Below are 57,671 nucleotides of genomic sequence, written 5' to 3'. Positions count from 1 at the left end.
AACGCATCGGCGAGATCGTGCAGGAAGCGGTCGAAAAGAAAAAGGCCTTCGTTTTAGAATACCGTATCCTCGATAAAAACGGAAACGTCAAATGGTGCTGGGGCCACGGCAGCGCCATCTTCGGAGGCAACGGGGAAGTCCTCTTTTTAGACGGCGTGATTTTGGACATCACCGAACGAAGAAACATGGAGGAAGAACTACGAAGATCCATGGAAAAAGCGGAACTCGCCGCGCTTACGAAAACTTCCTTTCTCGCCAACATGAGTCATGAGATCAGAACTCCTATGAATTCGATCATCGGCTTTACGGAAGTCCTTCTTTCGGGAGAATTGAAGAAGGATCAAGTCAGTCATCTTGAAATCATCAAAGGCTCCGCCAAATCCCTGTTGCGTTTGTTAAACGACATTCTCAACACCGCCAAACTCGAAAAAGGCGCGGTGGAACTGGAAAACAACACGTTCTCTCTTTTTAAATTGATAAGCGAATTGAAATCCATCTTCGGTTTAAACGCGCGCAAGAAGAATCTCGAGTTCGAAGTGATCCGCGATCCGAATCTGAACGAATTTTTCATCGGAGATTCCTTGAGAATCCGTCAGATTCTCACCAACCTGATCGGGAACGCAATCAAGTTCACCGATATAGGCAAGGTCGTTTTCCGAATCGATTTAGAGGATTCTTATATACATTTTTCCGTAAAGGATACCGGAATCGGAATCCGGGCCGACAGACTGGATAAGATCTTCGATCCGTTTACGCAAGCGGACATTTCGACCACGAGACGTTACGGCGGGACCGGATTGGGAACGACGATTTGTAAACAATTAACGGATCTGATGAAGGGCGAGATCTGGGTGGAAAGCGAGTTCGGAAAAGGAAGCGTATTCCACGTTCGGCTTCCTTTGGTTCCCAATACGAGGATCGATTCGCACAAGGAAAAGCTGTTCGATTATCAATATCCGAAACTCAAGATTCTCGTCGTGGACGACATGGAAAAGAACACGGAACTCCTCAAACTTCTTTTAACGAAAGAAGGTCATACCGTTTCCGTCGTTTATAGAGGAGAGGACGCGGTCCGCAAATACTCGGAAGAAACCTTCGACGTGATCTTTATGGACGTCCAAATGCCGGGGATCGACGGTTTGGAAACCGCAAGAATCATCCGCTTTCATGAAATGCAGGAGAACGTAAAAAGAACTCCGATCATCGCTTTGACCGCGAGCGTGTTTCAGGAGGATCGGGACGCGGCGAAAGAGGCGGGGATGGACGGGTTCGTCGCAAAGCCGATCGATCTCCCCGAATTGTTAAGCGAACTCGCTTCGGTTCTTCAGCTGAACGGGGTTTCCGGTTCCAAGAAAGAAACGAAAGTTTCCGCGTTGATCTCGCCCAGCGAATCCGATAAGGAAAGAATCAAAATTCTGTTCCCGGAAATTCTAAACGCGTTTCAAAGAGGAACGATCGAAGAATCGCATATCAACGAACTGTTGACCTTGATCACCGGAAAAGTGGAGGAGGAGTGGATCGAAAGATTCCTTTCCAACGTCAATCAGTTCGAATTCGAAGAGGCGCGGTCGAGGTTATTTGAATTTTCATCTTTTTTGAATATTCCGGGAATTGAAAGTTAAATGAGCATAGTTACGAATTCACAGGCCAAAATTCTGATCATAGACGACGAAGCGGCGAATCTTCAGGTGTTGAAACAGATCCTGAGCGCGGATTATCGGTTGTATTTTGCGAAGGACGGTTACAAAGGGATCGAACTCGCCAAATCCGAAAAGCCGAACATCATTCTTCTGGATGTGATGATGCCCGGCATGACAGGTCATGAAACCTGTAGAATTCTCAGAGCCGAACCTTCCACTTCTAGAATTCCCATCATCTTCGTAACCGCGATGGCGGACGAAGAGGACGAAGCGGACGGGTTCGATTCGGGCGCGGTGGATTATATCACGAAACCGATCAGTCCCGCGATCGTAAAGGCGAGAGTCAAAACGCATCTTTCCTTGGTTCGAACCGAAGAGCTTCGGGAAACGCGTTTGCAAATCATTCAAAGACTCGGACTCGCCGCCGAATACAAGGACAATGAAACGGGTCTTCACGTAATTCGTATGAGTCATTATTCCCGCATCATCGGGTTGGCTGCGGGCTTTTCTCCCGATTGCGCGGAGGACCTGCTGCACGCTTCTCCGATGCACGATATCGGAAAGATCGGAATTCCGGATAATATATTACAAAAACAAGGAAAGCTCGATCCGGAAGAATGGGAAGTGATGAAAAAACATCCCACCATCGGAGCCGAGATCATCGGAGATCACGATTCCAGATTGTTGCAATTGGCAAAGACGATCGCATTGAATCATCATGAAAAATGGGACGGCTCCGGATATCCGAGCGGATTAAAGGGAGAAGCGATTCCGATCGAAGCTCGTATCGTCGCGTTAGCCGACGTTTTCGACGCGCTCACGACGCAAAGACCGTATAAGAAAGCTTGGGAAATTTCGGAAGCGATCGATTACATCCAAAAAGAATCCGGCAAACACTTTGATCCGAGTTTGATTCCGATCTTTTTGGAAGTGATGCCGAAACTTCTCGAAGTAAGAGAACGCTGGGCGGAAGGATCGTAACTTTCTTTCAGCGATTCTGAATCGTTTCCATCAACTTTCTCGTGTCGAAATACACTTCGTTGCGTGTGATCTTTTCGTTTTCCACTTCCACGATGTCCATTCCGTATTCGATCACTTCCGTATCCCGAACGGGAATCACCGCTTTCCATTTTAAAACGAATCCTTTCTCGTTCGGAATGATTTCTTCGTGAGTCCAAACCCAGTTCGGATTATTCCGAAGTAAAATCTTAAAGTAGGGAAGAAGTTTTCCGTGACCTTGGAATCCTTTCTTTGCGGTCGGATCGGAATAAAACGCGTCGTCTGCATAAAAAGTGAGAAGATGTTCCGGCCGATTGCCGGTCCAAGCGGACAACCAGCGAACACAGAAATTCTTTGCTTCTTCCAAATTCATACGCGACTTCCCTCATGAAACAAAGAACGATCCGCGTTCGACGGACCGTTCTTTGTGATTCTTATTTGGAAAGAATCACAAGCGTCTTTTTTTGGAAAAGCAATTCTTCGTTTTCTTCAGAGCTCGTTCACGTCGACCAACAGAAAATTCGGAGAAACTTGTTTCAATTTTCGTTTGGAATAACCGCCTTTGTCCTCGGCGGCTTTCTTTTTCCAAATCAAACCGTCCGTCGTGTTCGGGCCGTTCATTACCTTTTCGTAATAGTGATCCGCCGTTTTTTTCTTTCCGATCGCGGATTGGGTGCGTGCGAGCCAAAGATGAGCCTGGTTCTTTCGGAACGGCCCGGATTCGTACGCGGCCGATTCCTCTAAAAGACGGATCGCTTCATTCCATTCTCCCGTTTCCAATTTGAGTATCGCTTGTAAAAAGGAAAGCGCCGGATCTTTCTGCAGAAGTTTCTTTGCCTGCTGCAGTTGATCGAACATCTCGGGGATTCCGCCTAACTGCGGATTGTCGTTGATCAACATCGCTTCTTTATAAAGTTCGATGGCGGTTCCTTGCGTAGAAGAAGTTTGATTCTTCTTTGTTTTCGATTTTTTTCCGCTGAGGTCGACGCTCGGATCGACGATCGAATAACCGGGTGCGTTCTCCCAGACGATGGGAATCTCGAGATACGGTCCTTCTCCCGTCGGCGCGGCCCCGACCGAGATATAAAGTTTTTGCGCTTCCGGACTCATCACCACCGATTTAACAGAAGTGATTTGCCGTATCGTGGAACCCATGACTCGGAATTCTCCGCTGCTCGGATCAACCGTATCGTTTAACAAATTCTGCAGATCCTTTGCGCTCGTTCCTTTGGAACGGCTTGCGGCGAGAATTTGGTGCGCGCGTTTGTATCTTCCGAGAGTGTGATTGTAAAAAACAGGAGAAGCCAAGATCTCTCCGTTTTGCAGACGCGGACTCAAATAGTGATTGGTGTTTACGAAGGATTCCGAACCCGCTTGGGAATACGTAACGTCCATATCGCCGAAGTTGGTTTCGATGACGGCGGCCTTCGAACCTTTGTCCCGGAAACTCGTAACGATCGCTCCCCACGTGGAGTTGATTTTGTGTTTTCTCGCGATCTCGACCGCCTCATCGATGTTATGCGCTTCGGAAATGATCTTATGCCCGAAGTCGATCACTCCCAAACCCTTGGATCCGATCTTTTTATGAAAGCGGGTGTGAAACGAAAGAGTCAATCCCGCTTCGTTGAACGCCGTGATTCCGGGAGCGTCCGCTCCTCTGCAAGTGACGTATCCGTATCGAAGGCCGTTAGTGGGAGTGCAAAAAACCACCACGGGTCGTAAATCCCATACGTCGACTCCCGGAAAGTCGAAGTTGCGGGCGTGATATAACATTCCGTCCTTGCTGTGACTTCCCCAGACTGCAGCGCTCGTGCAAGCGGGAACCAATTGAGATTTACCGAATCCGCCGAAGTGAGCGAGTTCGGGCAACATCTGGATCGCGCCTAAAAGTCCCACCGAGTTTTGAAACGCATCCATCGTGAACAGATCCTTCTCGATCTTGGCCGTTTTACCCGCGGCTTGCAACGCGGCGATTGTCCGTTTAGAAAATTCTTCCGGCCTGCGTTTTCTCATTTGATTCTGCGAGAACTTGAGATACATGGATAGGAATCCTTTTGCGGGAAAGTTGCGTTTGTCGCGGGGAAGGCTTCCTAAGAGTAAGTTGCGCGCCATGACCGGATAAAAATCGAAGATCGGTTCGAACTCTCCGATGTTCTTCATGATTTCACCGAACTGACGTCCCATTTCTTCCTGGGTTCCTTTGAGATGTACGACTGCGAGAGGATGTGTTTTGCGTTTCATGTTCGAAACTATAAACCATCCGGGAAGAAGCATCGACCTTCCCGATCGGTTGGGCCGTGCGATCCTATCGGATAGGTCGTTGAAACGCGAATCATTCGGGAAGAATTTGAAAACGAAACGGAATCAAAACGATGGAATATCTGAATTCGAGTCTGACATTCTTTATTTACTTCGGAGCGGCGAACGCCTTCTTCTATTCGATTTTGGAATCGATCAAAAAAACTCCGATCAATCCGACTTTGATCCTCATTCAATGTCTTACCGGAAGCATTTTACTTCGTTATGCCTGGTATTTCGAACCTTCGCTGCTTGCGATTCCGTATCTATTCTGTTTTTTATTTACGGGAATCACGCTCGTAGGTCCGCTCGTGTATGTTTACGTAAAATCCCATCTCCATAAAATCTCCGAAGGAAGGATTTCTTTTCGGGAAATCGGAGCCAGATACTGGTTTCATTTTATACCCGCGGTCGTATTCGCGGTTTTCGAGATCGCGTATTTTTTGCAGGGACCGGACGTTTTGAAAGAGGCGGTTTCGAACAGCTTCCGCAGATTTCAATGGGACCCGATTCATCTCGCGACTTTCCTTGCCTGCATTCAAGTTTCCTTATATTCCATTCTTTGTCTGCGCGTTTATCTGCGGATCAGCCGCAAATACGAGATCTACGAATTGAAACTCGTGTGGATCATTCTTCTTTTGCCCGTATTGGCGAACGTCCTCATCGGCTCGGCCTTCTTTTTGAAAAACGAACTTCTGTTTAAAACGGGGGCCTCCTGCATCGTTTGGGTCGTTCTTCTGATGTTCGTGCTGCGGGAGAATCACCCCGCGTTTTTCAACGAGATGACCGTAGCGATCCAAAGTTCCAAGTATCAAAACACCGTTTTGTTAAGCGAAGAAATTCTGCAAGCCGATCTGAAGCTCAAGGAGATGATGGAAAGCCGGGCTTTTTATCGGGACGGAGAATTGAGACTGATCGATCTTGCGGCGGGCCTCGGTTTGAGTCTGCATCAGACGTCCCGTTATCTCAACGAGGTTCAGAGAATGAGTTTTTACGAACTCATCAATCATTATCGCGTTCAGGAAGCGTGCCGGCTTTTGCTCGAAGAACCCCAGAAGGCCGTGTTGGATATCGGATTCGAAGTGGGATTCAATTCCAAATCTGCGTTCAACTCTCAATTCTTAAAAGCCACGGGCCTGTCGCCCGCGCTCTACCGGAAAAACAGACTTTCTTCCCGGTAAATTTAAGATTCGATTATAATTCGATTCCGCAAAATAGAATTCACGAATCCGTTCGAAAATATTTCGTTTGCCTTTTCACAATCCGAGAACATTGTTTGAAGTTCGATTTCAAAACCTGACTTTATCTATGGGAGAATTTATGAAAAGAATCGAGATGTTGTTCTTTGCGGTTTGTATCGCCGCGTTCTCGGCCGCTTGCGGAAAAAAACAAACCGATCCGCACAAAGGCGCGATCACATTCATCAAGGGCGATGTGAGCGTTCAGAGAGGGGATCAAAAACGCAAGGCCTCCGTTTCGCAAGTGATCGAAGCCGGAGATACGATCGTAACCGGACATCAATCGGTCGCCACGCTAGTATTTGGGGAGAATTCTTACGTGATCGAAATCGAATCGGATTCCGAGTTTCAAGTCAAGGCGGACGCCGACGAGAAGTCGTTTCTTCAGAACAAAGGAAGTTCTTGGATTCTTGCAAACAAACTTCTTAAGACCGATCGGATGAGTCTTCATACGCCGACTACGACCGCGGGAGTGCGAGGAACCAAATTTTATACTTCGATCTACGAGGATATGACGTTCACCTGTCATTGTGAAGGTCAGATCGAATTGGAAAATATGCAGAGTCATTCCAAAAAGATCAACGATTCCGATTACTTAGCCGTAACCAAAGGAAACAAAACGATTTACATCACACCCGCCGATTTACAAAAATCGAATGTACCTTACAGCCATGAACACAGCGATTTGGAAAATTCGCAGTTAGGCGCTCAGAGCAAAATGACGCCGGAACAATTTCGAATCGTTTTGGACTTGGCTAAAAAGAAACTCGCAACCCCTTAATCGAATCGCGGTTCCGCAAGCGGCAACGTTCAGCTTGCTTGCGGAAAACGACGTAGACTTCGATCCAATCCAAGAATCTTTTCGTTCTTCTTTTATAATTCGATTTAAAGTTTTCCCTCTTCTTTTTGCTATTCGAATTAACTTCTTATTTGTGTCTAAATTGAGTTTCAAATTATCGAAATGAATTCTTTCTAAATAACTTTTGAGAATTCAGCCGCACTCGTTTCCGTAAAAACAACCCTCTCCGAGCAAGATCCGCTCAGTTTCTTGAGAAATGTCATCCTTTTGAAAAGGTATCATTTTATCATTCTTCCCCTTGTTCTTTCGGGTCCTTTGTTCCCTCCCTTCTTAAAATATAGAATCATACAATCCAAACTGTCTAAAATTAAATAAACATTTGCGTAGAATCAATTTCCTACTGATTCTGCACTCGGGAAATACGAGCGATTCTAAGCATGAACGTACATCAGAGCGAAAAGAAAATTCAACGAAGAACGATTCTTCTGGTTTTGACGATCAGCCCCGTTTTAATCATAGGCACGTTTGTTTACGAAGCAAAAAAGAAACAGGAAGAAATTCATCGGGTCGTTTGGATGCGAGCGAGAGTGACGCAGGATTACATTCGCAGAGTCAGCAATCAAACCCGAGCCTTGGGTTTGTCGATCTCAAACGCAATGATTTACGATTCGGATGAAACTCCGAGCGCATCGTCTCTTCGAAAGTTTCGCAACTTTCCGAGTTTGAAATTGTTCGGAATTGAAAATCGCGATACGAAGAATTCCCCCGAGCCCGTAAAGGAATCCTTACAGACATCCCGGGTGCCGCAGTATTCCAAACAGATCACGCCCTTTCTTTTAAAAGAAGCGGAAGCCGCTTTGAGTTTGAAAGGACAATTCGACACGCTTGTAGAAACAAAAAGCGAATTTATATGGGCTTATTATTTATCCGCACAAGGATTTATGTATTACGCGCCCAAGGGCAGCGTGTACAAAGACGTATTCAACGACGGTTTGTATCAAAGGCCGTTTTGGGTGCAAGCGAACCCCGAGGCCAATCCGGATCGCAGACAGGTCATTACCGGATTATACAACGATATCATCGATCAAGGTTTGATGATCACAGTCTCCGAGCCCGTGTATTTTCGGGATCGTTTTCTCGGGGTTGTTTCGATCGACATAGGTTTGGATGCGATGCGGAGAATTTTGGAAGTGGGGGATTGTATCGGAGAAAGCATTCTGATCGATGAAAACGATCGGATCATCGCCAAGGTGGCTCCGATCGATTTGAACGATTCGTTGATTCAAGTTCCGAACGGTCCTTCGGAAAAGTTTTTTCTGCAGAGCGGAAATTACTGGGTCTTCTTTGATATCAAAGAAGGCGATGTCCGTTTAATACATCGGATTTCCGCGATTTGGTTTCTTCTCTCGATCGTTACGGGTTTGTTGCCGTTCTGGGGACTTGTCTGCGCGCTCGGGATCGTACTCATTCTTTATATAAAGTTGAAATCCTCGATGGAGCAGGTTTCACAACTGATTCACACCGATCCGTTGACGGGAATTGCGAACCGCCGCGGTTTTTTAAAGCTGACGCAAAAGGCGCTCGCGATCAGCAACCGTCACGGACAAAACTGGACCATTCTGATGATCGACATCGATCACTTTAAACAAGTGAACGATCAATTCGGGCACGATACGGGGGATCGAATTCTCGTCAAAGTCGCGCAAGTGCTCGGAACCTGCATTCGACAGAGCGATGCGCTCTGTCGTTGGGGCGGGGAAGAATTTGCCGTGTTTTTATTCGGAGCCAATCCGGAAGATTCCGTGAATATCGCCGAACATCTCCGCAAGGAAGTGGAAAACAAAGTCTTTCTGCAGGATGGGAAGGCCGTAACGCTGAGCATCGGTATTTCGGAAGGAAGGGGAGGCAGAAGCGGTTTGGAGGAAGCGTTTACCCACGCCGATCAAGCCTTGTACCAGGCCAAAACTTCCGGAAGAAATAAAGTCTGCGTATTTGAAACCGTGACCGATTTGATCTGAATCGTCCATGTTTGATTGATATATTATAAAAATTGAATTCGTTTGCTAAACGGAGGTGCGCGCACTCTCGAATTTTTCTTCGACCGTTTTTCACTTCTTATCCTTCCTTATTATAAGATGAAATTATTTCTTTTGCTAAACCGAAATCTTCTTTGAATCCAATCACAGTGCGGAAAAATTCTTTTTGTTATGGAACGCATGGAAAGTGATCATGCGATCCGTTGGCTTACTGAATTTCATGTTTAAAACGCTTCTCGAAACTCCGAATGGTTTCGTTTTTGTCAAATCTGAAGAACTTTTTGTCAATCTGCTTGGAAGAAAAACATCTAAAGATTCATATCTTCTACAATTTAAAGAATTGATTCTCAAATTTTATTTTGAGAAGTGCTGAAAAAGATTTTGGATTTATTTTTGAAAAGAGTTGTTAGTATCGGACTTGAGAACGGTCCAACGGTTAGACGGTTCCGTTTTCGAGGTGAATCCATTGCAGCTAATGAATCGTATCGGTGTACAAGTCGAAAAAGTAAGAATCAAGAAACGAATCATCTTCTCTCTCTTAACCGTGATTTTGATTCTGATGTTCTTATTTCTCATCTACGAAAATCTTAGAATGGAGAAAGAAATCGATCGAATCGTAGGCATGAGAACCCGCGTGATGAACGATTATATCCGTAGAGTAGGATCGCAGACAAGGGCACTCGGCTTGTCGATTGCGGATTACCTCAACTTCAATGAGGATGCGCCCGCTAATCCGGGTTTGCTGAAAAAATTAAAAGCATATCCGAATCTGAATCGATTCGGAATTCCCAATGTAAGCCGCGAGCTGATCGACGGCGCGGACGCGGGCACTCTCACAGCGGTCGGATCGATCACAAAGGTCGAACCGGAGCTTTTAAAGGAAATCGAAGCTGCGCTGAGTTTAAGAGGACAATTCGAATCCCTCACCGAAAAACAAAGCGAAGTCGTATGGGCTTATTATTTGTCCGCGCAGAAATTTCTTTACATCACTCCTAAGTTCAAAGACGAAAATTATTATTTCACGGACGATCTCTACACCGGCCCTTTCTGGACTCAGGCGAATCCGCAGGCCAACCCGCAAGGACGTCAGATCATCACCGATCTTTACGAGGATCTTGCCGGAAAGGGGTTGATGATCACGGTAGCGGAGCCCGTGTATGTAAAGGGGAAATTTTTAGGAGTAGCGTCGATCGATATCGGTTTGGACGCGATGCGGAGAATTTTAGAAAGCGGGGATTGTATCGGAGAAAGCATGCTCATCGATGAAAACGGAAAGATCGTGGCAAAACCCGGTCCGTTCAATCTGAACGATCGCCTGCCGGTAAACGTCGCGTCCCTGATTATGACCCCCGAAGAATCGTTCTTTATCAAAGACGGCAGTTTTTGGATCGGATTTCAGATTAAAAACAACGAGATGTGGCTCGTTCATGAAATTAAGATTTTTGAATATATTCTTTACATACTGAAAAACCTTCTGCCGTTTTGGGCGCTCGTTTTCACGTTTTCCATCGTGTTGATCCTTTATATCAAATTGCGCTCTTCGATGAATCAGGTTTCCGCGTTGATTCATACCGACCCGTTGACCGGCATTTGGAATCGCAGGGGTTTCTTGAAATTAACGCAGAAATCTCTTGCGATCGGAAACCGTCAAAGCCGTAACGGAAAGCAGGATTGGACGATCTTGATGGTGGACATCGATCATTTCAAACAAGTGAACGATAAATTCGGCCATGAGACGGGGGACAAAACGCTCGTGAAAGTCGCACAGGTTTTGAACGATTCCATACGACAAAGCGACGCCGTTTGCCGCTGGGGCGGGGAAGAATTCGCTGTCTTTTTATTCGGTGCAACCCAAGAGGACTCGGTGAACATCGCGGAGAACTTACGCAAAGAAGTGGAGAATCGAATCCACCTAGAAGATGGAAAGCCGGTGACTCTGAGTATCGGAATTTCGCAAGGAAAGAGAAACTTGGAAGAAGCGTTTGCGAACGCGGATCAAGCCTTGTATCGCGCAAAATCTTCCGGAAGAAATCGAGTTTGCATCTTTGATCCCAAAATGACCGCAACCGTTTCTTCTCATTGAAGAGAAGTCGATCTATCATTCAGATTTTTCTTTTATTCCTCAAACTATAAGCTGAACGGCTTTTTGAAATCCGATTTGTTATAGTTTTTAGAAGCAAAGAGGTTCTTTCGAGCTATTGAATTCTAAAGAACTTCGTTTCCTGTTTCGGAGTTTTATATGAGCCAGACAATTGCAATCGATTACGGATTAAAAAATCTACAAGTCAATACGGTTTGTTATAAACTTCTGATTATCGAATTTTCCGGCGTCGTGAATCATGAAACTTTGAGAGGGATGCCCGCTAAATTGAACTCTATTTTCCACGAATTGGACGGGATGTTGATTATCGATATTCGAGGAGTAAAAAATCCCGATTCCGAATTCGTAAGAGCCTTTACGAACATCTTGCACGGCATTTCGGAACGCTTTGTCCGCTACTTTATCATGACGAGTGAACGGAAAGTTTACAATTGGATTCTGAATTCCACTAGACTACGGGACGTGGACCCGATTATGAATTTCGAGGATTTGAAAAAAGAGTTGGAACTGGACTCTTTGATCCGCGAATTCGAATTATGATTTATAAAAAATCAGAGCGAAAGTAATTTCTTATATTCATTTTATATTTTGAAGGGACCTCAATTTTAGATCTGTTATACTATTCAGTGTAGAAGGGAACTCACTCTATTGCACTCGTCTATCTGGTTCCGTTCGCAACAACGGGCCAGATAGATAATTTTAGAGAGTTTTCGTTTTCAATCTCCTCTCCATTCCTCCGATCCACGTCCCACAATAGCGACTACTTCCTACTTATTTCGATAAGAAGAAACCTACATTTTCATTGAACAATTTTTTGTATAACTTCGGACATTGCTTGGAAAAAGCGAAAGCGGGTCTGTTCGCCTTTGAAACGGGTCCCCTCTAAAAGCGAAAATTGAATGCAACGAAAAGAATCAGTCCAGAATTGTCATTCTTTAATTCTTAAATTCAATTTATAACTAGGGGAGATTTGAAATCAAACTTATAGTACAATAAAAGAAGAATAACGTTCCATTGAAAGAAAACCATTCAATCGATTCGCTCCTATATCTCCATAAACAAAGCACTGAATCTATTTGGCTAATTTGCATTCATTAGCCAGGTAGATTTTTTTTTGTTTTCTTTCGTGAGAAGAGGTGCGATCGAGTCGGGTTCTTTTTCTTCGTAATCGTCAAAGTGCATGACTTGAAACAAGAAGATTCCGGAATGCGGATCGAGCGGGAGCGCCTGGGGATTTGTCAAAGGAATGTTTTCGCTCCTGCATTCGATTCCCTGCAGAAACATATTGAAAATACTTTCGAAGGCGCTTGCGATCGAATGGTTGGTTTGGGTTAAATACGTGGGATTGATGATTCCGTCCAAGGCGGCGACTAAGATATCGATCGTAAGTTCCCGATTGATATCCTTTCTGAATTCTCCGATTTCCTGACCTTCCCGGATTAAATCGGCGAGTCGTCTCATCCGGTCCCGGCGGTATTCCTGCATCATGGAGTAAAGGTCGGGGCGGAGATTTTGAATGTCCCTTGCGAAGGGTTTCCCCATCTTCGAACCTAATTCCGAAACGATAAACAGGATTTCGCGCAGTCTTTGACTCGGACTTTTTGACTTATCGGCGATGATGGCTTCGTGCTGGCTTTTGATTTTGTCCTTTATGAAATCGAAAACGGCGCTGATCAATTTTTCTTTCGCGTCGTAATATCGATAGAGAGTACGTTTGCTGATCCCTATATGTTTGGCGATTTCATCCGTGTTCGTTTTGGCAAAACCGGCGGATAAAAAAAGCCTTGTCGTTCTTTCTAAAATTCTTTCAATCATATCGGGGATCGTATGTGCGTGTGTTCTATTGATTGGACGCGGAATCTTTTGTCAACGTTTCGGTTTTTCGGGAATTCGGGAAAAACCGAAAGGGACGTTTGCCGATTTCTTAAAGGAGAGCTTTCTTTTTAAGTCCCTTTGGAGAATCTCCGGTCCACTTTTTACACGCTCGGTGAAAGGAGGTGTAGGAGTTGAATCCGCATTCGAACGCGATGTCCAAGAGATTCATGTTTTGTTTTTCCGAGAGAAGACGCACGGCATCATTCATACGATTGCGATTGATAAAATCGGAAAAGCCGGTGTTCTTATAATTGTTCAAATAAAAAGAAGCTTGATGAAGACTGATGCCCAGATACGCGGAAAGATCGATCAATCGGATGCTGTCGTCCGCGTATAATTTCGCTTCTATAAACGCGCTCAATCTTTCCTCTGCGCGTTTGAGATCGTCCTCTTTGAGAAGATTCTTTTCTTCGATTCGATCGTTCTGAGGATCGTCCTCGTTTAACGTTGACGGTTGATCGGCAATCTCTTCGATCTCCTCGTTTTCGGTAAACTCTTTGAAGTCAGATTGTCTCTGATCCCGGTTTGCGGTATTTCTTTTGACGAAGTATAGAATCGAAACGAGAAGTATTTGAGTATAGTATGAAATACTGTTCCAGTTTGTGTTGTAAAATGCAATTCCGATTAAATTTCCCAGAATGCCCACGCTGAAGCCGACCGGAATCGCGATCAGATACGGATTTTTTCGATTTGAATCGGTTTTTTTGAAAAACAGACCGGTTTCAACGGCTGTAAACGAACAAATACTCAAGCAAGCGAGTTCTCCGGTGATTAGAAGAGGTGCAGGTTCTTCGAAATAAATCAAAAAGATGAATGAAAGAGCGCCCGCGCCCCCCGCGTTCCGGAGAACGGTCTTACACGGAACCGGGTTTTGAAGAACGTTTCGGATCGTCATTCGAAGCAATAAAAAAGAATAGATTCCGGTTCCATAGATCAATGCGATCCATTTGAGTTTAGGGAAAGCTCCCGTATCGAACGCATCGGAAACGATTCCGTTCCATAACACGAGGTAGGCTCCGAAAAACAAAATAAATGCGGAGAAAATATTCTTCTCGATACACGCTTGCAGATCGGATTTCAAAACCGAGGGATGTTCGAACCTTGATCTTAATTTCGAGTTATAAACGGTAATTAAGAAATTCTGGATTTGAGTATTCATAAGCTAAGAGCTCTCTATTTGCGGATTCGAATTTTAAATTTTCAAATAGGAGGCTCTTTAATAACTTCCGGGTTGTTTCGATTCGGCTTGTTTTTTCGCTTAGTGGAAGATCGTGTTTTTGAATTTCCTTGTTTCGAACTTGAAACGGTAGGTTGAATCTATAATTCAAGAATCGATTCGTATTTGCAAAGTATCGGTTGAACAGCTCGATGATTTGCAAAGATGCTGTTTTGCTAATACGAAATGATTTCATTTTGAATCCGAGTATCGTTGTATAATTTGAATCATTCTAAACCGAAGTGATTTAGTTCGCTTCTTAAGGAATGCTTCTATGAGCCATGTCTCTGAAAAGGGAGTATAAGTAAACTAAAAAATGGACAAATAGTTTACTTCATGCCATTTCGGCATTTATTTTAAGCGGAATGATCAGATTTTTTAATGCGAACTGGAGATTTTGGAGTGGAAGATCTTGATTTTCAGTTTTTTCCTTAATTCAGTTCACGCATCGATTACGGCGAAAAGCCCTGCGTTAGGGATCGAAGCGGAGTCAATCAATCGGTTTTACCCATTGCTTATGAAGCGACGTCCCGATTCGCGATTGATTGACTGGAGCGGAGAGCCCGACCGCGCAGCGGGAACGCCCGAAAGTTTTTCCTATTATAATATCGCCCATTCATCTTTTTACGGAGGCGAAGTCACGCAACGAACATAATAGGTGCTTGTTTTGGAAGCGCTGCCGGAGGTAAACCCAGATTGGAAGTTGATCGCCCAAGCGTTTGTGGCATTCAGCCTATACGTGGTCGAAGTCCAAAAATACTGTGATGGCGTTGCTGGAAAATACGTTCCATTGATCACCGGAGACGCCCCGACAGAATGATCCAAGATACTTCTCAATTCTGTCACCGATGGAAGCCGCCAGGTTCTTCCTGTTAAAGAAAGGCCGTTGCAATAAGTGAGCGCATTGGCCCAGGTTAATTGATTCGTTCCTCCAGTTCCGCAAGAGGTTCCCGATAAGTTGTTTGTACATTTCTGCCAAATGAGACCCTTCCCGATGTCAGTGATCGTTCCGTCGTTGTTATCCACAAAGGGTGCAGCAGACAAGGAAACTGTCGTGGCATATAGGATGGAGATGATTCCCCAAATAAATACAGAATTCCACATTTTTATTTTATTTTGAATTTGTTGCAAACTCATGACTGTCTCCTTTGCGTTCGTTCTTTGAGGTTTCGGTTCTCGAACCGGATTCAGGATTCTTTTCAGCAAACACGGAATCTTCATATTTTTGAATTTCATACTATTCTTACCTTTTTACGGAGAAACGCAGCGGGCCAGAGATCCAGCAAACGAGCTGTCCGTCCAGGTCGTTCCTCCGTCTGAAAAAAATAGCACCAAAGACCTGGTCGGGTCCGGGAGATACGGAGTGGAACTCCAGTAGTAATAACTTCCGCTCGCATTCGGAAAGGCGGTCGTAAAGGTGCGAGGAGAGGCTGCCGCATTGAAGTCGACTAACGTTTCGATTTCCGAGATTGTTGGAAGTCGCCAGTTGTTTCGATTCGCATATCCCGCGCCTGAATTAAGGGTGTTTAACGCCAAACACGAGTTGATTGCACCTGTCAGGTTGAGATAACTATTAGCGCCACCTAAACAATCCGCATTGGTTCTACCTTGATGACAGGTTTTCCAATAGAGACCGGTGTTTGCATCGAGTGTCATATATTCGTTTCCGTTTACAGTCAATATGGAGAAAGCAGGATTGACTCCTTTCTGAAGTTTTCCGTCCTGTCCCGCCGAGCTTGCTAAAGTGCAGGTTGCATCCAATGTTCCCGAAGAATCCCAACAATTGACTTGCATCGTTTTGAGAGGCGCCGTTCCGAAGATCATGATATTGACATTCGCGGTCGTGCTTCCGGAGGAATTGCTCGCAGTGATCGTGTAAGCCGTTGCCAACTGAAACGAAGTCGGTGTTCCTGAAATCGCACAGGTGGTCGCGTTGATGGAAAGCCCCGCGGGCAAAGTGATATCGGAAGTGCAACTGGTTACGGTTCCCGTGAACGTCGGAGTTGCCGTTGTGGCCGTTCCTCTAAAAAGAACATACGGACTTCCCGCATAGTTCAGCGAAGCGGGAGGAGGAATGTTGACCGTGATGGAAATCGTCGTATTGGTGCTTCCGAATGCGTTGCTCGCAGTGATCGTATAGGTCGTAGCGGTTTGTGCTGCGGTAGGCGTTCCGGATAACGCGCATGTTGTTGCATTGAGTCCGAGTCCTGCGGGCAATGGGATGTCCGAAGTACAGCTTGTAATCGTTCCGGTTAAGGACGGTGTTTGCGTAGGAATCGCCGTTCCTTGCGTAAAGGTGAACGGACTTCCGGAATAAGCAAGTCCCGTCGGAGGAGCTAAATTGACCGTGATGGAAATCGTCGTATTGGTGCTTCCGAATGCGTTGCTCGCAGTGATCGTGTAGGTCGTAGCTGCTTGTGTTGCGGTCGGCATTCCGGATAACGCGCAGTTGGTTGGATTGAGTCCTAATCCGGCGGGCAGTGCGATATCCGAACTGCATCCGGTGACGGTTCCCGTAACGGACGGAGTTGCGGTCGTGATTGTAACTCCTTGTGTAAAAACGAAAGGCGTTCCTGCGTAACTCAGAGCCGTAGGAGGGGCCAAGTTCACTTGAATCGAAATGTTTCGGGTAGTGCTTCCGAATGTATTGCTAGCGGTGATTGCATATATGGTCGCACCTTGCGTTGTTGTTGGAGTTCCCGAAATCGCACAGGTCGTCGTATTCAGATTCAAACCGGCCGGTAAGGCAATATCCGAAGTACAATTCGTGACGGTTCCCGTAATGGTCGGAGTCGCCGTCGTAATGGTTGCACCTTGCGTAAAAACGAAAGGATCTCCCGCATAGCCTAGTCCGGAAGGAGGGGCTAAGTTTACCGTGATGGAAATCGTTGTATTGGTGCTTCCGAATGGATTGCTGGCGGTGATCGTATACGTTGTTGCAGGCTGTGTGGTCGTAGGCGTTCCCGAAATCGCACAAGTCGCCGCATTGATTCCTAAACCGTTCGGCAACGGAATATCGGAAACGCAGTTTGTCGCGGTTCCCGTAAACGTAGGCGTTACCGTTGCGATCGTAGAATTCTCCGTAAACGTATAAGGGCTTCCTGCAAAATTCAAAGCGGAGGGGGGCGCTAAATTTACGGTAATCGTGATTGTAAAGGTCGTATTTCCGAACGGATTGCTCGCAGTGATTACGTAGTTTGTTGCGGGTTGTGTCGCACTCGGGGTTCCGGTGATTCGGCAATTCGTATTATTCAGAAATAAGCCTGTGGGCAATGCAATGTCGGAAACGCAGTTGGTCACGGTTCCCGTAAACGTAGGAGTGATGGTGGTGATCGTAACATTTTCCGTAAAGACATACGGACTTCCCGCGTAATTCAAAGCGGAAGGAGGCGCCATGTTCACCGCGATGGAAATCACAGTATTGGTGCTTCCGAATGCGTTGCTACCTGTAATCGTATAATTGGTCGCGGCTTGAGGGGTGGATGGATTTCCGGAAATCCCGCAGTTTGAGGCATTTAAGCTCAATCCTGTCGGAAGAGGAATGTCCGAAGTGCAAGCGGTAATCGTACCGGAATAGGTCGGAACGATCGGCGCAAACGTAGAAGTGCCTGCGGTGAAAACCATCGCACCCGCCGCGAAATTCAACGCCGCAGGAGGATTCATATTCACACTGATAAGGATAGAACTTGTCTTGCTTTGCGAAGAATTGCTCGCAGTGATCGTGTAATTCGTCGCCGCTTGATTGACCGTTGGAGTTCCTGAAATCGTACAGGTTTTGCTATCGATCGCGAGTCCGGCCGGGAGCGCGGGACTTGCGGAACATTGTTCGATCAACCCTGCGGTGCTGGGTTGGATCGGTGCGATCGGCGCGTCTTTCGTAAGAACATAAGGACTCAAAGAATAATTGAGAGAAAGCGGATCCGTCGGGGATTGAAAAAGATTCATCGGACCGAAAAAACCTTTGAAACTGAAAGAATTGGAATTTCCTAAACAATTCACCGCAGAAAGAATCAGGAACAAAGGAAGAAGGATAAGAAGTCGCCGACGTTCCAGAAGGAGCCGATCTCCTTTCCAAAAAAAGAACGTAAGAATCCGACTCTGTAACGAATTGAATCGATGTTTTTCTTTCATAAATTTTTACCTACTTCCCTCAAGGAACGATCCAAAAATAAAAAAATGACTCAAAAGAATCGGAACCGCTTGTTGGATGATTTACGAACGGAATGTTTTCCGTGCGATTTCTCTTCAGAAAATCGATTTCTTCTCCGAAGAAGAATCGAGAAATTCCCGAGATCCAACTTGGATTCAAAATCGAAACCGATTCCTTCTTCCGGAAACGGAGAAGAGAATCAAGACATCCAACGTCATTTCTATATACGCGTAAATTTATTCTAAAAAGAACGGAATTTCCGACCGTGTTATAACCTGATGAATTTTTCCAAAGCCGTGAATTTGGATCGTTTTTTAGGACCAAAAATTCAGAACACCTCTTTGAAAAGGGAAGAATTCTTTTGTTTGTCCATGTCGATTGAATGGCAAAGAAGCGTATTCGTTTAGATCAAAAGGACTAAATCGTGTAAGCGCTTTGTTTGATTCAAAGAGAAGACAACTAACGTGTTGTATTCGTTGATTCGTTGCAAGCGGAGGAATCACACAACGCAATCACGGGATCGCTCATGATTCCGTGTTTCGAAACGAGTTTTCAATTCTGAGAATTGATCAGTTTTCGAAATTCTCTCGGAGACTTTCCCGTAAATTTAACACAAGCTCGATGAAAGGAAGAAGCGGAATTGAACCCGCATTCTAAAGCGATCTGCAATAAATTCATATGAGACTTGTTTCTGAGATTTCGTTTTACGTCTTCGATCCGATTCATGTTCAAGAAGTCCGCAAACTTCATAGACATGTGTTTGTTGAGATAATACGAAGCTTGGTGCGTGGAAAGCCCGAGATAGGAAGCAAAGTCCGGTAAACGCAGCTCTTCGTCCGCGTAACCTCTCACTTGAAGAAAGGAATTGATTCTTTCTTCGATCTTCTCCAGTTCCACCCCTTCTAAAATGTTTCTGGAACCTTCGGAAAGCATTTCCGATTCCATCAGATCTTCTACGGGAGAATCGACCAACGAGTGGCTATCCACGAATTCCTTGCTAAATTCTCCATAGGCGCGGCTGAAAAGAATCGGATAAAACCGCTCGATCAAAGTGATATACGCGATCATAATTCCGGGAACCAGCTCGGAAAACATCAGAATTCTCGTGGAATGCAGAACGGTTCCGAGCAAGTCTAAAATCAAAGAAACCGTAATCGTGAACGTGATAAAAGGAAAGTTGAAGAAGACGCGGGGCTTTTCGGAAGATCGAATTTCTGCGATGGACCAAACGGTCGTGTAGAGCGTCAGCGAAACCGCGATCGAATCGCAAATACAAATGAAAAGAGTTCCGGGAACGAAGAATGCGATCCCCATCGTGATCGGAACGATTGCGACCAAACGTTTGCAGTAGAGCCAAGGATTGTGCAGGCGATCCAAGATGAATCGAATGCAAATCAGGACAGCGGAAGACGCATACAGAACGAGACCGAAATAAATTCCTAAAAAGAGAGGTTCTTTTGCCAATCGCGGATCCGATTCCTGCGGGAAGATGACTTTGTTGTTCACCATCAAAAAGATGCTGACGCTGAGAAGGATCGTTCCGTAGGCCTTGCTGAATTCGTCCCTTTTACCCGAATACAGTTTTACGATCGCCATCACGATTCCCGTTCCGACGCCGGCTGCGTGTGCGTAGAACAGATGGATCTCGGAAAGAAATAAATAAGATACAATCTCGGAGAAGGTATTGAAATTTAACATTCGAAATCATCCCTTGCAATAGAATCGTTCTATCTTTGCATTGCGTTCTTCGATCGAGTATAACCCGCCGGATCCCGGCCGGTCATCGGTAAATATAATTTTAAAAAAGGAAAATTATAAATATCATATATGCCATTTTAGAATTTAATTTAATCTGAAGTAAAATCGCATAACAAGCCGTAGAAATAAACGATCAACGCTCAAAGGTCGTGCGGTTAAGGTTAAAGCCGTATGACCCTTGTTTGTCGAAAGTTTCGTATACAATCCTTTTTTCGGATTCTTAATTTCTAAATTGAATGTCCGCCGGTGAAGACTGGAAGTGAATCACTTTCGGTTGAGTTTCCCGAAACTGCTTGGGTGACATTCCCGTCTCTTTTAAAAAGGCCTTATAAAAAGAAGAATTGGAATTGAAACCGACGGCGATTCCGACGGAAACGACCGAACGAGCCGGGTCGTTCAACAACATCAACTTGGCTTCTTCCACTCGGAAACGATTGATGTAGTTGTTGAAATTGATTCCGAGATGATTGTTCAGAAAGAAGGAAAGCTGATGAACGGAAATTCCGAGTTCTTCCGAAACGTCGGGGAGGCGGATGTCTTCATCTAAATAAATTCTTTCTTCCTTGATGATATGGGCGAGTTTTTCTTCCAGTGCGTTGATATCGACGTCGTGTAGGAGGGAACGTTTTACCAGATTCTTGCCCGGTTCGATCGTTAGAAAATCCAGAAGATTCGGATAAACGAGAGTCAGAAAGTAATAAAAAACGACCGCAAATGTGGTGTGAACGCTGGAAAGAAGCACGAGAATCTTGTTTTCGAATACGATCCCGAGGATTTCCAAAGGAATGCAAAGCGAAATCAAGATCACCAGCGTAAGAATCGTCCGAAAACTGAACGAAGAAGATTCGTATTTTTTGTCGATGAACACATTGGCGACTGCAATTACGAAATAGACGAAAACATACAAATCGGCCGCAAATAAGAAGAATTCCAGCTCTTTCGTGCCTTGTTGTTCGTAGAACGTAGCGATCGGAAGCGCGAGAATAAAAGGCCCCAACAGATTCCAATAATAGATGAGGGGAAGGGTTGAAAACTTCTTAAAGATCATTGTTGAGATCAAAAATACGATCGTGCCGCTTGCGGCTAATGCGATAATATCGATCAAAAAGAGAAATTTACGAAGCCAGGGCAGAGTGATCCAGCTCAGGCTCGACTCGTCGACGAACTGAAAAATCGCCGTCAATACCAAGACGGTCGAAACCAGATAATCGATTTGTCTACTTGCACGAATCCAACTTCCAATTCCCAGGACTAAGGCAAAGCCCGCTCCAAATCTTATTAAGCTCAATAAGATTTCTTCATTTAACATTGAATCTAAAATATTCACCATATCCGTTATTCGCTTTGTATCTTCTCGGTTTATTTGTTAAGAAAACCAAAGCTCATCTCTAATTAAAGTCAGCGAACTCACCATATTCCAATCACAAGATTCATTTTTAATTTGAATTCAATTTGGTCCATTCAAATTCAATTAAAAGAAATCATTCTATATGCGAAGGTGAAATTGACATTTAAATTGTAAAAGAAATTTTGAATATTCGTTATTACTTTTATTTCGATTAACAACTCTATAGATTCAGATCAATTCAAGTGATAAATAGTTTCTTTTGTGTGTAAAATATTCCAGAACCAATCCTTAAATTAGATTTTAATTATTCTCTTTATAACCTGCAATCAATGTATTGTAAAAAAAAATAATTATTTTTTAAATTGATGTTCAAATAATGAAAGCAGTTCGCCCGCATCGTATTTTCAGGGTCGAAAAATTAATTTAGGAATCTTTAAAATGTTAAACGAAGTTGGAATTCCTTTGGTTCGGAATCTTTGTAAAACAGTGGAAATTGTATCTAACGTTCTATCGCTCAGGGAAAGGGAAGAAATTAATTTTTGAGTCTTTCTGTTGGGGCTGCAATCAAATCAGCAGATTCATGTCGAATTAAAGAAAATACTTATTTCAGTTTATATTATGGAAAGAATTGATTTCATAAAATTCGAATGAATTTGTGAGATTTGGATTTTTTGAAAAGCCAAAGACATGCAGAATGGAAAAACGGATACCACGTTTTAACTTAGTTCTGTACTTAGGGAATGATGGGGGCTTTGATTCGCTTCGTAAAAGCAGAAAAAAATTAAAAGGAAATGGTTCTTCGGTTTTTCTTTTCGGTTCAACAGGAATGTGAATGAGTAAATTCGTCGTATGTCCTCGAAGATCCGACGAGCTTACGTGGATCAAATCCGTTTTGAGGAAAGAGAAAAACGGTGAGCGGCACTTTTATACTTCAAGGGAATTCGCAAAGGAATCGTTTGTTTGCGGGAGATTCGGTTGGAGAACTCTCCCTCGAATGCGGGTTCCCACTGCACGTTTCTTTCTTTTTGAAAGGATCGTTTCTTTTCATAAATTGAACTGCCTACAAACCGCCGGAAAGAAAAGAGGCTTTTGCAAAGGATGGATGTGGACTGAGCCGGCCCCTCGGGAATCTGTTGTCTGCTTTGGAAAGCGATAACGTACCAATTTTTTTGAAAACAAGGTACAACGTTTTTCCATCAGGTCGTTCCTTTGCGGTGATTGCAGTAATTTCATCGATGATATGGGTTGAATACTATAAGATGAAAATTATCCTTAAATTTCTTTTGAAATTTAGGTTATAAGATGAAAAGAAAGAATTAATTTCTAGTATAAAATCGATGTATGATTTCTGAAAGCGGCGCTTTCTACATTGAGAACAAACTGCATGCAACGGATGTATACAGTTATTCTCTCTATAACCTGGAAGGGAAGCAATTGTATTCCGAACCGAATTACAATCCGCTCCTGGATTCCGAAGCAAAACTTAAAAAAATCGTAGAAAGATTCATCGATTACGGAAATCTTCATTCCACCGTTTCCGCGCTCCGCAGATTTAAGAACGATAGGAACGTCCAGTTGATGGTGCGTTCCAATAACGATCGTATTTATCGGGTAAATTTTGAAATCAACCCGAAAGGCGGTTACGTTCTCGCACACATCGAATCCGTGACCCGAATTTTATCGAACCCCGAAAAAAATCGAGTGCAAAGATTTCGTTCTCTCAAACACGATTTAGTAAGAACTCTCAAGCTTGAAAAAACTTTTTTTTACCTGGTAAACATCGAAATTTACAATCATCCCTTTCTCCACAAATACGAGACTCAAGTATATGAAGCGGTCTTTTTGGATCTGCATACGGAGTTCTTAACGATTACGAACAGTCAAAACGTAGGGCTTCGGATTTCCACGAACCAGATTTTCTTCGCATATCAGATCAACAAACCGGACGTAGATATCAATTGGATTCCTTCCAGTTTGATTTCGTATATGAAGAACACGATTCAAATTGAAAATCACGAATTTCATCTGAAACTTTCGATCGGCGGTTATCACACTTCGGAGACCAATACGAGCCCGCTACGAATTCTCAAAGGGCTGCGGGCTAATCTGAAAAAAGTGATCGATTATCCGTTTAGTCGTTATGCGACACAGAGCCAAAACGATTCTTCCAATTTGATTTCCACGTATTTGTCCCTTCGCAATTCGGTTCACAAAAAAGAACTTCTTTTGTATTATCAACCGATCGTAAATTCGAAAACGAAGGAACTTCATTCTTTGGAAGCGCTTTCGCGCTGGAATCATTCCGCAAAAGGGATGATCAGCCCGGATGTTTTTATTCCCTTAGCGGAAGAATCCGGTTTGATCAGTTCCATCGGGGCTTGGGTGATTCAAAACGCTCTTTGGGATCTTTCTCAGATTCGAAAAAGCGATTCTTCGGTTTCGAAGGCTTTGATTTCGATCAACGTTTCTCCATTTCAATTGAAGAATCCCGAATTTGCGGACAATTTGATTTCTTACTTTTCAAAGCTGAATTTGGACCCGAATTCGATCGTATTGGAAATGACGGAAAGCCGTTACGAAGAAACCGCCCTAATCATCGAACAGATGGCGATTCTGAAGCGTTTCGGGTTTCAGATTGCGATCGACGACTTCGGAATCGGGAATTCGAATTTTTCTAGAATCGAAAAGATCGAATGCGATTACGTGAAACTGGATAAAAGCCTCGTAATTGGAGTCGACGTCAATCACAGCAAACGAAGCGTTTTGAAAGCGATTTCGCAAGTTCTTTCCTCGCTTGGTAAGAAGACCGTATTTGAAGGAATTGAAAACGCAATCTTGGAAAATATTGCGATCGATTACGGTGCCAATTATCTGCAAGGATATCATTATGGAAAGCCGACTTGGATTCAGGATTTTTCTTCCTTTCAATTTCCTCAGTAATCCCTTCGGGGCGCGTTAGCCGATCTTTCGATTCTTATTTTTGTTTCAGTCGATTTCTAACTCGACATTCAATTTATCTTTCAACAGAAGAATCGTAAAACAGCGTTTGCTTCGTTGCAAATCAAAGATTCTTTTTTCAGAATTATCAATGTAGAGTATTCAAAATAGAAATGTGAATTCGAATTGATAAGTTAGAAAAACATAAAATCCTAAAGGATTAAATAGTTTTGTAACTTTAAAAGGGCCAATAATAAAAAAGTGTTCCTTTTATAGAATGCGGTGAACAAAGACAGTGGATTCTATAAACTATAGGTATGTCAAATGTTCTGCGTTTTGATTTTCGATCGAAAGGCTTTTTCAAAAATCCTTTATCGCGATTTCAAGCGAATCATTTTACAAGTATACTCTGGATCTTCGGGTGCGCTTTCCTTCTAAACTGCGCACAAGCGGAGCCGATCGAGATGGATGCTTCGCATAGTCCGGTGGGATTTTTGTTAAACGCATTCGTATACAGCGCTTATTCTTTGAGGAACGGAGCCGAGAATCTGATTTTGGAAGAGGGACGGTACAGAACCGTGGAGCTGGACATAACGACGTCTTCCGATGTTCAAAGAGTCAAAATATTCAAAGAATTGAATGCATCCGACTCCTTAACTTTTTCCGAAGAAGCGGAAATACAACGCACGTCCGGATCTCCAAAAATTCTCATTCATCTTGCCGCAGCTGCGGACGCAAATTGCGAGGAAGAGAACTATGTTCTTCGTTTAAAAACGCCGAATAACGTTGAAATCGGGAAAGTAAACATACGAATCCAAGAAGCGGATCGATGTATGTTCTTTGCAACGGCGAACGGGACGGGGTTTACGGGCGATTTAGGCGGCCTTGTCGGTGCGGATACGATCTGTCAGTCGGAAAAGAGCGGCTTTCTCCCCGGAGACAAAAGAGAATATTCCGCATTTTTGGCGACCACGTTTACGCGGAAACCCGCCCTGAACATCGAACAAAGCGGAATCTCCGTTTGGCCGATGCGCAGAGGTTTGCGTTATTATATCCACAGCAACGATGAAAGAAGAATTCATTTCGAGTTAGGGACGGCGTATTCTCCCGCGCCGGCTTCCGAGGATCCTTCTGGAATTCTTCCGATTCCTTTGACCAACGGTGTTCCCACTTCCATTCTACCGAATCCTCCCGTCATTTGGTCGGGATATTACAATTCCTTTCAGACTTCGGTCGATTGTTCGAATTGGACCTCGAGCTCGAACACGATTTCGGCGTTGGTGATGAGTTCTATTTTCGACGACTCGTATTCGAGCTGCGACGTTCGTCATTCTATCTTATGTATCAGACAATAAAACCAAACTATGAGGACGCAAATGCAGGTTAGTAATGAGTTCGTTACATTCAATGTACAGGGAACGACTACCAAAGTTATGTTGATTAAACTTTCGGGAGTGATCGACAACCGTTCCATTATGAACGTTCGCGATATCATCTTATCGATTTTGGACGAATTTTCGGGGATCTATATTTTGGATTTGAATAAGATCGAAAACGAAGAGTTCATCAATCTTACCAATTTTCGAAAGATGATCTCCGATTCGATTCGCGTAAATCAAAATTGCGTAATTTTATCCGAATGCAGAAAGCTGGAATTGTGGATCGAAAATTATTCCGTTTTCAACGGGGTATATCTCGCTAAGAACGATTCGGAATTGGCTCAGGTTCTGAACGAAAAGGTTTCGAACGATACGCTTTTGGAGGATGCGACCGACGAATCCGATATTCGTCTGCACCTCGATTATCTGATTAAAGATAGTTATTGAAGGGAAATTTTGGAGGAATGGATGGAATCTTCTTAGATACCAATTCTTCCGAAAAAGAAATCTTTCCGCCCAGCTCTCGGAAGAAAGTCCGGTTTTCGAGCAGGGCGGGCCTTTCCGAACTCGAAACATTCGAATCCGAAAAACCGCTCTTTTCTAAATCAAAACGTCATCGCTTTGTCCATTGCTTCGTCCAAGTCGATCGACAATGTGATCAATTTGTCCAATCTCGTTAACTCGAAAATTTTGCTGATCGCGTTCGGGATCGAATACACGATCAATGCGCCTTTTAGCTGCTTCATCAATCTGGCTTGCGTACTGATCAGAACCGCAAGTCCGGAAGAATCGATATGCGTCGTCGCGGAAAGATCTAAGAGTAAAACCCTCGTTCCTTCGTCGATTTTCAGATTGAATAGATCCTTGAGTTTCTTAGAAGAGAAAATATTTACTTCTCCGTTCGTTTTCACGATCGTAATATGCGGTTTTAGTAAATGATTTACGTGAGAATTGGATACGATCTCTACGGATAACTCATCTTTTGAATTGTTGGTTGCTTCCATTTTTGTTTTCCTAAAAATTAATATTGATTTTCATTTCGATTTTTTGGTCCTTCCCGATCGGATTTAGATCCGGACTCGGATTTATCGCGGGGGCGGTCGCCCCGTCGTGAAAAAAGAAGGCGAACGTCACCGGAAACGTAAGTAGTACCGCGTTGAATAGATACGTGCAGGCCAAAGAAATTAAAAATAGCTGATTCAGCTTTTTATGTCTTTCGAATTCTCCGTTGGCTTGTTCGGCCCACAGAATCGATCCGTCGCTTTGCGGTATATACACGGGGGTTTTCCCTTCCGAGTTCTTTGCTACCATGAATTCATAGACGCTTCCCGCCATCAAAAAACCCGTCAAACCCATCAAAGTCGTTCCGCTTTTGACATAACCCTGCTTCCGTATGTAATAGCCCGGAATCAGATAATCGATCAAAGTGATTTCCTTGCTCGCGCTTTCTTTCGGAATCTCTTTTTCATCCTCCGCGGTTTTGTAATGGAGGGTGGCGATTTCTTCGCGTGTGATTTCGGTCGGCACGGGTTCGGATTCTTTTTCAATGAGAACCGAATTTTCGTTCACATCTGCGATCGGCGCTTGAACTTCTTTTTTGTCTTTGGACGTGATTAAAACGGAAAATCCGGCTTTGGCGAACTGTTCCAAAACTTTCGTGGAAGCGGCTTCGATCGTAATCGATTCCAAGTCTTTGAAAGACGCACGGAGATAACGGTTGTTTTCGTCGATATAATACACGGTGCTCGAATTGAGTTTGAGAAGTTTTAAACCGCATTTCGTTTCGGTCTGTTTTTTCAAACGCATACAAAGATGGTTACCGGATTCTTCGAAGAAAATCTCGGCGACATCCTTTTTGAAAATCTTGATATCTTCGTCTTCGGTATTGAGAATGATATGATCGGACGCGCCTTCCGTTTCTTTCAATTCTCCCGAAAGAACCTCTCCGGATTTTAAAATCACCCGATGTGCGGAAAGACTCGCCGTGATAAAAGTGAACAATAGAATGTAGATCGGGATTCTTCTCATTTGGATAACTCGATTTGTATCGGCTCGCTCAAGCTGATTTTCTTTTTTGATTTCTTTTCGATTAAGGTGATCGATTGATCGTCCTCGAAGATCGCTTTGAGAAACGGGGTTTTCTGCGAATTCTGAACGAATAAAAGTTTGTGCCGTGCTTTTACGGGAGTTCTCATCAACGCGATGGAATCGATCGCGTACGTCGGAATCGTAACGGGGAAGTGAGCCGAGTAGAGTTTTGTCTCGTCTCCGTCGATCACGATCTTATCTCCGTAGACCGGAACGGAATCCGCGACTTGGATCGCGATAAAGTTTCTTGCGTCCGCTTTCGCTTCTTCTTCCGCTTTTTTTAAGAATGCGTCCGACTTGGAGACGATGTCCTGCAGTTCGGAGCTGAGTAGATTCTTCTTGTCGTCGACCTTTGCGGATTCCCGTAAACTTTTAAGACTATCCTCCAAGCTGGGGGACGGTTTTAGTTTTTCGGAAGAAGCTTTGATTTCCGCGGCCTCGCTCGTATCGCCGAGTCGTTCCGCGTTTTTATCGGAGATTCTCGCGATTTCGCTTCCCGCGTTGTAATAATGTCCGAGCATCAAAAGTCTTCGATTCGCTTTGATTGCGATTTCCTTATCCGTATCGGAGAAGGCGAGCTTTGCGTATTCCGTGATTGCGGCGCTTTGATTTCCGGTCTTTTCCAGAGAATATGCGCGGATGTAGCGCATCTCGGCGGAATCCATCTTCGTTTTGGCGAATTCTTCCAAAACCTTGGCGTAATTTCCCTTTGCAAAAAAGGCTCTGGCTCTGGATTCGGGGCTGTCGAAATTCTCCTCGATCTCTTGGGCGCTTTGTTTTGATTTTTGTATGATCGCGATGAGAATCTCCGCGTCGTTTGCAAAGACGGTTCCCGGATTGTTTGCAAGAACGTTTTCCAAATCCCTGAGTGCGTGATCGAATTCTCCCTGAACCGCGAGACAAAATCCTTGATGCAGAAGAATAAACCCGCTTTCGTCCGTTCCTTTTGCGAAGTCGCCTAACGTTTCTCCGTAGGCTTGGTAGGCTTCCTTATAACCTTGGTTCCGTTCCAGACTGAATGCGTGTTCCAAGGCGCGGATTTTGGAGGAATTGATTTCGAAATCGATGGGAGGTTTTCCCGTCACGAAACGGACCGCGTTGATCAAAACCGAACCGAAACTCTGCAAAACCCCGACGCTGAACGATTCGAGATGATTGCTTTCGATCAAGGAACTCTGGAGATTGTTGAGATTCATCTCCGCTTTGATATTGTCCCGGTTGGAAAGAATGCTTTCGAATTTGGATCGGAGAATTTCGCTCGAAAAGGAGAAGTTGAAGAGTTTTCTCTTTTCGAGAGTAACTTTGAGTTCGTAGAGTTTCGTATCGAGTACGACGAGACCGAAAAATACGATCAATAGAAATCCTAAAATGGCGATGAACACACTTTTCTTCATTCGGTGATCTCTAAGATTCCGAACGTAACGTCGTCCGGAAAAACATTCGCGTAGGAATGAATTTCTCCTCTAAGTTTTTCGGTTAATTCTCCGGTAGGAAGCGTCGCGTATTTTTGAAAGGCCTCGATCAGACGATCGTCTCCGAAGGGTTCGTTGGTTCCGTTGGTCGCATCCAAAACCCCGTCCGTATAAACGAGAATCTTATCGCCCGGAGACGTTTTGATTTTCAACACGTTGTAGTCGTCCGGAATTCCGATCCCGAGTACGAACCCGGTGGAATTGAGAACGACGATCTTATTCTGCGCCTTGCGGTAATAATAGATCGGGTTGTGGCCCGCGCTGCAGAAGTAGGCGTAACCTCCTTCCTTTTCAAAAAGAATGAAGATTCCCGTCGCAAAGAACGTTCCTTGCAGCGTCTCGAACAGATTGTCGCTGAGACGGTTGAAGATATGCGCGGGATTGACGGTTTCCTTCATGATGTTTTCCACGTTGTAGTGGATGATGGAAGTGATCAGAGCCGCCGAAACCCCGTGCCCCGTCGCATCCGCCAAAAAGAAGGCCGTTCTTGTATCGTTGATTTCGATGATGTCGTAGATGTCTCCGCTGACTTCCCGCATGGGTTGATAGACGATTTCGGCGTCGATCAGATTGAAATTCTTTCGTTTTTCGGGAAGAAAACATTCCTGAACGTTCTTTCCGATTTCCAACTCGGTTTGAATCTGCGTATTCTTCAATCGAAGAGAATCGAATTGAGAGGAAATCTGTTCCGCCATTCCGTTGAATGTGTTTCCTAACGCGTCCAATTCGTCCTGCGCGGAGACGTTCCAGGAAATTCTCGCGTTGAGATTTCCCGTTGCCATCGTTTCGCTGACTTCTTTCAAAAGAAACAGACGCACGAAAATCTTGCGGTAAAGAAAGATTCCGAAAAGAATATGAAATGCGAATCCCCAGACCAGCAACAAACCGAGCTGTATGTAAAGAGAACGTAAACGATCGACCATCTCTTTCATCTTAATTTGAGAAATCAGAAACGTTTTCGGATTCAGATAAAAGATCAGATTTACGATAAAATGATCGGTATCGAGTTCGATATCATAGGAAGTATTCAACGCCGCTTTGGCGTTTGTCATGTTTTTGAGTTTCGTTTTGAGATCCGCTACGGAGGCAGTAACTCCGTTGGAAAGAAGAGTATGCGTTTTTTCTAAAGAAGCGTCGTCTGCGGCGATCACGGAAAAGTTCGTAAGTCCGATGCTGAGTAATTTGGATTGAAACTCGTCGGTTTGAGTCGCGTCTTCGAAGTTGATATTGCCGAAGGATTCCACCTTCTTGAGAATTTCGCGCGCGACTCGATCGGATTCGAGCGTGAAATTGGAGATCAAAAGATCGGTTTGGTTTTCAAAAATCATGACCGCTACAAACGTAAGATTTACGACCGTTAAGATCGTATAGATAACGATAATCTGTAAGCGAAGCGACTTTTTCATGACCAAGATAGATTATCGTTCTTTAAAGCTTCAAAATCATTGCAGGCTATAAAGTGAAGTCTTTTGTTTCCGGAGCGATCGTACGTTCGATTTTAAAAAAAAATATAAAATAGGGAACGAAACGTAAGAGTGAACGGCTTTCTTTCGTCGTTCTTTATGCTTGAATCTAATTTTGTTTTTGAAAAATTCGAGGCACAAGCATTGCAAAAGATTGTTGCAATAATTTATTGAAGAAGGTTGGAAGACATATCTTCGCGGAATAGATGCGAAAAATTCTTAGAAAAGAAAAGGGGAATCGCTCGCCAATACATAGAACGTATTAGTGAATTCGATTCCGAAATGAATGATTCTTGGATGTGCTGAAAAAACGTACAGACTTTCGAATCGTTCGGAGCGCGATTTTTTAATCCGTCATGGAAGAAGAACGCAGGATCGCGTTCTTTCTTTGTTCTCCCAAAAACCAAAAGTATAAAATCGGAACGGTAAATCGACTGAGTAAGGTCGCCGCCACTTCTCCGAAAATCAAAGACACGGCCAAACCTTGAAAGATCGGATCAAAGAGCATGATCGAACTTCCCACAACGACCGCCGCCGCGGTCAAAAGCATCGGTCTGAAACGAACGACTCCCGCATCGATCACCGCTTGACGCAGCGGTTTTCCGAGTTTGAGTTCCGACTCGATGAAATCCACGAGGATAATCGAGTTACGCACGATGATTCCCGCTCCCGCGATAAATCCGATCATCGACGTCGCGGTAAAATACGCGCCCGTAAACCAATGCCCCGGAAGAATTCCGATCAACGAAATCGGAATCGGAGCCATGATCACAAGAGGAACGGAATAACTTCCGAACCACGCGAGAATCAAAACGTAAATCAGAATCATCACGATCGCAAAGGCTCCTCCCAAATCCCGAAAAACCTCGTAGGTGATGAACCATTCTCCGTCCCATTTGATCGAGACTTGATCGGTTTGTTTCGGAGTTTCGAGCGTGGAAGTCGGGAACGGAATTTTCGGAGACAATTTGAGAATCCCGTAGACCGGCGCTTCTTCCGCTCCGCTGAACTCGCTCGTGACGTATTCCACCGGTCTTAGATTCTTCCGATTCAAATATACCGTATCTTGAATATAATGAGAATTGAATAATCTTTCGGTCGATACGACTCCGCTTTCGAACGTGGAAACTCCCAGGCCGTGAAACGGATGCGCGGAGGAACGGGCAGAGTTTGCAACGGAAAGATCCACCGTGATTTCCTCGGGGTTTACTGCCTCGCTCAAAGAGAATAGGGCGGTTTCCGAAAACAAAATCCGAGAATCCCGTGCGGCTGTTTCCGAACGGACTCCCAAAATTCCGCCGAGGTTCGTATCGAACGGATAGACGATCTTAGGACGTCCCGTTCTCAAGCTTGAATCCAAATCGACGACGCCTTCCTGTTCGGAAAGAATCGACCGCAGCTTGGCGGCCGCTTGTTTTCGTTCCGTTTCCGAAGGGCCGTAGATCTCCGCGACAAAGGTCGCAAGCACCGGAGGACCGGGAGGAATTTCCAAGACCTTTGTCAGAGCGTTTTCGTTCTTATCAAACTCGGCGAGAATGGGACGGATCGATTCGATGATCGAGTGACTTTTCGAGCTTCGTTTATCCTTCGATTTCAGAACGATATGCAGATCCGATTTCCAATCGTCGCTTCGTAAAAAGCTGTGTTTGACCATTCCCGAAAAGGAAAAGGGAGCGGCTTCTCCCGCAAAGATCTGCACTTTTTCCACATTCTCATTTTGTAATATTCTTTGTGCGAGACGTTTGGAAATCTGCAGGTTCTTTTCCAAGGAAGTTTTCGGATCGTAGTCGATCAGAATCTGAAACTCGTCCTTGTCGTCGAACGGCAGCATTTTGACTTTTACGATCTTCAACCCGACGAACGCGAACGAAATCAAAAGAAGAGTCGCCACTCCGACGAGGAACTTGGCGGAATTCTTTTTGTTCCGCAAAAGCCAATCCGTAAATCGAATGTAGAGCCGATCCAGTTTGGAAATCTTTTGGCGTTCCCGTTTTTCGGGAGAATGCTCCTCTTCGTGTTTTAAAATTCGAACGCTCATCCAAGGAGTTACGATAAACGCGACGAGCAAGGAAAGAATCATCGCGAGACTCGCTCCCACGGGAATCGGTTTCATGTAAGGGCCCATCAACCCTCTTACGAACGCCATCGGAAGAATCGCTGCGATCACCGTAAACGTAGCGAGGATCGTGGGATTGCCCACTTCGGAGACCGCGTTCAATGCGGCCCGTAAAATTCCGAGTTCGGGATTTTCTTTGAGATGCCGTTCTATGTTTTCCACGACTACGATCGCGTCGTCGACTAAGATCCCGATCGAGAAGATAAGCGCGAATAACGTGACTCGGTTCAACGTATATCCCAAAAAGTAATACAGGGCCAGAGTCAGCGCGAGAGTCACGGGGATCGCGACCGAAACGACGAGCGATGCGCGCAAGCCCATCCACAACGCGATGAGAATCGCGACCGAGATCGTGGCGATCAACAAGTGTTCGATCAACTCGTTGGATTTTGCGGAAGCGGTGGAGCCGTAATCCCGCAACACGGACATCCGAACGTCGGGAGGAAGACGTTTTGAAAACGATTCCGCCTTTTCCAAAAGTTCTTTGGAAAGAGGAACGACGTTCGTACCTTTTCGTTTTGCGAAACTGATCGTCACCGCGGTCTTCGCAACGGAAGAATTCTCCCGTTCATAGAGAACCGATTCTTTCGTTTTTTCCTGAGGGCCGTCGATGACGTCGGCGACTTCGAAAACGCGAATCACGCGTCCGCCCCTTTGCGCGATCGGAAGAGAACGCACATCGTTCGAACGGGAGATCGCGGTTCCCACTTCCACGTCGTAATTTTGATTTTTTCCCCAGGTTTGACCCGCGGGAAGAAATGCGTCGTTTGCACGAAGCGCGTTTGCCAGATCGGAAAGACCGATTCCATAACGATTCAATCGAACCGGGTCCGCGATGACGCGTACGGATCGCTTTCTACCTCCGAGAAGTTCCACCTTGGAAAGGTCGGGTGTTCCCGACAATTCTCGCGCTAAAGGAGCGACTAACGTTCTGAGGGAAAAATCGTCCCGCTGATCCGAACTGAACGTCAGTGCAAGAAACGGAACGTCGTCGATCGTCAAGGAGCGGACGGACGAATAACTTACGTTAGGCGGTAGGTCGTTTTTGATCTCGAGAAGTTTGTGATGGATTTTCACCAACGAAGGTTCCAAAGGCTGGCCGACTTCGAAGCGAACCGTAACCAACGCGCCGTGATCGGTGCTGGAAGAATACACGTATTCCACGCCTTCCAAACCCCAAACGGAACGTTCCACCGGCTCCGTGATCTTTCGTTCCACTTCGTGGGCGCTGAAACCCGGAGCCGCGAGTTGGATGTCGATCATCGGAACGGAAATCTGAGGTTCTTCCTCTTTCGGAGTCAGAAACACGGCGATTAAGCCGAGCAGTAAACTGGAAAGAATCAATACGGGAGTCAGCTTGGAATGGACGAATGCCCCTGCGATTTTTCCCGCAAAACCGATGCTGGACGTCGATGGATTAGAATTCGTTTTCATGAAATGCTCCTTTGGCGTTGTAAAGGGAAAGTTCTCCGCGGATGCGAAGATATTCGCTTTCCGTCGCGGATTTGATTCGTAACAGTTCGGCCATTCTTGAAAACGATTCCGCCATTTGAGGCGCGAGAATCGAACCGCTCTGAAACAATCTTTGAGAAATTTTGAGCTGCTCCTCCTGAAAACGGACGGAGTCGTAAATCGAATTCAAATTTTCGAATATACTTTTTTCTCTGGAAAGAAGGAGCCGAAAATTTCCTTCCTCTTTGAGCCGGATCTCTTCCGCTTTTTTACGGACTGCCTCTTCCTTTGCCTTCGCTTCGTCCAAAGCGCCAAGGTCGGAGGGATTCAGAAGATTCATCTGAAGATAAACACCGGCGTTGTATGCGTTCGCCTGATTTCTGCCGCCGTCATACGCGTAGGTCTCCGCATAAGCGGCTATCTTCGGAAGAAAACGGGCGCGTTCCGCTTCGATTCCCGCTTTCGCTTCTTCCGAATGAAAACGGAACGCATCGGAAAGAGGCGTATGCCCGGATTCTCGCAGAGCGGGAAGAGGAAGATATTGGTCCGCAAATTTCAGGAGTGGGATTCGCTTCGGACGAAGTTGCTCCTCCGAAATCTCCGGAGCCATCATACGAATCGTTTCTTCGGCGGTCCGGCGCGCGGTTTCCTGTTCCTTTTTGGAAACCTCCAAAAGATTTTGAAGGCTGCGTAACGCGAGAAAACCGGAATACCCCACGGGGTTATCTCGATTTCCGATTCTGTATCTGCCTAAAAAATCGCGGATTTCCCGGAGCAAGGATTCCGTTTTTGCGAGATTCTCCTCCGAAAGCGAGATCGACTGGAAAGCCGCAGCCGCATTCGAATATTCTAAAGTACGAATGTATCTTTCCTCCGATTTTACTGCGGAGAATCTTTTTTCGAGAGCGGAATGAGCCGCCGTTTTTCCTCCTCCTTCAAAGAGGGGAAGTTCCACCCCGAGGGTTCCGCGGGAATACGTGTGATCGCCCGGACGATTGAGTGTGTCCTTTGCAAATAGGTTGGCCGTATCCGAATTTAAGAGGGTATACGGCTGATTGTTCGCGTCGAGAAAGTTCGAAGGTTGGGTTCGAACGCTCGCAGTGGAAAAATCGGATTGGTTCGCGGATCTTTGTCCGAGTTTCCCGAGAAAGTTCAAAGCCGGATCGTTCGTCCTGTAAGAACGAACGTCGGCATATACTTTCGGAAGCCAGTGTTTTGCGGCGCGGTCTTTTCCGATTTCGGCGACTCGAACTTCCGCCGTTTTGGATTTTAATACGGCGGACTGGGAACGGATTTGATCCCATATCTCCGAGAACTCGATTCGTTTCTCTTCCGTCGCGGAAACGTTTTTTAAAAACGCGAACGACAAAAACACGATCGTAAAGACGGCCGCGGATCTCATCGGTTCGCGCCTTTTAAATCCGCAAGGGACGGAATTCCGATCTTTTTCAAAAAATAAGACATCGGACAAAATCCCGTGAACGAAAATAGGATCAGGTTCAACCCTACCAAAAGGTTGAAGACGAATCCCCACGGATTCACGAAGAATCCCAAAGTCAATCCCGTGAGGGAAACGATTCCTGCGATTAGAAATAAATACCTCTCCAAATACCAACTGTTCATCTGATTCTCCTTTTTATATACCCTATGGGGTATATTTATACAATACCCTGTATGGTATATAAATCGGACAAGGGATTTTTTGCTGAGGGCTTCGTTTTTTAGCGGTTTTTATTCCTTAAGTGGGATGGAATACTTCTTAAAGAAAGAAGGCGGCTTTGATCGCGGTCCGAATGTTTTCCATATCGGGCTTCTTTTTGCTCTCGATTAGGCAACGATCCATGTATTCTTGGACATACGCTTCGCCGAACTTTTTAATCGCTTGGCTTGCGGCCTTTAAAAGAAGAAGCGTTTTTTCGCAATCCATGCTGTCGTTTTGAAGACCTTTTTCCACCGCTTCCAATTGACCTTGGATGCGATGGATTCGATTTATGAGCAATTTTGTGCCGGTTTCGGATTTCATAGTTACATAGGATACGGGGTATTCTATTTGGTCAATTTCGATATCAGGTCGCGGTTGCGAAAACCGCTTCCACGAGAACGGGTAAATCGTCTAACGCGCTTACTTTTCCCGTCAATTTCCAAGTGTGCAGAACCCCTTCGTAGCAGGCAAAAATTCTGCGCGCTAAAAGTTTCGGATCGGCTTGTTTCGCAATCAAACCCGTTTGCTGCCACTGGGAAAGATAATCGGTAAGAATATCGATCGTTCTCAGGGAAACTCTCCTCGCTTCTTCGGAGATGGAATGCGAAGTGGAGGCGATCTGTGCGACCGTGTTTGCCATCGGACAACCGGCAAATCCCGTGCTTTTGGTTTGTCGGCGCAGAATTTGGGTCCAAGCGCGGATGAATTCTTTCGGGGTTTCCGATCGGGACTTTAAACGTTCGAGCAAAACGATTTGTTCGTTTCCGTAAAATTCTATGTAAGCCTTTCCAAGATCGTCTTTGGACGGGAAATGATCGTAAAAACTCGCTTTGGCGGTTTTCGATTCCTGGATGATCTGATTGATACCCGTATTTCCGTAGCCTTGCGTTTGAAACAATCGGACCGCGGTTTCTAAAATTCTATCCTTGGGCCCGGATTCTCGACTTGACATTTTCTTTCCTTTTTGATTCAATAGCAGACAGACTTGTCTGTTCTGGCTCTTTCTTCCTTTATCTGAACCGGGAACTTTCGAAATTGCAAGTCTTTTTGGAGATTTTATGGAATCCACACAATCCGAATTCGTAAATATAACGGGCGCGGCTAAGACCGTAGAAGAGGCGGTCAACACGCGTCATAGCATTCGAGACTTCGAATCCAAACCGATCGATGAAAAAATTCTTTCCGAGTTGTTTCGGAATTCTTTGCGCGCTCCGAGCTGGAAGAACAGTCAACCTTGGAAAGTTCACGTCGTGAGCGGAGCGAGAAGAGACCGTATGGCGGAGTTGCTCGTCAGCCGCGCGAAACAGGGAGATCCGGTACCCGATACCGTTTGGCCCACCGGTTTCCCTTCCGATGCAAAACGGAGAATGTTCGATCTCGGTATGAAAATCTACGGCGTCGCCGGTATCGAACGAAAAGACAAAGACGCGCGCGACGGTTTTATGCTGCGCAACTTCGAATTTTTCGGCGCGCCGACCGCCGTGTTTATCACGACCGAATTCGAATTAAATTTTTACATCGCGTTGGACATCGGTTGTTATCTGAATACGCTGATGCTTTTGGCGAGAGGTTACGGTTTGGGAAGCGTTCCGCAAGCCGCGTTATCCGCCTTTCCCGAAGTCGTTCGACAAGAATTGAATCTTCCCGCGACGGAGAAGGTGGTTTGCGGTTTGAGTTTGGGATATCCGAAGATCGATTCCGACTTGAATTCGTTTCATACTCCGAGGGAACCGATCGCTGATCTCGTTACGTTTTATTAGAATGCGCGGGCGGATTTTTTTATGGAGAAGTCGATCGGCTTTCGTGAGAATTCTTGAAAAAGGTTTCAAAAAGAATCGTTTCGTTTTTTGAAGAAGCGTGGCCGTTTTTTATGTACTTTGGATTTTTACAATCCTTGTGGTTTCTCCGACCCAACTCAAACTGATTGCGGAAAAAATCGAAATCAACGTGGAAAATCCCCGTTCTTTCGGAAGATCCGAATTCTATTTTTCGAATACGAGAGAAGGGGATCGATTGCTCGGAAAGAAAAAGAATCAACTCCGCGGAAACGACGACTGGGAAGAATGCGTGATCGATCTTGCGGACAGCGCGGGCGGTTATTATTACGATCGGGATTATCGTAATTTTCCGAAAGATTTAGGCGAGACGAAAGGTTTGAGCCATTCCGAACTCGCCGACCTTTGTAAGAAGGTCCATAGACACTGATGGTTCTCGAATTCGGAAGCGGTTTTTGGAAAATGGTTCCGCCTCCGCTTCTTCTTATTGCATCAACGCAATGGATCTTCCGATATAACCGACAACCGTCAAAAGCACCAAAAAGACCCCGAAACTGACCATCGCCACGCTCAATCCGATCGGCGTATCCCAGCTGTACCATTTTCCGAGTGAAAGCTTGACGGATTCTTCCCATTCTTTGCCTTGTAGATTCATGAAAAAGCTCCTTTTCTGGTTCTATTCTTCTTGTAATTATTAGAACTGTTAAGTATCTTAATAAATCTAACTAAATATGTCAACCGAAAACTCCCGAAAACTCTCCCGAGAGGAGCTCCTACAAAAAATGTCCCTGACGGGGCATCGATCCAGCAACGCGACCGTTTTGTTCCATCAGGCCGCGGCGGAACGATTCGGGTTAAACGCGACGGATATGAAAACTCTTCCTCTTTTGGAAGAAGGTCCGATCGCTGCCGGAAAACTTGCTCAATCCTTGGGTTTGACAACGGGGGCGGTCACGACCGTGATCGATCGTTTGGAGAAGTCGGGGATCGTTCGCCGTGTGGCGGACCCGAACGACCGGCGTAAGGTTGTGGTGGAATTCAATCCGGAACGAATGCAAGACGCCGCGAAGGTCTATGCTCCGATGGGAGAAGCGATGCGAAACCTTTTCGAAAAATATTCCGACCAAGAATTGGAATTGTTGATTCGGTTTCAGGAAGAAGCCACGGCGATTCTCATTCAAGAGGCAACGAATCTCCGGAATCTTCCTAAGGAATAAAAGAATGTCCGAAATTCTGATCATATTTACGCTTCTCATTCTGTCTCCGACCGAACTCAAATTGATCTCAGAACGTATGAACGTGGTTTCCGGTCGTTCGGACGGAAAGTCCGAATTCGTTTTTGAAAACACGAAGGAAGGTTTTACGACCGCTTCGGAAAAAATGCAGAAACTAAAGGGAAGCGAGCCCTCGCGAGAATGTCTGATCAATCTTTCCGAGAAAGAAGGCGGGTTTGCGGGACTTCCCGTCAGAAATTCTCCTAAGAATCTGGGTGAAACAAAGGGCTTAACGCACATGGAACTGGCCGATCTTTGTAAAAAAGCGGTTCTAAAAAAGTAAGTCTTTCCCGTTTCGTGAATCGGAAACGCATCTTCGATCTTCTTTCGAGCTTCACTCACGTCTGAACTTTTTGAACGCGGGCTCGGTTTTGCGGCGATTTGGATCCGCTTCTTCTCGGACGCTCGTTCGACCAAATATTCCATTTTTTGAATCTATTTCAAACCTTGGCGCAATCCGCCGCCTCGATAATATTTTATGTACTTGTAATATTCGAGGATGCTTTTTTTTGAGATTGTTTGCATTCACAGAAGCCACGGATTGCGTTCAATTTTACGACGGCCTGTTTTGTCTCACGTTCGATTCGGAAATTTTCTGGAATTCGTTCGTTTTTGAATTTTTTCAAAAAGTGATACATTTTCTTGATTTTGTCCGTCTCCCGAACGGCAAGATGATTGAGCCCTTTGTTTATAAATCATTCAGAATATTATGAAACTTTGTTGCTTCTGCCGTATTAAGGTTCTTCTTCCGTTTGATTTTTTGTTTTGCAGGAGAAGACGTCGCGTTTTCGTCTTAGGGCCTACTTTAGATCTTTGTTGGAATGTTTAAGAGGACGGTCGAGAAGAAAGAAGGTCAAAAATTAAAGCGAAGTCCGTTCCGTAAGGTTGCGGTTGATTCTTTTTTCCGTGTTGCACTTTTTTCGTTTGAAAGCGCGCGCGGCAGGACCGATTTTTTCCGGTGCGCCCTGTTTGTTGGCCGGCAAAAAGGGAAAAGGGTTCGATTCACAATTCTAAATCGAAGTGAAAAAGAACCGCCGTTCTTCTCAAATCGAAAATCGGATTTGTTCCCTAAAACGAAGGAAAAAAGAATCCATCGTTTCGATAGAAAATATCCGAGATTTGAATTGCCTTCCTAAGACAATCATAGGAAAGGAGAAGATCGAAGGTAAATCATTGCTCGGAATTTCAGTCGTCCTGTATCTCCTCACTACGATTCTCATCGGAGCCGCCGCCTCGCGGTTCGTAAGCGATTCGAAAGACTACGTTCTAGCGGGAAGAAGACTTCCGCTTTTTCTCGCTTCCTCCGCATTGTTTGCAACCTGGTTCGGATCGGAAACCTTGCTCGGCGCGTCTTCCCGTTTTGTGGAGGAAGGAATTCTAGGAGTCATCGAAGATCCGTTCGGAGCGGCCCTTTGTCTTTTTTTAGTCGGAGTGTTTTTTGCGCGACCACTCTATCGAATGAACATTCTCACCTTCGGAGATTTTTATAAGAATCGATTCGGAAGAAGGGCGGAGATCGTATCGAGCGTGTTTATGATTCCGTCCTATTTCGGATGGATCGCGGCGCAGTTCGTCGCGCTCGGAATCATACTTCATTCGTTGACGGACTTGCCCGTGTCGACGGGAATTTTCATCGGAGCCGGCGTGGTGTTGATTTACACGGTGATCGGAGGAATGTGGGCCATTTCTCTTACGGACTTTTTACAGACGATCCTAATCGTATTAGGACTTGCTTATCTAGTTTGGGACCTGAGTTCGCAGGCGGGAGGATTGGACGTCGTGCTTTCCTCGACAAAGCCGGGATTTTTTCGATTCGTGCCGGAGATGGAAACGAAGAGCGTCTTGGTTTATATCGCCGCTTGGATGACGATCGGACTCGGCTCGATTCCGCAACAGGATATCTTTCAAAGGGTGATGGCTTCCAAATCCGAAAAGGTCGCGGTGTATTCTTCCTTGCTCGGATCGTTTTTTTATCTGAGCGTCGCGATGCTTCCGCTGCTCGCCGTACTTTGCGCGCGAAAGGTGTATCCGGAAATCGCCGGAGAAGACGCACAGATGATTCTTCCCAAAACCGTATTGACGCATACCGGATTGTTCACGCAGATATTATTCTTCGGAGCGTTGTTGTCCGCGGTGATGAGCACCGCAAGCGGCGCGATCTTGGCGCCTGCATCGGTGTTAGGCGAAAACGTGGTGCGCCCGTTTCTCAAAGATCCGAACGAAAAAAAACTGCTACGAATTTTGAGGATCTCCGTGGTCGCGATCACGGTCGTATCCTTGTCGATGGCGATCACCAAAAGCAATATCTACGAACTCGTGTCGCAGGCGTCCGCTCTGAGCCTCGTGTCCTTGTTCGTTCCGCTTGTGGCCGGTCTTTTTCGAAAAAGTTCGACGTCGACCGGGGCCGTATTTTCCATGATCGTAGGATTCATCGTATGGCTTTTTTGGAATATACTCAATTTTGAAACTCCCGCATCGATCCCCGGTTTGACCGCGAGCTTTGCCGCGCTCTTGATCGGCGATTTTCTGGAGAGAAGGGGATACGGATTCGAGAAGCAGCCAATCGCCGACAATACGACGGAATAGACAAGCGGAATCGATTTACGATTTTATGTAGGAGTTCCCACAAAAATTATCGGTCGATTGTTGTTGCAGAGAATTGCAATCTGTGATAGGGAAATTTGTCGGAGTTTTTCCCGCCACCTCTCCACCACCACCCAACGCGGGTGGGGCCGCCCTCCGTTGTTCAGAAAAATTGTCGGAACTACGACCGAATCCAGGACCACAGATTCACCGACAAGAATTCCGATGCGTCTTTAGCCTTTTGCAGATTTTTCAGACTCAGCTTTGGGCGATTCGCTCGCGGATGCGTTTGACGATTCCGAAGCGTGCCGTGGACTGTTGTTAGGGAAAACCGCCTTCCGCGCTCGCGCCGCGCTTTCCGCTCCAATCCCTCGCGCTTCTTGCCTTCGATCCACATCCCCGTTTCAACCGCTCGGGGATTTCCGCTTCAATCGCTATCGCAAACGTATGAAAGAACTCTGTTCGTTTTCCACAAAGAAAACCGCGAAACATCGAATCGAACCGCACAAGGACGTTTTCAAACGAATAATTTCTTTCCAGAAAGACGGGCTCGGCTCGACAATGGTTAAATCAGAACCCGGAGAAAGAAAACGAAATGCCTCCCGTTTTAGACGACTCGATCGCATTTGAACGAAAACAAGAAACCCCCAGCGCCATCGAAGAAGCCTTTCAAGGACTTTGGCTCGAAGACGAGATTTGTTTTGCGATCGCCGGAGGAGGATGTAAGGCGTTTTACGGATTGGGATTCGGCCACGAAATGAAAAGCTGGGGGCTGAAATTCCGGGAAGTCTCCGGAGTATCCGCCGGAGCGGCGATGGTTCTTTGTCTACTTTGCGGAGACGAAGAAGAATGTGTGGCTTTCTTCGAAAACATCGTCCGAAAAAATCCCGCTAACTTTTATCTCAGCCGACTTTTCAAGGGGGAAAGGGCGTTTCCGCACGAGGAAATGTATCGGAAAACGATTCGATTCGGAATGGACTTTCAAAAGATCATGAAGTCCGGAACGAAAGTATTCATTCACACGTTACGCGCCATTCCCAAAGAGGATTCTTTCAAGAACAAATTCCGTTTGGCGAGGTTAATCGCCGAAACCGCAAAGGCGTTTCTAGAGGACGAACGGGATCGTCTGCGCGGACTCAACAGCCAAAGAATGCAGAGAATTCTCCGAAATTGGAATATGAAAGAGGTCTTATTCACGGAAAAGGACTTTGAGAACGAACAAACGGTGGAACAGATCATTCTCAATTCTTCCTCCGTTCCGCCGATCGTATCCGTGCAGAGTCTCGGAAAAGAATATTATTTCGACGGAGGATTGACGAACAACCTTCTTCTCGAAGCGTTTCCTCCCGATAAAAAGACGATCGGAATCTACTACGAACCCACGACAATCATAGGGAAGGATCCGAAATTGCTCGAACGTTGTTTTTTACAGATGCCTTCCGAACCGTTGCCGATCACTTCCTTTGATTATACCGATCCGATCGGAGTCAGAAGGGCGTACGAACTCGGAAAACAGGACGCGCGCTTGAACAAGGAAAAAATTTTCGAATATCTCAAGCGCGATTGGGCCAAGGCCTTCTCATCCCTGAAATCCAAATAACATTCCGTTTTTGGAATATTCTTCCTATACTCGTCGAAGGAGGCGCTGCTGCTTTGCTGCCTCTGTGATTTTTGTTATAACGGTCGTTGGCCTGATTCTCATCGAAACTTAAAAGCAGTTTTTACTGTAAAAAAAGGAAGACTAACGTTCTTTTTCAGATTCCCGCACTTGCCTCTGCCGTTTTGGAGGAATTTCTCAACGGACCTCGCATTTTTACCTGCCGACCTAAATTTCAACTCCATTTCTGCGAGCCATGGAACGCCTACAAAGCCCGATCGCGAAAAGAATTCAGCATTTCATACGCCTTAACGTCACTTTCCGTTCAAAATTAATTTGAATCTGCAAGATATGAAAAATAGAAGCAACATAGGTCGGAAAATGTGTCAGAATTTCCTTGACTTGTATACTACACGCCTCTATTTTTTCAAAACCCTGGGACTCACCCGGCGAAGCTGTATCTTCTCCCAATCACAAAAATTACTATACGTATATTTAGTATTTTTCATTCTTTCCTCATGTATTTCATTTTAGAAAAACGAGGAAGGTTTCTTTTTGTCCGGCATTCTTACGATCCCGAGGCATACGCGTTTGTTCGCGGTATTCCCAAGGTTAAATGGGATCCCGTAAAGAAGCACTGGATTCTCCCGTTTTCCAATGAGCTTCTGGAGAAATTCCAAGGATTCAAAAATTCTAAAGTTTCTCTTAAAGGTGAGTTGGCGCTTCGAGATTGGATCAAAGACCTGAAGATGCGGAATTCGTCTCGAAGGACGATTCAATCGTATTATGCGAATGCGGTCTCGTTCTTGCGTTGGGTCGGTAAGGAACCGAAAGATGTTCAGAAAAAGGACGTTCATTCTTTTTTAGAGTTTTCCTTTCTGCAAAAGAAACTGAGTCCAGCGACGATAACGGCGCGTATCCAAGCGTTGAATTCTTTGTTCGGCGCTTACCTCGGTAAACCTTGGTTTCGAGATTTACCCAGGCCGAAACGGGAACGAAGACTTCCGGATATTCTTTCCACATTCGAAGTTTCTAATATTCTCGAAGCAACGCGGAATCCGAAACACAAGCTTCTCCTTTCGTTTTGTTATGCCAGCGGATTAAGGGTCAGCGAACTTGTCAAACTTCGACCGGAAGATATCGACGACAAAAGAAGAACGCTCAAAGTAAGACAAGGTAAAGGGAAGAAAGATCGTTTTACGATGTTATCGCATGCGTGCGCCGTTCTCTGGAAAGAATTCCGCGATAAGTTTCCTTACGAAGACTGGGTTTTTCCGGGTCAGGACCCTTCCAAGCACCTGCATATCCGTTCGGCAGAAAGAATCTTCGAGGTTGCAAAGGAAAAAGCAGGGGTCAAAAAAGCAGTCAGCATTCACAGCCTTCGTCACGCGTTCGCGACTCATTTGCTCGAAGCAGGAACGAACATCAAACATATCCAGTTTCTTCTCGGCCATAAAAGCGTGAAGACAACGGAGATCTACACCCGCGTCAGTCAAGTTCGTCTCACCGAAGTGGCCAGTCCTCTCGATCTTTGGTCCCTAAAACCGGAAGGTTGAAGGAAGTTTGACCACCTCGAGTAACCCGAGCGCGCGGTGACCTTGACAACAGTCGCATATCCGGCTATTTTGGGCGTTTATACGACATTCGCACAGGCGATTTTTAGTTTACAACCAACGAGTTTGAGTTAAGCGCCATTAGCTAAGTTTTATGAGACTCAAAAGTTTTTTTAAAAATACAATTAACAAAGTTCTATTTTCACATAAAAGCAAAGACGACTGGCGAATTGAAGTTGTGACAGATGTAATATCACCCGTTGATTCGCAATCAACTGTGAAAGCATACAAAGTTACCGTTAGTAAAGTAGAAAATGAAACGATTGTTTTTACGACGCCAAGTCCAGTAGCATTATATTTTAATATAGCTTTAACAAACTATTTTATGGCAATTGAAAATAGGCAAAAATTCGAGTTCATCAATGAAGTAATGTCAGATAATAAAATCTATAAATCAGTTGTTAAGAGTGATTTGCGTGAATTATATAACTATTTCGAAAACACGATGATCGTTATTATTAGTGCCTTTCAAGGATTAGAGTATTATTGCAATGGCATTATTGGACATTCAGGGGAAAAGAACTTTGAAGTAAACTGGCGCAAAAAGATCAGTTTTATGAATAGCTTAGAGATGCAAAAAGATTTAACGATATCAGAGAAAGTTGAAAGAGTCCTTCCAAAAATACTTAAAATCAATGATCATGAATTTGATAAGGAAATTTTAAAAAAGCTAGAATACGTTAAGAATTATCGGAATCGAATCATTCATTTAAAAGAGCATGATGCGTATATTAGAGAAGAAGAAAATGGAGAATCAAATGGATTTTCCATATTTTATGAATTTTCTTACCTTGATTTGAAGGGATATATTTCTAATGTCTTAGATATAATTGAATATTTTTGTAAATTTAATTCATACGTTCCTGCTTGGGTCCTTGAAATTAGAAAAAAAATATTATAGAAAAAAGTAGCTAACAGCGCTTAACTTCGTCTCCTCACTCCGCTCAGGATTGCTAATGCAACCTTCGCTCCGGGCTAAAGCCACATTGCTTTGCCACTTCGGTTCGCGAGACGGCGCTAAGGCGCCTCGAACCTTGTGCCAACCGCGTCGCGCACAAGCGCTTGCGGCCGCAACGTCGAGGAGACTCTTTCGTTATGCGACATGATGAAAACATATTGATGTATCAAAATGCAACTTAATAAAGGTGAAGAAATAATTCTAATTGGCTTATGGAATAATCCTGATGCGACGAAAGCTTACTATTTGTTTTCAGGTTTGATTCATGAAGCAGTTACAAAAAAAATTGAAATTGTCGAATTCGCAAAGAATCATTCGAATGAAGAATTGCTTTCTAATGAGAACTTTCGCCTCGACATTTTGATGGTTTGGAAAAATCAAATTGTAAAAAATGATAAGAATAATAAAACCTGGAATCGTATTTGTAAAAAAGTGACATTTTATAAAGAAAAAGAAAATTCTTTTAAAGAATATTTTTCTGAATATTGGAAGTTTTATGAAAATCAAATAATTGCATCAGACATTTCGTTTATTAAAATTTATTTCAAATATTATCTGCTAAAACACTGGTTTAAAATGAAATTATTTTATTTTAAGGTATTCGCTCCAGTTATTTATTTATTGTTTCACGATGTTATAAATCTTTTGCGAATTGTTCCGAATCTGTTAGAGGTTAGAAATAAAATTAAAAATGAAAAATTGAAACTACGCAAAATTAACGATAGCTTTTATCCCCAATCGGAAAAAGAAGCGTTCTTGCAGATTATAGATTATGAATTATCTAAAAATGAACAACTGGAAAATACAATATCTAAACAGTTAAGTGAAATTAATAAGAATATTATTACGGTTACATTATCTACTTTTGCTGTAATAATAAGTTTGTTTACAGCATATAAAATTTATGTAATGAAAAATACTGAAATTATTGAACTGAAAGAAAAGGAAATAAAATTAATGACGACTATCATGGAAAAAGATGAGGAAATCGGAAAGTTAAAAAATTCAAATAAAAAACTTAAGTGATTCATCACGTCGCATAACTTCGTCTCCTCACTGCGTTCGGGATCGCTAATGCGCCCCTCACTTCGGGCTAAAGCCACATTGCTTTGTCACTTCGGTTCGCGAGACGCTCGCTAAGGCTCGCTCGAACCTCGTGCCAACCGCGTCGCGCACAAGCGCTTGCGGCCGCAACGTCGAGGAGACTCTTTCGTTAGACGGCATGAAAAGGAGAAATTTGTGTCACAAGAAGAAATAAAAGAATCTAAATCTGAAAGCAAAAAACTGTCTTTGGACGATTTGCTTAAATTACTTTTCATTGGCTATGATGAAAATGGAACTGATGAAGCAAAAAAGCAATTTGGATCGACGTTAAGTCAGTATCTGAAACAAGTCTTTGATGGTTATGAAAAATTAAAAAATTACAATGTTATTATACATTATGATCCAAGTTCAATAACTAAGGGTGATTCTGATTCAATATATGAATCGGTAGTTACATTTGATAAAAATAAACCTATTCTCGATATTCTTTATTCAAGAGGTGGGTCAGGTGGTACGGCGTATCTTATTGGAAAATTATTTCGGGAAAATTGTGAAGATAAAATTGTAGTTGCTGTTCCAAGGATTGCAAAGTCAGCAGCAACATTACTTTGTTGTGTCGCTGATGAAATTCATATGGGGAGCCTAAGTGAATTAGGTCCAATCGACCCGCAATTTGATGATAAACCTGCATTGGGATTGAAAAATGCTATCGAACATCTCGCACTATTAGTCAAAGAAAATCCTGAGTCTTCTTCTATGTTCGCACAATATTTGCATTTATCGATAGATCCGATTAATTTAGGATATTATGAACGTGTTGCCGAGTCTTCTATGCAGTATGCTGAAAGACTTTTAAACACTCATAAAAATAGATTGTCACCGGATAAAATTAAAAAGATTGCTGCAGATCTAGTTTATGCTTACAAAGATCATGGTTTCGTAATTGATAAATCAGAAGCTTCGGAAATCTTCGGAGCAAAAATCGTTAAAATTAATACAGATGAATATAAATTTTCCAACGACATTTATAATACTTTAAATTTTATTAGAAGAATGTCGCAGTACCTTAATTATCAATTTTACTTCATCGGATCCTTTGATGCCGAACCGACATTTAGACAAAAAAATTGAATCAATTTTCACGCCGTCTAACTTCGTCTCCTCGCTTCGTTCGGGATTGCTAATGCAACCCTCACTCCGGGCTAAAGCCACATTGCTTTGCCACTTCGGTTCGCGAGTCGCTCGCTAAGGCTCGCTCAAACCTCGTGTCAACTCCTTCGCGCACAAGCGCTCGGAGACGCAACGTCGAGGAGACTCTTTCGTTAGACGACATGGATATAAATGAAATTAGTTAAGGAAAATAGATGTTAGAAACAATTAAATACTTAATTAGGAGGGTCGGAAAATCATTCATATGGACAATATTGACGATTATATTTGGCCTTCTTCAAATAATATATATTTCAACAAATGCGTTTCTTCTCGGCAAACCGCTGAGTACAAACGAAATTATTACTGGGTGCGGATTGCTATTCTTTTCTAGCGCTTTAATTTCTGCAGTATGCATCGATTATTTTTATACTACAGGATGGGAATTTAATAAAAACAAAACTGCTCTTTTCATTGTTTTGATACCCATTTTGATACTGATTTTTTCAACAATGATCTATATCAGTGTGATTAATACGCCATATTTGACTTCAGCATCTAAGACTAGAATCCTTAACGTACAGTTAACAATATTAAGTGCATCATCAATTTATTCTTTAGTGATGAAATTTTTTCAATTTAGGTAAATATAATGGTATTAGAATCATATTTAGTTCAATATTTAATTCCAGTAATGTCAACGATGACTATTATTTTTATATATATAATGTTCAAAAAGAACCAAGAGCTAAAGACAAGCGAGGAAAAAATAAATCAAATCGATTCGAATTTGATAGAGACGAAATATTCCGTGCAAAATATTGCCGAAATTACAGGGACTATTAAAGATCATCTTCAAGATGAAGTTATGCCAAAAGTAGATGCAGTATATCAAAATGCTCTTTTAAAAAAGAAAAAACATTTAGAAATTTCAGATCTTATCAAAACATTAGAATCGATAAAATTTAATAAGTATGCATATTTAAATGACAATAAGGATACTCTTTTAAGCGGAATTAAAATAGGTCAAAGGATAACTACGTTCATTTTTCGAGTAGGTCCTATGGAAAATGAAGTAACAGTCATTGGTTTCTCCTTTTGTCTCACAGAATTGCCAGATGATATGAAAGTTGCTATATTAGAAATGAATGCTGGTTTTAAATTTGGACAAATTGGACTTAAAAAAGTACAAAAAGGAAATGCTATAATAGTTACAAAGAATATTTTTATCAACGATGGCGATCTCGAATCTCAGGTCTTAAACTATGTACTGACTGGGATACTTCAAGCTTTTGACAAGATTAACGATATAGCAATATCTAAGAAGATCGCTTCTATTAATATTCAAATCGACGATCTTAATGCTGTATAAAGCATCCACGTCGTCTAACTTCGTCTCCTCGCTTCGTTCGGGATCGCTAATGCGACCCTCACTTTGGGCTAAAGCCACATTGCTTTGTCACTTCGGTTCGCGGGACGGCGCTAAGGCGCCTCGAACCTCGTGCCAACCGCTACGCGCAAAGGCGCTCGCGGCCGCAACGTCGAGGAGACTCTTTCGTTATACGCAATTGCGGAGGGGACGCCACATCCGTGTGGCGAGAAGTATGGGCGAAACGAAGAAATGGGATTGACAACATACAATCCTTGTATATAATTAAAATTATGAACCAGACTGTCAACATTTCCTTTGAGAAAGCACTTTTAAAAGAAATCGATAAAATTGCAAAGAGGGAACACAGATCCAGGTCCGAATTAATTCGCGAAGCCGCGCGAGCCTATATTGAGAAAAAAACTAGATGGCAAGCAATATTTGACTTCTCTTCAAAGGCTATTACTCAAAGCGATATTTCCGAAAAAGACATTTTCAATGAAATCAAATCTGTCAGAAGTAAAAGAAACATTTCTTAATGTTGAAGGTATTATTAGATACTAATATTTACATCTCAGCTATTTTATTTAAGGGAAAACCAAGACTTGTTTTCCAAGATTTAATCGATGAGGCTTTTACTGGATATATTTCAAGAGAAATATTAGATGAAATAGAATCTACTCTTTCTAAGCCAAAATTCAATCTTAATGATAATTTCATTCAAATTGTTTTGTCCGAGATTAGAGACATTACAACACTCATTAAGAATAAACCTATTAAGGATTATTTGGACTTAAGAGATAGAGACGATTATCACATCTTGGAATCTGCTTTTGCAGCTAAAGTAGATTACTTAATTACTGGAGATAAAGATTTGCTGACTCTTCAGAAAGTTAAGAATTTTAAAATTATTACTCCAGATGAGTATTTAAGTATTAAAGAGGGAAATAAGGCCTAATTTAGCGACATCCGTGTCGCGTAATTCCGCAACTGCGTATAACTTCGTCTCCTCGCTTCGTTCGGGATCGCTAATGCGACCCTCACTTCGGGCTAAAGCCACATTGCTTTGTCACTTCGGTTCGCGGGACGGCGCTAAGGCGCCTCGAACCTCGTGTCAACCGCGTCGCGCACATGCGCTTGCGGACGCAACGTCGAGGAGACTCTTTCGTTATCTGCCATGCCGCGTCCCCTCATTTTAGCGCCTGCCGTCCATGGCAGGCTTAATTCTTTGGAATTCTAAAGTAAAAAGTTCTTCATTTTTCCTATTCCTATTGAAAGTAATTGAGTGCATTCATATTTATATCAACAACGCATATTTTAGAAATAATGGATAAGAGTTAGGTTCTATGCAAGGTAAGTTTAATTTTATAACGCTTAATAAAGTATTATTAAGAAATTTTACATTATATAGTAAAAAAGGCAAGGTGTATGAAGTAAACGAAGAGATAGATAAGAAGGTTTACTGCTTAGCCGGAGCAAATGGGCTAGGTAAAACTACATTTTTAAATGCGATTAATTTTGGCTTAACTGGAATTGTTTTAGAGCCAGATAAAGCAGTCTTTTCGCCAAGTGAAATTGTTAAGTTGAATTATAAATATACTGAACGATATTTCGGTGGCAGGATCAGTAGCTCCGATGCGAAAAAATCAGAGATCGAAATTTTGTTCAATGTTAACGGAAAATACTGTCGAATCATAAGAAATTTCTTTCAAAGGGAAGAACTACGACTATTCGAGGTATTCGTTATCCAAGATGGAAAGAAAGTTTCTCAAATTCAGGATAATGTAAAAAGCCCAACTGAACTTAATGAGTTGTACCAGAAATTTATATGTATAGAGACCGGCTTTTCAGATTTTGATTATTTTCTTTTTTATCAATTATACGTACTTACGTTTGATGAAAACAGAAGAATGATTTTTTGGGATGACCGTGCTTCTCGACACGCGATAGCTATCGCTTTCAATTCTGATCCGGAAGATGCGAATAAAATTGCTGATTTAACTAGAAAAATTGAAAAGCATGATTCAAATGCAAGAAATGCAAGATATCAAGCTAAACTCATTGGGCGTAAAATTGAAGATCTGAAGCCGGACGATAAGAAAAAGAAAATAAAAGATGTAGAAAATATCGAAGATGAATATAAAAACTTATCAAAAGATCTAGAAAAACAAGAAAGAATTCTCAATAATATAAATATAGAACATGATAGTATGCTAAAGAGGCAGAGCTATCTAAACTCAGAGATAATGCATCTCAAGAACGAGCATTCAAAATTATTTTCTCTATATTCAAAGCCGCGCTCGAAGCTTGTTGAAAATACAAATGTTCGTATGTCTCTTAGTAAGCAAGAATGTTGTCTATGCGGAACAGTCGGAAGTTACATCGTAGAAAGCATTGAAAGGAATATTCATAAAGATAGCTGCCCATTATGTAATACTGTAATTAATGAATCAACTTCGATTGAGCAAAGTAGGTTACTGAAGTCGATTGAAAAAAACGACGTCCTAATCTCTGATAAAGGCAATGAATTAGATAATCTGACAACCGAGATCGAAACTAAGGCACTCGAATTAGAAAAGGCAGAATTTGAATATAATATGGCTAAAGAAAAGTTAGAAGAATTTATGAATGAGTTTTCATCTGTATCGTTTATAGATTCAAGAGATAACGGGATAGGTGCATTATTAGATCAATATGAAAAACAATATGATTCTTTTGTCAAAGAATCAAAGGACGAATATAAGAAACGAGATTTGTTAAAGCCTGACTATGCAAAGTTATTAAAGAAAGTGGAAATTGCATATAGAGAAGCTGAAAAGTCTTTTGTTCCAATATTTAAAAAGCTCGCGAAGAGTTTTATTGGCCAAGATTTGAATATTCAAGTTAAAAGAAGTGATAAAACTATAAAATTAGTTTTAGAATTAAAAAAGACAGCTCGAACTGAATCTTTCCAGCTTTCGGAGAGTCAGCGTTTTTTCTTGGATATTGCCTTACGAATGGCACTTTCTGTTTTTTTATCAAAAAAGAACTCCCCTGCGACGATGTTTATCGATACTCCTGAAGGTTCTTTGGATATTGCTTATGAAAGTAGGGTAGGTAATATGTTCGCACAGTATGCAACAGATTATGATCAAAATCTTTTCCTGACAGCAAATATTAACCCGTCTCGTCTGCTAATATCTCTCGCCGAAGAATGCGGGAAATCTAAGATGCAATTTCGTAGAATGTTGGACTGGACTGATTTGACAACGGTTCAGAAAGAAGGGGAAGGCCTTTTTCAGCAAGTTTATCGAAACATTGAAAAAGCATTGTTGAGTAAGAAATGACTATGATTAAATCAATTACACCTGAAGCATTCTTTGACAGTTTATCGTTAGGTCACAAATTGGATGGATACCTGGATGGCTTTAAATTAGAAGAGATTTTTCTTTTTTCATATTTTTCTTCAATCCTATATATTTACGCCGGTAATTTATTAGCAACTTGGCCGCACAGATACATAGTAACAAACGGTTATCCTTTTTCTGAAGAGTTGCGTGAGGCAGTAACTCGACACGTGCAGAACGGTTTGTTTGAGAAAAAGGGGGAATTTTATACAATCTCCGGAAGAGGAACTGATGAATTTAATAGATTTAAAGTTCTCCCCACATTACAAATTCGTGAGAAATTTTTAAATGCTGCTTCTGCCACTAGCATACTTGTCCCTTATTCAAAGACTCTAAGGGCCCTATTGAGTGAACCTGAAATTAAAAAGGCAGAAGAGCTTGAAAATGAATCATGGCTAACTCAGACAGAAGTTTATGAGAAATTCACTGAAATTAGCGCTGTCGTTGGAGTTTCTGTTAAGGATCTAATCATACCAGCGATCACTTGGATAAATTATCTTGATTCGCAAAATTTAGAAGGAGTTTGAAAAAATGAATAATCTTGCTCTACGAAAGCAATTGACTACTGGAAACTATCCTCTTCAAGCATATAAAATTTTGGGTGATGAAAAAGGTGCAACATTAACGGCAACCCTTATTGAATTTATTACTGATGTTTATCGGGGCTTAGAACCGAGTCACTATCAAGGAAAACTGCTTATATTTATAACCTTGGATGATTCAATACCGATTGATACAGCTAATGCAATAAAGTTCTACGATAAGAATATTTTGATTAATAATACTTCTCGCACGATTGCAATTCAACTTTTTCAGAAAGAGGATTTTCCGTTGATTTGGCAAGGAGAAGATACTGAACAAGTGATTAACCAGCGCAATGCGATAACGTATCTCTATGAAAATAGAGTAGAATGTTTTTATGTTAATGGGGAAAAAATTGATATAGAAAATTATCTAGGCTGTGCAAGCACGTTTTCTTTGCATTATCAACATTTGCATGAAGCTTTAGAAAATTATAAAAAGGAAAAAATTCTTCACTCTTCTTGCTCAATTTTTCAAAGGGCTTGGTTTGATTCAACTAGAATTTATTTCAAGAACGCCCCGGAGGACACTATGCAAGAATCTCTTAAGGAATATTTAAGTAGTTACATGCGTGGCGTAGAAGTGAGTAGAGAATGCAACTTAGGAGGGGGAAAACCCGTAGACATTAAAGTCAGCTGGAAAGAAGCAAATCGTGCAGCGATAATTGAAGTCAAATGGCTCGGATATTCAAGAGCGGAAAATTCTATTACAACGAAATATTCGAATAGCCGCAGCAACGATGGAATGGAACAACTTAAAGAATATATGGATTTGGCAAATCAAGATTGGCCCAGCTGCATAACAAAAGCATATCTAGTGGTTATTGACGGTAGAAGAAAGGGCGTTGGTTCTACCATTAGGACATCAATTTCTGCCCAAGATGGACTGCATTTTGCAGAAATTGAACTAGACATTGAAGAAGATAAAAAATATTTTAATAATATAGTCGGATTTGAAATGCCATTCAGAATGTTCTCTAGACCGGTTTGCGTTTAAAGATGTATTATAATTTAAATACTGATTTTTCCTTAAAAGATAGCGGTTATTCGAATTATGATGATACGACGTCGATGCCTAGACACAGATGGTATTATTATAAAGAAGGATTTTCTCCTAGATTAGTAGAATCAGCAATCGAGCAATCCTATATTACTAAAAAGGATTTAATTATTGATCCATTTAATGGAAGTGGGACTACAACGTTGACTTGTTCGACCAATGGATTCAGGTCAATTGGTCTTGAGGTAAATCCATTCACTTCTTTTTTATCTGATACAAAGATAAAGAGTGCCAAAGTTAAAGATATAAGGAACTGGAAAGTTAAACTATTTAAATCTGTTGAGAAGGGTGCTCTTTCTCCGTTACTAGGTTATTCAACATTTTCGAAGAGAAAGAACCTATCAAAATGGCTATTTAATGATTCCGTTCTTAATGCTTTTGAAGGAGGTTGGCGCTTTACGAATTCAATTCCCGCATATAATGTTCGTAAACTTTTTAAACTTTCACTTATTGCGTCTGCAATGCAAAATTGTAATGCAACTAAAGATGGTAAATGCCTTCGTTATAATGATAATTGGTGGAAAAAAAAGTTTAATAAAAATTCTTTTTTAGAAAATTTAGATACGAGCCTCAATCATATTGAAGAGGATATACTAAAAAAACCAATTCTTAGCCCTGGTACAATAATTAATGGAGATTCTCGGATTGCTTTAAGTAAATTAAATGGGTTTGACAGATTTAAGTTATGTATTACTTCCCCACCATACTTGAATACATTTGATTATACAGATATCTATCGACCTGAACTGTTTTTGGGTAAATTTATCGATCAAACTATAGGTTTACAAGGGCTCAGATTATCTACTATTCGCTCTCATATACAGGTAAAATGGGAGAAACCGAAGTTAAATGATTTTGGTCTTCTATACAAGCAAACAATACGGTATCTTCAGGATAACCGTGAAAACTTGATGCATAAAGATATCCCTCTGATGGCCCAAGCATATTTTGAGGATATGTACAATATTTTTAAACTTTTGAAAACAAAGGCGGCACCAAATGCTTATATATGGTTTGTAGTTTCAAATTCTGCATATGCAGGCCATGAATTACCTGTCGATTTGATTCTTGGAGATATAGGTTCGAAGGCTGGCTGGTATTTGAAGGAAATCGGAGTATTAAGATATCTAAAAAAACGGAAAACTAAATATAGCACCAATGTTCATGAATTGCGTGAAAGCGTAATTATTTTTTCGAACAGGAAATTTTAAATTCTGATATATAGCTAGTCCTGACTCTTACTATGCGGTCCACCTGAAACCCGAACACTTCGCGATCGGGACGCCGAATTCCCGTTAGCTCGTACTAATGGCCCTCGTTAAAACTGCTTCGCAGATTTTACTCGGGCTCTCTTCGTTGACTTAATGACTTCATTTGTAGTAAATACAGAGTAAAAGAAGAAAGGAGATTTCTTATAAATCTTCATAAACTTTAAAAACTCATCCATGTACAACCTACATTTACCCGATTCTATCTTTGAAACCTGACTTCTGCTTCTTTTGATCATTTTAGCTACTTGTTCTTGAGTAAGATTCGCTTCTATCCGAGCCACTTTTAATTGATGATAAAAAGCTTTCTTCTCTTCCTCGGAAATTCTCCTTATGATTTCCGATTTAGGCCATTTTCGGACAATACTTTGGACCTTGTTTTTAGATTTTCTCGTCATAAAGAGACCTTTTTGAACAGAGATTTGTGAAGAACACTTACCCCACGGTATACTGCGTTCACTTTTTGTCAACTGTGCCGCAATATACCGTGCGTGGATTTCGAAGAATTTTTAATAAAAGTCGGAAAGAATATTCAAAAAGTTCGGAAGGAAAAGGGACTTACTCAGGAAAATATGGATGAAGGCGATTACGCCGTTCCTGTAAGAACTTTACAAGATATTGAAGCGGGTAGAGCTAATTTCACCGCTAACTCAATTTTCAAGCTTTCGAAACGATTAAAAGTTAAACCAAGAGATTTATTAGATATTTGAAACGCGCTTTTGTTAAGTCTTAAATTGCAATTCTATTGGCGTTCCCTAACCGGCTCCGCCATCCTTGGCTTCGCCGGTTAGGCATTCGGGGCGCGGCACAGCAGATAACTAAAAATTGTCGCGGCGCTTCGGGATCGCTTTGCGACCCTTGCTTGGGCTTCGCCAAATTCCGCTTTGTCACTCGTCTTGCAAAGCAAGCCTCGCGCCAAGTCCTTCGGACGCGCGGAACTTCGACAATTACTGGTCGTTAGACGCAAGGTCGCAAACTGTCTTGGAATAAAAGTATTTTTGAGTAAATAAGCTTCTTGACTGTAATACTCATCTGTGATACATATCAATTATGATAAGTTTACGTTTACCACCGGAATTAGAAAGAAAATTGGATTCCTTTGCAAAATCTGAAGGTAAAAGTCGTTCTGAAATAGTTAAAGATTCTATCTTAGAATATATTAAAAATCACGGGAGTATCAAAACTCCATTTGAATTAGGGGAAGATCTATTCGGGAAACACGCTGCGGATGTTTCGGATTTAGCTCAAAATCGGAAAAAATATTTGTATCAATCAATTAAGGGTAAAAATGCAAAACGTAGCTCTAATTGATTCCGGTCCAATTGTTGCTTTATTTAATTCTAACGATAAATTTCACAAATCTACTTACAAATTCATTAAATCTTATAAAGGTTCTCTATTCTCATCATGGTCAGTAGTTACTGAAGTCGTTTACTTACTTTCATTTTCAATAGAAGCCCAATCTGACTTCTTAGAATGGATTGAAAGGGGAAGCATACAAATCTTAGATATAAGCGTAGAAGATCTTCGATATATAAAAAACCGTATGAAAAAATATTCTGACTTACCTATGGATTTGGCGGATGCTTCTTTAATGTGTATTGCTGAAAGGGAAGGGATTGAACGGATTATTAGTATTGATTCTGATTTTTCTATTTACAAAACATTGAAAGGAAAGTTTTTACAAAACTTGTTAAAAGTATAAACGCGACCCAGCGTCTAACTTCGTCTCCTCACTCCGTTCGGGATTGCTAATGCAACCCTCACTCCGGGCTAAAGCCACATTGCTTTGTCACTTCGGTTCGCGAGCCGCGACTAAGGTCGCTCGAACCTCGTGCCAACCGCATCGCGCACAGGCGCTCGCGGCCGCAACGTCGAGGAGACTCTTTCGTTAGGCGACAGTCCCGCAAAGCTTTCATTCTCTGACAAAATTCACTCGACAAATGA

Annotated in this window: 49 protein-coding genes (1 of these 49 running past the window's edge); 30 read left to right on the top strand and 19 right to left on the bottom strand. The window is 43.1% G+C overall.

Going from position 1 to position 57,671, the window contains the following annotated elements; genetic code table 11:
- Both DLM76_RS21000 and DLM76_RS20995 read left to right on the top strand, forming a co-directional pair.
- Positions 1-1,622: the 3' portion of an MHYT domain-containing protein gene (locus DLM76_RS21000; protein ID WP_118966504.1), read on the top strand. 1,363 nt of this gene lie to the left of the window's left edge; the window shows 1,622 of its 2,985 coding nt (coding positions 1,364-2,985); its start codon lies off the left edge, out of view; the stop codon is at positions 1,620-1,622.
- Complete coding sequence (locus tag DLM76_RS20995) at positions 1,623-2,621, top strand: response regulator (RefSeq protein ID WP_118957960.1); 999 nt, start codon at positions 1,623-1,625, stop codon at positions 2,619-2,621. It abuts the gene before it with no gap.
- Positions 2,622-2,628: 7 nt separating this feature from the next.
- On the opposite strand, the gene DLM76_RS20990 is transcribed toward DLM76_RS20995, so the two are convergent.
- Together DLM76_RS20990 and DLM76_RS20985 are read right to left on the bottom strand one after the other, a co-directional pair.
- Positions 2,629-3,012 (bottom strand): nuclear transport factor 2 family protein, encoded by a 384-nt coding sequence (locus DLM76_RS20990; RefSeq protein ID WP_241548332.1) that lies wholly within the window; start codon positions 3,010-3,012, stop codon positions 2,629-2,631.
- 116 nt (positions 3,013-3,128) lie between these two features.
- A complete protein-coding gene (locus DLM76_RS20985) occupies positions 3,129-4,880 on the bottom strand; it encodes a C45 family peptidase (RefSeq protein WP_241548331.1) in 1,752 nt (583 codons plus the stop codon).
- A 131-nt stretch (positions 4,881-5,011) separates the two neighbouring features.
- Between DLM76_RS20985 and DLM76_RS20980 the strand changes: the two genes are divergently transcribed.
- From DLM76_RS20980 to DLM76_RS20955, 5 genes are all read left to right on the top strand, one after another.
- Positions 5,012-6,118, top strand: a complete 1,107-nt coding sequence (locus DLM76_RS20980) for an AraC family transcriptional regulator (RefSeq protein ID WP_118957959.1) — start codon at positions 5,012-5,014, stop codon at positions 6,116-6,118.
- A gap of 139 nt (positions 6,119-6,257) precedes the next feature.
- On the top strand, positions 6,258-6,956 hold the full coding sequence (locus DLM76_RS20975) for a FecR family protein (protein WP_118957971.1): 699 nt from the start codon (positions 6,258-6,260) through the stop codon (positions 6,954-6,956).
- Positions 6,957-7,411: 455 nt separating this feature from the next.
- The gene (locus DLM76_RS20970; RefSeq protein ID WP_118966483.1) at positions 7,412-8,992 is read left to right on the top strand and encodes a sensor domain-containing diguanylate cyclase; all 1,581 of its coding nucleotides are present in this window, start codon (positions 7,412-7,414) and stop codon (positions 8,990-8,992) included.
- Between the two features lie 493 nt (positions 8,993-9,485).
- Positions 9,486-11,093, top strand: a complete 1,608-nt coding sequence (locus tag DLM76_RS20960; protein WP_118966481.1) for a sensor domain-containing diguanylate cyclase — start codon at positions 9,486-9,488, stop codon at positions 11,091-11,093.
- 156 nt (positions 11,094-11,249) lie between these two features.
- Positions 11,250-11,651: a hypothetical protein gene (locus tag DLM76_RS20955; protein ID WP_118957955.1), complete on the top strand. Its 402-nt coding sequence runs from the start codon at positions 11,250-11,252 to the stop codon at positions 11,649-11,651.
- A gap of 540 nt (positions 11,652-12,191) precedes the next feature.
- Here DLM76_RS20955 and DLM76_RS20950 read toward each other — a convergent pair.
- From DLM76_RS20950 to DLM76_RS20920, 6 genes are all read right to left on the bottom strand, one after another.
- Entirely contained in the window at positions 12,192-12,926 is a 735-nt protein-coding gene (locus tag DLM76_RS20950) for a TetR/AcrR family transcriptional regulator (protein WP_118966480.1), read from the bottom strand.
- 109 nt (positions 12,927-13,035) lie between these two features.
- A complete protein-coding gene (locus tag DLM76_RS20945) occupies positions 13,036-14,067 on the bottom strand; it encodes a helix-turn-helix domain-containing protein (protein ID WP_241548330.1) in 1,032 nt (343 codons plus the stop codon).
- A gap of 759 nt (positions 14,068-14,826) precedes the next feature.
- Positions 14,827-15,306: an Lcl C-terminal domain-containing protein gene (locus DLM76_RS20940; protein ID WP_429945311.1), complete on the bottom strand. Its 480-nt coding sequence runs from the start codon at positions 15,304-15,306 to the stop codon at positions 14,827-14,829.
- Positions 15,307-15,453: 147 nt separating this feature from the next.
- Entirely contained in the window at positions 15,454-18,333 is a 2,880-nt protein-coding gene (locus DLM76_RS20935; protein WP_241548329.1) for a putative Ig domain-containing protein, read from the bottom strand.
- Positions 18,334-18,904: 571 nt separating this feature from the next.
- Positions 18,905-20,050, bottom strand: coding sequence for a helix-turn-helix domain-containing protein (locus DLM76_RS20925; protein ID WP_118966478.1), 1,146 nt, complete (start codon positions 20,048-20,050; stop codon positions 18,905-18,907).
- A 280-nt stretch (positions 20,051-20,330) separates the two neighbouring features.
- Complete coding sequence (locus tag DLM76_RS20920) at positions 20,331-21,440, bottom strand: AraC family transcriptional regulator (protein WP_118966477.1); 1,110 nt, start codon at positions 21,438-21,440, stop codon at positions 20,331-20,333.
- Between the two features lie 1,359 nt (positions 21,441-22,799).
- On the opposite strand from DLM76_RS20920, the gene DLM76_RS20915 reads away from it, so the two are divergent.
- The 3 genes from DLM76_RS20915 to DLM76_RS20905 all read left to right on the top strand — a co-directional run bounded on the left by DLM76_RS20915 (position 22,800) and on the right by DLM76_RS20905 (position 26,221).
- Positions 22,800-24,398, top strand: coding sequence for an EAL domain-containing protein (locus DLM76_RS20915; RefSeq protein ID WP_118966476.1), 1,599 nt, complete (start codon positions 22,800-22,802; stop codon positions 24,396-24,398).
- 461 nt (positions 24,399-24,859) lie between these two features.
- Complete coding sequence (locus DLM76_RS20910) at positions 24,860-25,750, top strand: DUF1554 domain-containing protein (RefSeq protein ID WP_158586412.1); 891 nt, start codon at positions 24,860-24,862, stop codon at positions 25,748-25,750.
- 78 nt (positions 25,751-25,828) lie between these two features.
- Positions 25,829-26,221, top strand: coding sequence for a hypothetical protein (locus tag DLM76_RS20905; protein ID WP_118957948.1), 393 nt, complete (start codon positions 25,829-25,831; stop codon positions 26,219-26,221).
- A 158-nt stretch (positions 26,222-26,379) separates the two neighbouring features.
- Here DLM76_RS20905 and DLM76_RS20900 read toward each other — a convergent pair whose 3' ends face one another.
- The 9 genes from DLM76_RS20900 to DLM76_RS20860 form a co-directional block, all read right to left on the bottom strand.
- A complete protein-coding gene (locus DLM76_RS20900; RefSeq protein ID WP_118957947.1) occupies positions 26,380-26,778 on the bottom strand; it encodes an STAS domain-containing protein in 399 nt (132 codons plus the stop codon).
- 10 nt (positions 26,779-26,788) lie between these two features.
- Positions 26,789-27,802, bottom strand: coding sequence for an LB_137 family protein (locus DLM76_RS20895; RefSeq protein WP_118966474.1), 1,014 nt, complete (start codon positions 27,800-27,802; stop codon positions 26,789-26,791).
- The gene (locus DLM76_RS20890; protein WP_118966473.1) at positions 27,799-29,256 is read right to left on the bottom strand and encodes a tetratricopeptide repeat protein; all 1,458 of its coding nucleotides are present in this window, start codon (positions 29,254-29,256) and stop codon (positions 27,799-27,801) included. The genes DLM76_RS20895 and DLM76_RS20890 overlap by 4 nt, the downstream gene beginning before the upstream one ends.
- Positions 29,253-30,740, bottom strand: a complete 1,488-nt coding sequence (locus DLM76_RS20885) for a SpoIIE family protein phosphatase (RefSeq protein WP_118966472.1) — start codon at positions 30,738-30,740, stop codon at positions 29,253-29,255. Before DLM76_RS20885 ends, DLM76_RS20890 begins: the two co-directional genes overlap by 4 nt.
- Positions 30,741-31,143: 403 nt before the next feature.
- Positions 31,144-34,347 (bottom strand): efflux RND transporter permease subunit, encoded by a 3,204-nt coding sequence (locus DLM76_RS20880; protein WP_118966471.1) that lies wholly within the window; start codon positions 34,345-34,347, stop codon positions 31,144-31,146.
- The gene (locus tag DLM76_RS20875) at positions 34,331-35,767 is read right to left on the bottom strand and encodes a TolC family protein (RefSeq protein WP_118966470.1); all 1,437 of its coding nucleotides are present in this window, start codon (positions 35,765-35,767) and stop codon (positions 34,331-34,333) included. The genes DLM76_RS20880 and DLM76_RS20875 overlap by 17 nt, the downstream gene beginning before the upstream one ends.
- Positions 35,764-35,988, bottom strand: a complete 225-nt coding sequence (locus DLM76_RS20870) for a YgaP family membrane protein (RefSeq protein WP_118957941.1) — start codon at positions 35,986-35,988, stop codon at positions 35,764-35,766. Before DLM76_RS20870 ends, DLM76_RS20875 begins: the two co-directional genes overlap by 4 nt.
- A gap of 136 nt (positions 35,989-36,124) precedes the next feature.
- Entirely contained in the window at positions 36,125-36,388 is a 264-nt protein-coding gene (locus DLM76_RS20865) for a metal-sensitive transcriptional regulator (RefSeq protein WP_118957940.1), read from the bottom strand.
- A 43-nt stretch (positions 36,389-36,431) separates the two neighbouring features.
- A complete protein-coding gene (locus DLM76_RS20860) occupies positions 36,432-37,019 on the bottom strand; it encodes a TetR/AcrR family transcriptional regulator (protein WP_118957968.1) in 588 nt (195 codons plus the stop codon).
- Between the two features lie 106 nt (positions 37,020-37,125).
- Here DLM76_RS20860 and DLM76_RS20855 point away from each other — a divergent pair, with 106 nt between their 5' ends.
- Both DLM76_RS20855 and DLM76_RS20850 read left to right on the top strand, forming a co-directional pair.
- A complete protein-coding gene (locus DLM76_RS20855; RefSeq protein ID WP_118966469.1) occupies positions 37,126-37,827 on the top strand; it encodes a nitroreductase in 702 nt (233 codons plus the stop codon).
- Between the two features lie 97 nt (positions 37,828-37,924).
- The gene (locus DLM76_RS20850; RefSeq protein WP_118957938.1) at positions 37,925-38,272 is read left to right on the top strand and encodes a hypothetical protein; all 348 of its coding nucleotides are present in this window, start codon (positions 37,925-37,927) and stop codon (positions 38,270-38,272) included.
- 54 nt (positions 38,273-38,326) lie between these two features.
- Here the strand turns inward: DLM76_RS20850 and DLM76_RS21615 are convergent, their stop codons facing one another.
- The gene (locus DLM76_RS21615) at positions 38,327-38,497 is read right to left on the bottom strand and encodes a hypothetical protein (RefSeq protein ID WP_158586411.1); all 171 of its coding nucleotides are present in this window, start codon (positions 38,495-38,497) and stop codon (positions 38,327-38,329) included.
- A gap of 127 nt (positions 38,498-38,624) precedes the next feature.
- Between DLM76_RS21615 and DLM76_RS20845 the strand changes: the two genes are divergently transcribed.
- The 15 genes from DLM76_RS20845 to DLM76_RS20755 all read left to right on the top strand — a co-directional run bounded on the left by DLM76_RS20845 (position 38,625) and on the right by DLM76_RS20755 (position 55,667).
- Complete coding sequence (locus DLM76_RS20845; RefSeq protein ID WP_158586083.1) at positions 38,625-39,059, top strand: MarR family transcriptional regulator; 435 nt, start codon at positions 38,625-38,627, stop codon at positions 39,057-39,059.
- A gap of 4 nt (positions 39,060-39,063) precedes the next feature.
- Positions 39,064-39,399, top strand: a complete 336-nt coding sequence (locus DLM76_RS20840; protein ID WP_118957936.1) for a hypothetical protein — start codon at positions 39,064-39,066, stop codon at positions 39,397-39,399.
- An 890-nt stretch (positions 39,400-40,289) separates the two neighbouring features.
- On the top strand, positions 40,290-41,702 hold the full coding sequence (locus tag DLM76_RS20835; protein ID WP_118966501.1) for a high affinity choline transporter 1: 1,413 nt from the start codon (positions 40,290-40,292) through the stop codon (positions 41,700-41,702).
- A gap of 592 nt (positions 41,703-42,294) precedes the next feature.
- Positions 42,295-43,299, top strand: a complete 1,005-nt coding sequence (locus DLM76_RS20825; RefSeq protein WP_118957932.1) for a patatin-like phospholipase family protein — start codon at positions 42,295-42,297, stop codon at positions 43,297-43,299.
- A 713-nt stretch (positions 43,300-44,012) separates the two neighbouring features.
- Entirely contained in the window at positions 44,013-44,852 is an 840-nt protein-coding gene (locus DLM76_RS20820) for a tyrosine-type recombinase/integrase (RefSeq protein ID WP_241548328.1), read from the top strand.
- A 151-nt stretch (positions 44,853-45,003) separates the two neighbouring features.
- Positions 45,004-45,810 (top strand): hypothetical protein, encoded by an 807-nt coding sequence (locus DLM76_RS20815; protein ID WP_118966466.1) that lies wholly within the window; start codon positions 45,004-45,006, stop codon positions 45,808-45,810.
- A gap of 228 nt (positions 45,811-46,038) precedes the next feature.
- Positions 46,039-46,893 carry a hypothetical protein gene (locus DLM76_RS21830; RefSeq protein ID WP_193989145.1) on the top strand — a complete coding sequence of 285 codons (855 nt, stop codon included), beginning with the start codon at positions 46,039-46,041 and terminating at the stop codon, positions 46,891-46,893.
- 213 nt (positions 46,894-47,106) lie between these two features.
- A complete protein-coding gene (locus DLM76_RS20805) occupies positions 47,107-48,042 on the top strand; it encodes an SDH family Clp fold serine proteinase (RefSeq protein ID WP_158586410.1) in 936 nt (311 codons plus the stop codon).
- A 670-nt stretch (positions 48,043-48,712) separates the two neighbouring features.
- A complete protein-coding gene (locus DLM76_RS20795; RefSeq protein ID WP_147455816.1) occupies positions 48,713-49,432 on the top strand; it encodes a hypothetical protein in 720 nt (239 codons plus the stop codon).
- A gap of 290 nt (positions 49,433-49,722) precedes the next feature.
- Positions 49,723-49,968 (top strand): CopG family ribbon-helix-helix protein, encoded by a 246-nt coding sequence (locus DLM76_RS20785; protein ID WP_118966500.1) that lies wholly within the window; start codon positions 49,723-49,725, stop codon positions 49,966-49,968.
- On the top strand, positions 49,968-50,387 hold the full coding sequence (locus tag DLM76_RS20780; RefSeq protein WP_118966462.1) for a putative toxin-antitoxin system toxin component, PIN family: 420 nt from the start codon (positions 49,968-49,970) through the stop codon (positions 50,385-50,387). The genes DLM76_RS20785 and DLM76_RS20780 overlap by 1 nt, the downstream gene beginning before the upstream one ends.
- 388 nt (positions 50,388-50,775) lie before the next feature.
- The gene (locus DLM76_RS20770; protein WP_020768741.1) at positions 50,776-52,755 is read left to right on the top strand and encodes an AAA family ATPase; all 1,980 of its coding nucleotides are present in this window, start codon (positions 50,776-50,778) and stop codon (positions 52,753-52,755) included.
- A 2-nt stretch (positions 52,756-52,757) separates the two neighbouring features.
- The gene (locus DLM76_RS20765) at positions 52,758-53,342 is read left to right on the top strand and encodes a hypothetical protein (protein ID WP_020768747.1); all 585 of its coding nucleotides are present in this window, start codon (positions 52,758-52,760) and stop codon (positions 53,340-53,342) included.
- Positions 53,343-53,346: 4 nt separating this feature from the next.
- The gene (locus DLM76_RS20760) at positions 53,347-54,393 is read left to right on the top strand and encodes a hypothetical protein (RefSeq protein ID WP_020768745.1); all 1,047 of its coding nucleotides are present in this window, start codon (positions 53,347-53,349) and stop codon (positions 54,391-54,393) included.
- Between the two features lie 2 nt (positions 54,394-54,395).
- Positions 54,396-55,667: a DNA methyltransferase gene (locus tag DLM76_RS20755; RefSeq protein ID WP_020768738.1), complete on the top strand. Its 1,272-nt coding sequence runs from the start codon at positions 54,396-54,398 to the stop codon at positions 55,665-55,667.
- Positions 55,668-55,774: 107 nt separating this feature from the next.
- Here DLM76_RS20755 and DLM76_RS20750 read toward each other — a convergent pair whose 3' ends face one another.
- On the bottom strand, positions 55,775-56,122 hold the full coding sequence (locus tag DLM76_RS20750; RefSeq protein WP_118966499.1) for a helix-turn-helix transcriptional regulator: 348 nt from the start codon (positions 56,120-56,122) through the stop codon (positions 55,775-55,777).
- A gap of 93 nt (positions 56,123-56,215) precedes the next feature.
- Between DLM76_RS20750 and DLM76_RS20745 the strand changes: the two genes are divergently transcribed.
- From DLM76_RS20745 to DLM76_RS20730, 3 genes are all read left to right on the top strand, one after another.
- Complete coding sequence (locus DLM76_RS20745; RefSeq protein WP_118966461.1) at positions 56,216-56,434, top strand: helix-turn-helix domain-containing protein; 219 nt, start codon at positions 56,216-56,218, stop codon at positions 56,432-56,434.
- Between the two features lie 340 nt (positions 56,435-56,774).
- Positions 56,775-57,035 (top strand): ribbon-helix-helix protein, CopG family, encoded by a 261-nt coding sequence (locus DLM76_RS20735; RefSeq protein WP_118966459.1) that lies wholly within the window; start codon positions 56,775-56,777, stop codon positions 57,033-57,035.
- Positions 57,013-57,429 carry a type II toxin-antitoxin system VapC family toxin gene (locus tag DLM76_RS20730; protein WP_118957208.1) on the top strand — a complete coding sequence of 139 codons (417 nt, stop codon included), beginning with the start codon at positions 57,013-57,015 and terminating at the stop codon, positions 57,427-57,429. Before DLM76_RS20735 ends, DLM76_RS20730 begins: the two co-directional genes overlap by 23 nt.
- Positions 57,430-57,671 lie beyond the last annotated feature (242 nt).

The organism is Leptospira yasudae (assembly GCF_003545925.1).
Taxonomy (GTDB): domain Bacteria; phylum Spirochaetota; class Leptospiria; order Leptospirales; family Leptospiraceae; genus Leptospira; species Leptospira yasudae.
Note: the sequence above shows the minus strand (reverse complement) of the source record. Positions and strands in the feature narration are given on the sequence as shown.

What these genes read in the sequence shown, in the direction of transcription:
- DLM76_RS20995 (WP_118957960.1), top strand. Translation starts at nt 1,623, where the DNA reads ATGAGCATAGTTACGAATTCACAGGCCAAAATTCTGATCATAGACGAC.
- DLM76_RS20990 (WP_241548332.1), bottom strand. Translation starts at nt 3,012, where the DNA reads ATGAATTTGGAAGAAGCAAAGAATTTCTGTGTTCGCTGGTTGTCCGCT.
- DLM76_RS20985 (WP_241548331.1), bottom strand. Translation starts at nt 4,880, where the DNA reads ATGAAACGCAAAACACATCCTCTCGCAGTCGTACATCTCAAAGGAACC.
- DLM76_RS20980 (WP_118957959.1), top strand. Translation starts at nt 5,012, where the DNA reads ATGGAATATCTGAATTCGAGTCTGACATTCTTTATTTACTTCGGAGCG.
- DLM76_RS20975 (WP_118957971.1), top strand. Translation starts at nt 6,258, where the DNA reads ATGAAAAGAATCGAGATGTTGTTCTTTGCGGTTTGTATCGCCGCGTTC.
- DLM76_RS20970 (WP_118966483.1), top strand. Translation starts at nt 7,412, where the DNA reads ATGAACGTACATCAGAGCGAAAAGAAAATTCAACGAAGAACGATTCTT.
- DLM76_RS20960 (WP_118966481.1), top strand. Translation starts at nt 9,486, where the DNA reads ATGAATCGTATCGGTGTACAAGTCGAAAAAGTAAGAATCAAGAAACGA.
- DLM76_RS20955 (WP_118957955.1), top strand. Translation starts at nt 11,250, where the DNA reads ATGAGCCAGACAATTGCAATCGATTACGGATTAAAAAATCTACAAGTC.
- DLM76_RS20950 (WP_118966480.1), bottom strand. Translation starts at nt 12,926, where the DNA reads ATGATTGAAAGAATTTTAGAAAGAACGACAAGGCTTTTTTTATCCGCC.
- DLM76_RS20940 (WP_429945311.1), bottom strand. Translation starts at nt 15,306, where the DNA reads ATGTGGAATTCTGTATTTATTTGGGGAATCATCTCCATCCTATATGCC.
- DLM76_RS20935 (WP_241548329.1), bottom strand. Translation starts at nt 18,333, where the DNA reads ATGAAAGAAAAACATCGATTCAATTCGTTACAGAGTCGGATTCTTACG.
- DLM76_RS20925 (WP_118966478.1), bottom strand. Translation starts at nt 20,050, where the DNA reads ATGTTAAATTTCAATACCTTCTCCGAGATTGTATCTTATTTATTTCTT.
- DLM76_RS20920 (WP_118966477.1), bottom strand. Translation starts at nt 21,440, where the DNA reads ATGGTGAATATTTTAGATTCAATGTTAAATGAAGAAATCTTATTGAGC.
- DLM76_RS20915 (WP_118966476.1), top strand. Translation starts at nt 22,800, where the DNA reads ATGATTTCTGAAAGCGGCGCTTTCTACATTGAGAACAAACTGCATGCA.
- DLM76_RS20910 (WP_158586412.1), top strand. Translation starts at nt 24,860, where the DNA reads ATGGATGCTTCGCATAGTCCGGTGGGATTTTTGTTAAACGCATTCGTA.
- DLM76_RS20905 (WP_118957948.1), top strand. Translation starts at nt 25,829, where the DNA reads ATGTTGATTAAACTTTCGGGAGTGATCGACAACCGTTCCATTATGAAC.
- DLM76_RS20900 (WP_118957947.1), bottom strand. Translation starts at nt 26,778, where the DNA reads ATGGAAGCAACCAACAATTCAAAAGATGAGTTATCCGTAGAGATCGTA.
- DLM76_RS20895 (WP_118966474.1), bottom strand. Translation starts at nt 27,802, where the DNA reads ATGAGAAGAATCCCGATCTACATTCTATTGTTCACTTTTATCACGGCG.
- DLM76_RS20890 (WP_118966473.1), bottom strand. Translation starts at nt 29,256, where the DNA reads ATGAAGAAAAGTGTGTTCATCGCCATTTTAGGATTTCTATTGATCGTA.
- DLM76_RS20885 (WP_118966472.1), bottom strand. Translation starts at nt 30,740, where the DNA reads ATGAAAAAGTCGCTTCGCTTACAGATTATCGTTATCTATACGATCTTA.
- DLM76_RS20880 (WP_118966471.1), bottom strand. Translation starts at nt 34,347, where the DNA reads ATGAAAACGAATTCTAATCCATCGACGTCCAGCATCGGTTTTGCGGGA.
- DLM76_RS20875 (WP_118966470.1), bottom strand. Translation starts at nt 35,767, where the DNA reads ATGAGATCCGCGGCCGTCTTTACGATCGTGTTTTTGTCGTTCGCGTTT.
- DLM76_RS20870 (WP_118957941.1), bottom strand. Translation starts at nt 35,988, where the DNA reads ATGAACAGTTGGTATTTGGAGAGGTATTTATTTCTAATCGCAGGAATC.
- DLM76_RS20865 (WP_118957940.1), bottom strand. Translation starts at nt 36,388, where the DNA reads ATGAAATCCGAAACCGGCACAAAATTGCTCATAAATCGAATCCATCGC.
- DLM76_RS20860 (WP_118957968.1), bottom strand. Translation starts at nt 37,019, where the DNA reads ATGTCAAGTCGAGAATCCGGGCCCAAGGATAGAATTTTAGAAACCGCG.
- DLM76_RS20855 (WP_118966469.1), top strand. Translation starts at nt 37,126, where the DNA reads ATGGAATCCACACAATCCGAATTCGTAAATATAACGGGCGCGGCTAAG.
- DLM76_RS21615 (WP_158586411.1), bottom strand. Translation starts at nt 38,497, where the DNA reads ATGAATCTACAAGGCAAAGAATGGGAAGAATCCGTCAAGCTTTCACTC.
- DLM76_RS20845 (WP_158586083.1), top strand. Translation starts at nt 38,625, where the DNA reads ATGTCCCTGACGGGGCATCGATCCAGCAACGCGACCGTTTTGTTCCAT.
- DLM76_RS20840 (WP_118957936.1), top strand. Translation starts at nt 39,064, where the DNA reads ATGTCCGAAATTCTGATCATATTTACGCTTCTCATTCTGTCTCCGACC.
- DLM76_RS20825 (WP_118957932.1), top strand. Translation starts at nt 42,295, where the DNA reads ATGCCTCCCGTTTTAGACGACTCGATCGCATTTGAACGAAAACAAGAA.
- DLM76_RS20815 (WP_118966466.1), top strand. Translation starts at nt 45,004, where the DNA reads ATGAGACTCAAAAGTTTTTTTAAAAATACAATTAACAAAGTTCTATTT.
- DLM76_RS21830 (WP_193989145.1), top strand. Translation starts at nt 46,039, where the DNA reads ATGCAACTTAATAAAGGTGAAGAAATAATTCTAATTGGCTTATGGAAT.
- DLM76_RS20795 (WP_147455816.1), top strand. Translation starts at nt 48,713, where the DNA reads ATGGTATTAGAATCATATTTAGTTCAATATTTAATTCCAGTAATGTCA.
- DLM76_RS20785 (WP_118966500.1), top strand. Translation starts at nt 49,723, where the DNA reads ATGAACCAGACTGTCAACATTTCCTTTGAGAAAGCACTTTTAAAAGAA.
- DLM76_RS20780 (WP_118966462.1), top strand. Translation starts at nt 49,968, where the DNA reads ATGTTGAAGGTATTATTAGATACTAATATTTACATCTCAGCTATTTTA.
- DLM76_RS20770 (WP_020768741.1), top strand. Translation starts at nt 50,776, where the DNA reads ATGCAAGGTAAGTTTAATTTTATAACGCTTAATAAAGTATTATTAAGA.
- DLM76_RS20765 (WP_020768747.1), top strand. Translation starts at nt 52,758, where the DNA reads ATGATTAAATCAATTACACCTGAAGCATTCTTTGACAGTTTATCGTTA.
- DLM76_RS20760 (WP_020768745.1), top strand. Translation starts at nt 53,347, where the DNA reads ATGAATAATCTTGCTCTACGAAAGCAATTGACTACTGGAAACTATCCT.
- DLM76_RS20755 (WP_020768738.1), top strand. Translation starts at nt 54,396, where the DNA reads ATGTATTATAATTTAAATACTGATTTTTCCTTAAAAGATAGCGGTTAT.
- DLM76_RS20750 (WP_118966499.1), bottom strand. Translation starts at nt 56,122, where the DNA reads ATGACGAGAAAATCTAAAAACAAGGTCCAAAGTATTGTCCGAAAATGG.
- DLM76_RS20735 (WP_118966459.1), top strand. Translation starts at nt 56,775, where the DNA reads ATGATAAGTTTACGTTTACCACCGGAATTAGAAAGAAAATTGGATTCC.
- DLM76_RS20730 (WP_118957208.1), top strand. Translation starts at nt 57,013, where the DNA reads ATGCAAAACGTAGCTCTAATTGATTCCGGTCCAATTGTTGCTTTATTT.